Here is a 57,671-nt window from a genome sequence, read left to right as displayed (position 1 = left end):
CATCCCGGATATTGATCAGGCTATGGGTCACTTTTTGGATCAGCGCCTGCAACTCATGACGGGCGATAAAATGCTCCGGCTGACGCAGTAGCGGGCTATGTTTGACAGGCCAAACCTTCATATCTTTAACCTCTGTTATATGTCGAATTCAATTCAGCGCCCTGCTTGAGCGATGGCGCAGCAGGTTTATTACGATTCAGATAACCAATATTGTTATTTCCCCACAGAGAGGCGTACGGCATCCCGGCCAGCATCTCGACTATCGCACGGTCTTCGGCGCGCGCCAGCTCCGGCTGGGGGCGACCTGACTGGCGCATTTTCTGCGTTTCGGCCCGCAGCACGCTATGCGTCGCGAGGTTGAGCTTAAAGCGCAGGGAGACGAGGAAGCCGCAGGCCAGCACCAGCAGCGTACCCACGCTGAGGATCAATAAAATGGTGTGGCTGACTTCATAGGGCTGGGTCTTCTGCCCGGAGACAAAGCCGGACAGCTGCATAATGATCCCCACCAACATCACCGCCCCCGCCTGCGAGGCTTTACGCGTCAGCGTCATGATGCCGGCGAAAATGCCCTCGCGGCGCTGCCCGGTAATAACCTCATCGACATCAGCGATGTAGGTGTAGGTGTTCCACGGCACGTAGTTAATCCCACCGCGCCCCAGGCCGGCAATGGCGGAGACCAGCAGCAGTAGCGAGTAGATGTCGCTCAGGCCGGCATAGTAGAGCATCGCATATGACAGAGAGCTCAAGCCGAACAACACCACCACCATGCGATAAGACGGCGCCGGGCCAAAGCGAATGCACAGCGGAATCATGGCGATCACCGCAATAAACTGGAAGATGGCCATCGTACCCAGCAGGTTGGAGGCCATCGAGGCTTCCTGCATCAGCACAAAGACCACGTAGTAGGTGAAGACGGCGTTGAAGACGTCCTGGGCGATATAGCCGCCGAGGTACATGCCTAAATGCTGACGGAAAATCTTAATCCGCAGCGTCGAACTCAGCTCAATAAACAGGCGGTTAAGGCTCTGAGCCAGCGAGAGGTTACGCTTCTCTTCTTCGGCACGCAGCGCCGCCTCCGACCACGCTTCACGCGGCCGTTCCCAGGTAAAGCACCAGACGAAGGTCAGCATTAGCGCACACAGTACCGAGAACACCAGGCTGGCGTAAAAGAAGGAGATGGCGTTGTCCTTGCCAAAGTGGCTCAGCAGAACGCCCGGCAGGAACGATGCCAGAATGGCCGACATCTGCGCCATGGAAATGCGCGCTCCGGAAAATTTCGTTTTCTGCTTAAAATCGTCGGTCATTTCCGGTACCAGCGTTTCGTATGGCACCAGAATCATGGTGTAGACGATATCAAACAGCAGATAGGTCAGCAGGTAGTACCAGAATCCCATGTCGCCAACCCACATGATCGAGTAGCTAAACACACAGGGAATACCTAACAGAATAAAGAACTTGCGTCGGCCAAAGCGTTTGCCCAGCCAGGTGGTGCCAAAGTTATCCGTCAGAAAGCCCATCAGCGGACTAATCACCGCATCCAGTACCCTCGCCGTCGCGAAGATTAACGTCGCTTCGATAGGCGTCAGACCACAAAACGTTGTATAAAAATAGAGTAACCATGCCGCGGTGAGTGCTGTGGTCCCCGCGCCCAGAAAATCGCCCGATCCATAGGCAAGGTAGTTAGCCAAACCGATTTTACGTGTTTTCATCGCCGTAAATCCTGTGTCTTTTGGAGAGAACTCCGACAATCTTTCTGGCTTAGAGCCTTTCCCGGTAGGCGACATTATTGCAGACGGTTCGGACACCGACAGCGCGAAACAACCGGCGATACGCCAGGTACATGAGGATGATTCGCGTCGTTCACCCGGAGCCGAACCGGCCAATAAAATAGCCTGATGGGTGAGGTTCTTAGCCAAAAGGGAGTTGGTACATGGCTACAGTAAAAGCATGGGGAGAGGGTTACCTTTTCATTTTTGCCAGCCCGCCCTCACCCATGGCAAAAATACAAAGAGTCAGCAGACGGGCTTCACCGATTTATAAAACAACATTTCTTTTATATCAAAACCGAAGACCATAACCGAGGACCAATGACCAGAAACGTGATTTATTACCCACGGATTGCGTGCTTTTGGCGCATGGCGAATAGACCTTGCGGGAGAATGGAAATCGGAGTAAAGAAAGTAAGAGGGGTTATTTTGCGTATCTTAAGGAGGCTTGATGCCCTACTCACATCTGTTAGTTGCCGTTGCGCCCACGCCGGAAAGCCGCATACTGATCGCGAAGGCGGTCTCCATCGCCCGCCCGCTGGCGGCCAAAGTCAGCCTGATCACCCTGGCGACCGATCCGGAGTTGTATAATCAGTTCGCCGCACCGATGCTGGAAAATCTGCGGGATTTAATGCACGAAGAAACCCGCGATTTTCTCGCGGGACTGGCCGCAGAGGCCGGTTATCCGATCGGCAACCTCACGATCGCCAGCGGTGAGCTGTGTCACCATATCAAAGACTTTTGCCAGCAGCATCATGTCGACCTGGTCATTTGTGGCAACCACAATCAGAGCCTGTTTTCCCGCGCGACCTGCTCGGCGAAAAGTATCGTCGGCAGCAGCGGCGTGGATGTATTGCTGGTATCGCTGGAAAAAGGCTAACGCCGCAGCGTTAGCCTTAACCATGGTCAGGCAAGTTTAGGGAAAGTGGCGACTTTTCGTCGCAGCCGGCTCTCCTCGCTTCTCGGCTCAACCTGCTTTAGGTCGGTAATAAACCTTTCCTGCCAGTGGTGGATATCATTTTCCTTAATCACCGCCAGCATCGCCGAATGGCGCGCGATACGCTCCGCCAGCGGCATGGTCAGGCCGCGATCCAGCGCGGCTGCGACTTCATCACGATCGTAGGGATTGACGATAAGCGCGCTGGTCAGCTCATTCGCCGCGCCGGCAAACTGCGACAGTACCAGTACCCCTGGATTCTGCGGGTCCTGCGCGGCAACAAACTCTTTCGCCACCAGGTTCATGCCGTCGCGCAGCGGCGTCACTAAGCCGACGTCGGAATAGCGGAAGATTTTCATCAACAGCTTGCGTTCAAAATGTTGATTCAGATAGTAAAGCGGCGTCCAGCCCAGCTGGCCGTATTGGCCATTGATTCTGCCGCTGGCCGTTTCCAGCTGGTGGCGAATATCCTGGTAGGCCTGCACCTCGCCGCGCGATGTCGGCGCAATCTGCGTATAGCGAATCTTCCCGTGGTGCTGCGGATAGTTCTCCAGCAGGGCCTCATAGGCCAGAAAGCGCTCCGGGAGACCTTTGGAATAATCCAGCCGCTCAACGGAAAAGATATTTTGCACGCTCTTAAGCTCGCTTTTCAACTGGGCAAGTTTTGGCGGCAGCGGTCCCTTCGCGCTTCGCGCAATCTCCTCAGGATCGATACCTATTGGGTAGACCTCGGTGCGGAAATGTTTCCCCCAGGCTTCATGGCTCTTGCCGCCCCGGGTCACCAGCCGGGTCTGCAACGAAATACAGTCAAGAAACGCCAACCGATCGTTCTCGGTCTGGAAACCCAGCAGGTCGTAGTCGCAGAGCTGTTCCAGTAATTCGGCATGCGGGGGCAGCGCGTTAAAAATTTCTGGCGTCGGGAAAGGAATGTGCAAAAAGAAGCCAATCCGATTGTTTACCCCCTGCTTGCGCAGTTCACTGGCAAACGGCAGCAGGTGATAGTCATGAACCCATAGCATATCGTCGGCTTCCACCAGCGGTAGCAGCTTCTGCGCCAGGTTCGCATTGACCCGCAGATAGCCCTCCCAGGCCGGGCGCTGAAAATCCACGAGGTCCAGGCGATAGTGGAACGCCGGCCACAGTACCGCGTTGGAAAACTGGTTGTAGTACTCGTCATGATCCTGTTCGTTGAGGGTAAACGACGCCCAGGTGATATTGCCGCGCGTCACTTTATTCAGCGGCTTCTGGTCATCGCCGATTTCCCCGCTCCAGCCAAACCATAATCCTCCGGCGGCCTTCAGCGCGCCTAAAATTCCCACGGCCAGGCCACCCGCACTGGCCTTTTTATCATCCGGTGGCGCAATGCGATTAGATATTACGACTAAGCGCCCCATAGCCATTCCTCCTGTCGTTTTGCGCATCTGATAGTTGCTCATTATTTACGATGCTGTTTAGCCAATGGTGAACGGCCGCCACATCCGGCAGACGCCACTGCGCCAGGGTGTCGCCGTCCCCTACTTTTACCGACATGCCGCCCAGTTGATTCACCACGCCAAAGCCGGCTTCATCCGTCAAATCATCGCCCACGAAGACCGGTTCGCGCCCCTGAAAGGGCGCTTCCCGCATAAAAGTGGCAATGGCCTCTCCTTTATTGACTCCGCGTGGCTTGATCTCCACCACGCATTTGCCAGGCTGGAGCGCCAGAATGGGATAACGTTGAACCAGCCGTTGCGCCAGCGACAGCGCGGCATCCTGGTGCTGCGGCGCCTGGCGATAATGCAGCGCAAACGCCATCCCCTTGTGTTCCAGTTCACAGCCCGGCAGCGCGTCCAGCGCGGCGGTCAACTGCTCATCCAGCGCGTTGAGCAGCGCTTCCGGCAGTGTGACAATGTGCGTTTTACCATTGATATCGCGGCGTTCTGCCCCGTGAACACCGGCCAGCGGCAGCCGGTAAGGACGGGAAAGCTCATCAAGCTCCACCATTGAGCGCCCTGAAATCAATGCCACCGCCCCATCCTGTTGCTGCGCGAGCTGCCGCAGCGCCTGAAGCGCGTTCACCGGGATAACAACCTGATCGGGATGAGGTTTGATATCGGCAAGAGTACCGTCAAGGTCAAAGAAAAATGCATGATGTCCGGTTGGCACAGGCGGTACAGATATCTGGTCAGCCACCCTGTTCTCCTCCTTTCATGGTCAGCGTTACGCTGGTTGTTAACTAATTGTTAGCCATGTAAGTATAGACAGTGTGACCGAGCTCGCCATTTTTGATAGTTGTCGCCAGCGCAACGGGCGCTGGCGACATTCCAGGATTAAACTGAAAGGTTGGAAGTCATTAAACCGCACGTTTGGCTTTTTGCTTGTAGCGATCGAAGATCACCGCCGCCAGCAAAATCACGCCGCGGACCACATATTGCGAGAACGGCGAAATGTTAAGCAGGTTCATCGCGTTCTCGACGGTGCCAAGGATCAGGATCCCGGCCACCACGTAGGAGATTTTGCCGATCCCGCCTTTCAACGATACGCCGCCCAGCACGCAGGCCGAAATAACGATCAATTCATAGCCTATTGAAGTCATCGGCTGGCCGCTGGTCATTCGCGATGCCAGAATAATCCCCGCCGCCGCGGAGACCAGCCCGGAAAGCACGAAAATAATAATTTTGGTGCGGACGACCGGCACTCCCGCCAGACGGGCCGCCTCTTCATTCCCGCCTATCGCCAGGGTGTTGCGGCCAAAGGTGGTTTTATTGAGCAGCAGGCCAAACACGATCAGGCAGGCGACGGTCAGCCAGATCAGCGCCGGCAGGCCGAACCAGTTGGCGTAGCCTAAGGTGAAGAAGCGCTCATCTTCGATGCCCACCGCTTTACCATCGGAGATAATATAGGCCAGCCCGCGTACGATCTGCATCGTCGCCAGGGTGGTGATCAGGGCGTTAATTTTCAGCCGGGCAATCACGAAGCCGTTCACCAGCCCGCTGATCGCCCCCAGCAGCAGACCGGCGGCGATTCCCGTCCACAGGCTTTCCGTCAGATTGATCACGACGGCGGTGGTCACGCCGGCACAGGCGATGACCGAGGCTACCGAGAGGTCAAAATCGCCGGACGCCAGGCAAAACAGCATGCCGCAGGCCACCATACCGGACATCGAAATCGCCAGACCCAGCCCTTTCATATTGATGAATGAGGCAAAGTTCGGCACAAAAATAACGCAGCCGATAAACAGCACGGCAAAGACCACTAACATGCCAAACTGATCCCAGATACGGGCAAAGCTGAAGGCAGGTCGGCGGGTAGTTGAGGTGGTAACAGAGGACATCATAAGCTCCTTACTCAGGCGACCGCCTGGCTCACTTTTGGCATCGCAAGGCTTAACGCCTGCTGTTCATTGGCAGCTTCATGCAGCAGCTCACCCGCCACTTCCCCCTCGCGCATCACCACGATTCGATCCGCCACGCCGAGCACTTCAGGTAAATCGCTGGAGGCGAAAACGACGGCGACGCCGGAGGCCGCCAGAGCATAGATCACGTGATAAATCTCATGCTTCGCCCCAACGTCAATTCCGCGGGTCGGCTCATCGAGCAGAATCACTTTCATCTCTTCCGACAGCCAGCGCCCAAGAATCGCTTTCTGCTGGTTGCCGCCGGAGAGGTTGACGATCGGCTGCTCAGACCCCGGGGTCTTAATATTGAGGGATTGAATATGCCGGTCGGCGTTCTGCGCTTCCCAGCCGTTATTAATGATGCAGCCGGCGTAAATATGCCGGCGTCGCGCGCTGATATTGATATTGTCGCGCACCGAGTGGACCGGAATAATCCCCTCCGCCTTGCGATCCTCCGGGCACAGCATCATGCCGGCCGCAATGGCCTGCGCCGGTTTACGGATATCGATAGCCTGACCATCGATATACACCTGCCCGCCGGTGATCCGGGTGCCGCCAAATAATCCTTTCATCAGTTCGCTGCGACCGGCCCCCACCAGCCCAAAGAGGCCGACAATTTCTCCGCTGCGCACCGACAGGCTCACCGGCGCGCGCACGCCCGGCGCTTTCACCTGCTCCAGACGCAAACGCTCCGGGCCATATTCACGCGGTTGCCAGCCGTAGATATCGCCCAGCTCACGGCCCACCATCGCCTGCACCAGCGCATCATGGCTGACGGTTTGCCTATCAGTGAAGGTGCGTACGTAGCGGCCATCTTTGAATACGGTGATCGCATCGCTTAAGGCAAAGATCTCTTCCATACGGTGAGAGACATAAATAATGACGCGCCCTTCCTGACGGAGCTCGCGAATAACCCGAAACAGGTTGTCGATTTCGCGGGCCGAGAGGGAACTGGTGGGTTCATCAAAAGCGATCACCCTGGCGTTGCGGGTCAGCGCCTTGGCAATCTCCACCATTTGCCACTGGCCGATAGAGAGATATTTCAACGGCGTTTCCGGGTCGATATCCAGCCCCAGATGTTCCAGCTGCAGGCGCGCTTTATCGTTGAGCAGCGATCGGTTAACCACGCCGTATTTGTGCGGGATCTGACCGAGATAGATATTCTCCGCCACGGTCATCTCCGGAATCAGGTGCAGCTCCTGATAAATAATCGCCACTCCGGCGTTGAGCGCCTCGGCGGCATTGGCAAACGCCCGCGGCTGCCCGCCAATCAACAGATTACCGGCGGTCGGGATGTAGTTGCCGCTGAGAATTTTCAGCAGCGTGGATTTCCCGGCGCCGTTTTCTCCCATCAGGGCGTGAATCTGTCCGCTATAGCAGTCAAAACTAATATCGGACAGCGCTTTAACGCCGGGAAAAGTCATGGTGATACCGCGAAATGAGAGATAAGGGGTAGACTGTTGCATAACGACTCCGCTCTTCTACGCTTTGCCTCCCGCCGCCGGCGGGAGGCACGGTCAGCCAGGCCTTACAGCCCTTTTTTCGCCAGCTCTTCTTTGAAGTTGTCGCGGGTTATCAGCACCACATCGGTCACCGCGGTAAATTTCGGCGGCTCGGCGCCTTTGCTCACCCAGTTGTAGAGCATCTCGCTGGTTTTATAACCGTGAATGTCCGGGCTCGGCAGCAGCGAACCGTAGAAGCCGGTAGCCTGGGCTTTAGAGAGTTCATTGACCGCATCAACGCCGTTAATCCCGATACCAATCACGTCCGCCGCTTTAAAGCCCTGCCCTTCGGTGGCCCGTACGCCGCCCAGCACCGTGTTGTCGTTCATCCCGACAATCAGCCAGTGTTTAACCTGCGGATGCTGTACCAGCATTGAGTTACCGGCATCGAAAGCCCCGGGGATATCGTTGGATTTGGTGGGTACGCGGTAGATCTGTTTCTCCGGGAAACCGGCGGCTTTCAGCGCATCTATCGAGCCGGTGGTGCGGCGACGGGCGGTATCGAGCTCATCGGCGGTAATCGCCATCACCCCGGTATCGTTAACGTCCCAGCCGCGTTTTTGCATCTCCTTGTACAGCTCCTGGCCCTGACGGGCGCCGATTTCGCTGGCGGCCATCATCACCAGCGGCACGCTGTCCATCGGTTTACCTTTCGCATTCACGAACTGGTCATCAACGGTGATGACTTTCATATCATAGCCGCGCGCTTTCGCCACAATCGCCGATCCCAGCTTCGGGTCTGGGGTACAAATCACAAAGCCTTTGGCGCCGCTGGCCGCCAGGCTGTCAATTGCGTTAAGCGTTTTTTCGCCGTCCGGCACCGCAATTTTAATCACCTCGAAGCCTAAATCCTTACCGGCCTTATCGGCGAATTTCCATTCGGTTTGAAACCAGGGTTCTTCTGGCTGCTTAACCAGAAAACCGAGTTTAAGTGTTTCTGCCATAGCTGATTGTGACATAACCGCAGCGAGACCGATCGCCGCCAGCGCTTTAGTAAATTTGTGCATGGTAAACTCCAGCTTTAATTCGCTTTTCTGTAGGGAAATATCGGACTTAATGTTTTTATCTGGCGTAAAACAAGGCATTAGAAAAACGCACCGCCCACTGCCGTTGTTCATTAAGTAATAACCGGAAATCAATTCTCCCTACGAGAGCATTATCACATCGCGGAATTACAGTAATTGCGTGCATAGATTCAGCGGAAAATGACATAAAAAAAGGCCTAATTGTCAGACAATTGGCCCTGAGCGTAGCAGTATTATCTATATCACCAGCAGAGTTATCCTTGTGGCCAGGGCCGCGCGCAGTCGCGAGGAAAACCCTCTTTCTTGCCACAACATCCCCGGATCGCACTTTCCTTTAGCGAATTCAGCGGCTACCGGGGGGTCTCTCGTCCTGAGCTTATTGATTAAATTAAATAGCACCCCAGATGCTTATTTCCCTTATCAAGTAAAAATGATCTACAACAATTTTCTCGCTTCTCTTTTGATTGCATAAAACCGCCGTCATGCGAGAAACATGAACATAAGATTAAATTCTTATTTAATAAAAAAATCGTATAATAAGCCGCACTAAATCCGGTTTAAAAACAAATAAAAACAATAAAAATCAACAAGATAATTTAAATATATTTATGTATCCATAATAAAAACCACTCATTCCTGACGTTGTAACGAAACGTAAAAACGATAGTTTGCGAGTTTTCTTAATCAACTTCTGAGAGTATTCTATATTTATCGGTAGCAGGAAATTCATTACCGCTTACACAGGGAAAAAGCAGAATGCATTATTCTGCCAGTAATGTTACGCGTAAAGAGTCGCCCCTCAGCAGGGTTACCGGTGCCGGCTCCCGACGTGCGCATGATACCTCCACTCTAATAAGGATATTTTTATGGTCGTTCCAGGAATAGCGCAGAAGCTCAATATGCAGATGAACCTTGAGTTCCGCGCATCAAATTTATATCTGCATCTCAGCGAATGGTGCGAACAGCATCGTCTGAACGGCACCGCCACCTTTTTACGCTCCCGCGCGCAATCCCGCGTCACGCAGATGATGCGCGTGTTTGATTATATGAAGACCGGCGGAAACTGGCCGATCGTCAAAGATGAAGGGAGCTACAGTCATCAATGTACCTCCCTTGAAGATCTGTTTGCCACCACCCTGGCCGATTACCAGCGGCGCAGCAGCATGCTTTCCGGGCTCGCCGAAGAAGCCAAAGCGCAAAGCGATGATACCACCTGGCGCTTCCTGACCCTGCTCGAGCAAGAGCAGCGGCAGGACGGCATCCTGCTGCAAACCGTGCTTGAAGAAGTCCGTAACGCCGATAAAGCCGGCGTGTGCCTGCAACAAACCGATCGCCATCTGCTGGAGCTGGTGGCTAATCGTCGCGATTAAGCGCGCAGCGGCGGGCACCACATCAACCGTTCCCTCAGGGAGAATGAAGTCTGAGGGAACTGATGCAACACCGCTTTGTAGTCGTCCGCGTGCTGGGCATAGCCGCGGATCGACTGCAATAACACCCGCAGCGCGCTATCCCAGACAATACCTTGCAAGTCGCTGTACGGCCACAGATCCGGTTCGCGAATAAACGGCACCAGATAGTCAATCCCCTGCTTCACCCCTCGCCCGTCGCGAATCGCATTCCAGCGATCGATATCGACATGTTCCGCGTAGCGGTTGAGCAGCAGATGCGCTTCCAGATTAAACAACGAATAGTGGAACGGCATCGTACGCTCCAGCTCCATGGTCTGCTTACCGTCCCGATCGATCTGCGCCGCCATGCGCTGGGTGACCCCTTGCTCAATAATGCGCGCCACCAGGCCCTTATCCCCGTAGAACAGCGCATTTACCGCCCGCTGGGCGTCATACCAGGTACCGTGGTTGTTATGCCAGACATATTCGGAATGGCCGATTTCGCTGTAATACATCCAGTGGTTAAAATCGCGGAACCACTGGTGCAGCCCGATAATATCATCGGTCTCCAGCACGTTCGCTGCGGCAACCAGACCAATAGTATCAATCACCATCCACAATAAGCGGGTATCAATCAGCCCGGTCCCCCGTCCGGAGACAATCCCGGGAATCGCCTGGCCGTAATTCAGGTGCGGGTTCATCCGGGTATCCGCCTCGAGGAACCAGCTGCGAATTTGTAATGCCGCCGCCTGCGCGTACTGCCGTTTACCGCTGAAATGCCAGGCGAGGCCTAACGTCATACAGCGTTCGCACATGCGGATAATGCGCGCCGTATCGGTATCATTATTTTCGCATTGCGGATTGGTGTGCCCATCGCGACGAATATAGGGCAGCCCGTTAGGACGCCGCGGGTTAGGCCACCAGTAGGTCCCAAGGCTATAATAGTCATGCGCATCGCCGCTCACCGGGCGAAGCTTTTTATGCACCACGCTTTCAGGGGGCTCGCGGCACAGTTTATCCGCTTCGGCAATCAGGCGGCTTAGCGCCGGTTGCAGGGGGGAAAATGGCTGCTGCAAATTGGCCCGTGCATTCTCCAGGCAGCGTTCATCCAGGGTGTAGAGCTTCATGCCGACTCCCCCTGGTCAGCAATGCGTAAACCGCTCTGCGCATCGAACAGATGGACGCCGGAAAGCTTCGGCTGCAGCCACAGCGCCTCACCTTCACGAACATCCAGCCGCTGCTTAAATACGGAAGTAAAAGCGCCGCCGCCGGTTTGACAAAACAACTGCACGTCGGAGCCGGTGTTTTCGATGGCCATAATCGTCGCCGCAATAGCATCTTCCCGCGCCTCCTTCACCACGTTGACCTGCTCAGGCCGGATGGCGTAGACCACCTGCTGGCCGTGCTGAACCTGCAGGCCGGGGGGCAGCATGAGCAATGAGCCATCCTTGAGGCAAAGACTCGCTTTATCCCCCTCCCGCTGCACGGTGCCCTTCAATTGGTTGATTTCCGGCGAGCCGATAAAACCGGCGACGAACAGATTCGCCGGTTTGTCGTACAGCTCTAACGGCGTCCCCGCCTGTTCGATCCGACCGTCGCGCAATACCACAATCATCTGCCCCATGGTCATGGCTTCAATTTGATCGTGGGTCACGTATACCGAGGTGGTTTTCAGGCGCCGGTGCAGTTCGCGGATTTCCCCTCTGACCTGCGTCCGCAGCTTGGCATCAAGGTTAGAGAGCGGCTCATCAAACAGGAACACCTGAGGCTTGCGCACTATCGCCCTCCCCATCGCCACGCGCTGGCGCTGGCCGCCGGAGAGATCTTTCGGCAGGCGTTCGAGCAACGGTTCCAGACCGAGCAGCGCTGCGGCCTCGGTGACTTTATGCCGCACCTCATCCTTCGGCAGCCGGGCCATTTTCAGGGCAAAGCCCATGTTTTCCCGCACGGTCATCTGCGGGTAGAGCGCGTAGCTTTGAAAGACCATCGCAATATCGCGCAGTTTCGGCTCAACGTCGGTCACGTTCTTATTATTAATATGCACTTCCCCGGCGGAAATCTCTTCAAGCCCGGCAATCATCCGCAGCAGCGTGGACTTTCCGCAGCCGCTGGGGCCAACCAGCACACAAAACTCGCCATCGGGAATGGTCAATGAGACATCTTTAATGACGTGAACTTCACCATAAGACTTCCGGACATTGTTCAGAACAACGGCACCCATCACACTCTCCTTATCCTTTGACCGCACCGGACATAATCCCGCGATTGAAATGTTTTTGTAGACCGAGGTAGACGATGATGCTCGGCAGCATCGCCAGCAGCGTAATTGCGATAAAAATGTTCGGCGTGATGCTCTCGTCGGTGCGCAGGGTGCCGAGGATCACCGGAATGGTGTTCAGGCTGTCCTGGTTGACGACGATCAGCGGCAGCAGATACTGATCCCAAATCATAATGAAACCGAAGGTGACGACGGTCCCCAGCGCCGGCTTCACCAGCGGCAGGATGACGTGGAAGAAAATCTGCCATTCGTTCGCACCGTCGATACGCGCCGCCTCTTCGAGCTCCTTCGGGATGGCGGACATGAATTCGGTGAGGACGAAGATCGAGAATGCCCAGCCGACGACGGGCAAAATCATGCCGAGATAGCTGTTATATAAAGAGGCGTCGATGACCGGCAGCCGCCAGTTAATAATCATATAGAGCGGAATGGCGATAACCTCTTCGGGCAGCATCATCGTGGAGAGGATCACGAGGCTCACCAGCGCCGCGCCGCGAAACCGCTTTCGCGCCAGCGCATACGCCGCGAGGGCGCTCACCGAAACCTGCAAAATGGTGCCAAAAAACACCACCAGCATGGAGTTCAGCAAATACTGCCAGACGCCAATGTCCTGCCAGGCAAAGAGAAAGTTATCCAGCGAAAACTGATGTGGCCAGGCCAGCAGTTCACCCGGCTTGACGGGCGCGCCGCTAAAAGCCGTCGCCACAATCCCCCAAAATGGACCGACGAATACCACCAGCAGTAGCGCGTAAATACACCAGCGACCGGCACTCTCCCAGCGTTGACTTAACATGAGAACTCCTTAATAGCGGGCAATGCGTTTTTTGAGAGTGAGATGGACGATGGTCAGCACCACGGTGAAAGCAAACAGCAAGAACGATACCGCCGAGGCATAGCCGTAATCGAACTGTTCGAAACCGAGCTTATAAATGTGGGTCATGATCATCTCGGTGGCGTTTGATGGCCCGCCGCCGGTGGTGGCGTACACTTCCGCAAAGACCCGGAAGCCGCGAATAAACGACAGCATCAGCACCACCGACAGCGCCGGGATCATGCCGGGTAAGGTGACGTAACGCAGACGGTTCCACCAGCTGGCGCCATCGACATTGGCGGCGTCGTAGAGATCGCGGCTGATCCCGGCGAGGCCGGCGATAAAGATCACCATGTTGTACGGTACCGCCTTCCAGATATGCAGCAGCATGATCACCCACAGCGCCTGATCGGAACTGGCCAGAAAGCCTTGATCATCAATGCCGAACCAGCTCAGGAAGTGGTTCATCACCCCGTTCGGCGTAGGGTTAAACAGAATCCGCCACATCTCGGCGACAATTGCCGCGCTGGTGACCGCCGGGAGGAAAATGGCGGTACGGATAACACGCAGATGGCGGACCGGCCCTTCCAGCAGCATCGCCAGAAAAAAGGCCAGAATGGCGGCGGCCACCATCGTCACCACCACGTACAGCAGCGTATTGATGACCGCCGCATGTAATTCACCATCGGCGAACGCGCGGCTAAAATTGGCCAGCCCAACCCACTCGTCCGGCTGATTGAAATTCACCTTGTAGAAACTCATGATCAACCCCTGAACCATAGGGATAAATTTGAACCAGGTAAAAATAATCAGCGCCGGGGCTAAGAACAGCCACGGGATCAGCTTTTGTTTCCGCTTTGCGCTCAGCCAGCGGGGAGCTGCCGACGACGATACCCTCGTCGCCGGAGATGTTTTGGTTTCTTGCATGGTCATCCGTCAATGCCTCACTCAGCCAGCACGTTTTGTTTTTTCAGCTCGGCATTCACTTTGCCATTCAGCGTATTCAGCTCTGCGCCGACGTCGCTCTCACAATCCGCGAGAATACGGTTGAAGCCCTCTGCCGACACCTGGCGGATTGGCGTCCAGTTAGGTACCTGCGGCACATAGCGGCCGTGTTCGTTATACAAGCGGGCAAAGGTGGCCCAACGCCCATCCTGATAGACCCCTTGTACATCGACATTTTTATTGACCGCCAGACGGACCACCGGAATATGCTGACTGCCTTTCCCCATCCCAATCTCCTGGCCTTCCCGGGAGATCATGAATTCAATAAATTTCCGCGCGGCCTCTTTCTGCTTACTGCTTTTCATCAGAAAGACCGTCGTCCCTTCTGCGAGCGTGGTCTCCCCTTGCGGCCCCTGCAGCGGGATCACTTCAATCTTGTCTTTGCCGGGATCTTTATCAAACAGGGCAATGTGGTAGGGGCCGCTGAAGAACATTCCGGTTTGCCCGGAGCGGAATGATGGGATGACGTCAGCCGTTGTGGCGTTGATGGCGCCGGGCTGGGCGACTTTTTCACACATCATGGTGCGGATAAAGGTCAGCGCGCTGGCAACCTGGGGCGTATTCAGCGTGGCGGTGAATGTGTTGCCCTTCATGGCGACGAAATCGCCCCCGGCCTGCCAGATAAAACTACTCAAAAACCAGCTGGCATAACCGCGGGTACTGGAGCCCGGAACAAGAAACCCGTAAGTGTCATTCTTGCCGTTACCATCAGGATCCTCAGTGGTGAAGGCTTTCGCCATCGCCAGAATATCGTCCCAGCTTTTCGGCTGCGGCAAGCCCAGTTTTTCCCGCCAGTCCTTGCGCACAAACAGGGCGAAGGTTTGCGCGGAAGTGGGGACGCCGTAGTATTTACCGTCAACGTAGCGGGTACTCTCCCAGGCGACAGGATAGAGCTGGTCGCCTCCGGCGATGCTGTGAGGGTCAATCTCTTCGGCAATACCCAGCTGAATGAACTGGCCAAGCGCAACCGCATCGTTAAAAATCAGATCCGGCAGCGCCTGGCCCGCCGCCGCGCGCGCCAGGCGCTGTTCGAAGTCGGTTGTGGCGTTGAAATATTCGATTTTGATACCGGTTTTTTTCTCAAAGGTCTCCGCCTCCTGCTGATAAATGTTTTTGGAATCGTTGCTGGCGCGGATCCAGACATTGAGCGTGGTGGCGGCATAGCTCTGTCCCATCCCCAGTCCCAGGGCAGAAATGAGTAACAAGAAACGTAATTTATTCGCAGACATGGTGTCATATCCTTTATTGTAGGGTCAGAAGATAAAAATAAAAAAATCGCACACGGTTATTACGCAGCGCCCTTTATTACGAAAATAAAATGCACTTATTTTTATTAATGACATAACGGCGAGGTATTTCATCGCTTTTACAATATTAAATAGAAAGGGGGTTATCATTACAACCTGGCAAAAAAGAAATCACGTTTCAAAAGATAAAAAGTTGAAGAAGATCACATCAAAAAGTGACAACCAAAGTGACACTTTTTAAAGTGACATATTTATCAACACATTACAAAAACCAAAAAATATTTTACACTTTCAATTTTGTTAGAAAAATGGCTAAAACAGTGAGTTGATTCGCATTTACGCAGACATTTTGGATGCAAAACGCTAAGTACGACAGGCATCACAAAAAAAATCACTTTGTCTTTTACACTGCTTTCCATCGTGAATGAAACATCATTTCACGCATTACTGATTCATTATTTTAAATTCCCTTTCGCGCTGCGTGAATATCATCGCTGGCGAGAGTGTTTCTGGTTTCCTACCGAAGGGATAATGCTATGACAAAATGGTCGAGCCGGGGTGCGTGGTACCTCGCATTTATATTTTCAGGGATCAGCTTACCGCTTTATGCCGCCCAGCCTGGGCCCCTCATCCTTGATATCAACGCCCTGGCGCAAAGCCGACAGCAGGTTAACGATGGCAACCCGCTATTCACTCAGGCGCAGGCCGCGCTACTGGCACGAGCGAATGCGGCTCTCCAGCATCCTTTATTCTCAGTCATGGATAAGAGTCTGCTGGCCGTTAGCGGCGATAAACATGATTACTACAGTTTCCCACCCTACTGGTGGCCTGACCCACAGGCTAAAGATGGGCTTCCTTATATTCGTAAAGATGGGCAAACCAACCCTGATGCCAACAGTGATGCCACCGATAAGAACCGCCTGGTGAAGATGAGTGATGATGTCTATACCCTGGCGCTGGCCTGGTATTTCTCCGACGATGCCCGCTACGCCGAGAAAGCCGTCGCGCAAATACGCAACTGGTTCCTGCTGGCCACGACGCGGATGAACCCCAACCTTGAATACGCGCAGGCCATTCCCGGGATAAATCACGGGCGCGGTATCGGGATTATTGATAGCCGGGCGTTGGTCAACGTCGTGGACGCCATCGCACTGCTGCGCGCGTCAGGCCGCCTGAGCGAGGATGATTACCGTCAGCTACAACAGTGGTTTGGCGATTTTTATCACTGGATGACCACCAGCCAAAATGGTTTCGAAGAGGATAACTGGCACAACAATCACGGCACCTGGTTCGATCTGCAGGCGGCCACCTTTGCCCTATTCAGCGGCAAACCGGAGGAAGCGAAAAAGCGCCTGCTAATTACGCAGTTACGCAGAATCGCCGGGCAATTCGATAGCGAAGGTCGCCAGATGGCGGAGATTGAGCGTACCCGGCCCTGGCATTACAGCAACTTCAACCTGGACGCCTATAGCCAGCTTGGCCGCCTGGGAGAGAAGGCCGGCGTCGACCTGTGGAACTTTAGTCTTGATGACCACAGCCTGCGCAAGGGCTATCAGTACATTGCCGGTTTTATCCACAGCGACCAAAACTGGCCATGGCGGGACCTGGATAAGCCGGATGCGAAAAAAGCGTTATTTAATATGGCTACCGCGGCTCACGCCTGGCCTGACGATAGCGCATTCAGGCAAAAAGCCGAATGGCTGCGCGGCCAATATCCGCAGGATATTACTACCCTGATCGCACCGTTGCCCCTGCAATCCCTGGGTGGAGTGACAAAATAATGATGCAATTTTCCGGGCAGTGGCCGGCCATTGCCGCGCGTGCGGCGAGCAGTCCCCTGCTAGCGACATTGATCGCTGAGCACGCTGCAGAACTGGCTACGCCAGCCCTGATTCCGCAGCGCGGGATCGCCAGCTGGAATCTTTATTACTTTTGTCCGCAGCACAGCGTCCGTCTCATCTGGCAACGCGACTCCCCCACCCGTCATTGCTGCCCGGTGGACGGTGAAATTTTCAGCGGAGAACCCTACGACGGCGCATGGTGGCGGGAGCTGAACGGCCGCAACGCCAGCGCCTGCTACCGGCTTGGCCTGTTATGGCATCTCACCGGAAATCGTCGCTACGCCGATAAGGTGGCCGAATTACTGATCGGTTATGCCGACGTCTACCCTGAATATGAGGTGCATGGCAATATTCCCCATAATGGCCCGGGGAAAATGAACGCCCAGACCCTGTGCGAAGCGAACTGTATTCTCGATATGGCTCTCGGCTATGACTTTGTCGCAGAAACCCTTTCAGCTGAACAACAGCAGCATATCCGCCAACGCCTGTTGCGCTGCGCCGCCGATTTTTTGCGTGCACACCGTAGCCCGCAAGTCCATAACCATGAAGTCAAAATCAACGCCGCGCTGGCGGTGCTGGGGTTTATTCTTGGCGATGACCAGCTACTGGATGTCGCGGTAAACCAAACGTATGGCCTGCGCTGGCAGTTAGAAAACGGTCTTCTGGAGGAGGGATTGTGGTTTGAAGGCTCGATTCACTACCACTATTACGCGCTGCAGGGGTTCTTTGCCTTTGAGAAGCTCGCGTTCGGCACGCGCTGGAGCCTGATTGACGGTCCCTGGTATCCGAAGATGCTGAACTTCCCGCTCGCGCTGCTGCTACCGGACGGCACCTTCCCCCTGCTCAATGATTGCCTCGCCGGCCAGGAAACGTTGCAGCATAACGATATTTACGAGTTTGCGTGGCATATCTGGGGAGATTTACGCTATGCCGCCGTGCTCAACGATACCGTTGGCGGCGAAATGACGCTTGACGCCCTGCTCTGGCGCGACCGGCCGCTTCCAGCCGCCATACCCGCGCTGATTCCACAGGAATCCCTCTACGCCCCCGGCGCCGGATTGACCCTCTGGCGACGGCCAGAACAGAAACGGGTAGTGATGATCAAACATAGCCCTTACGGCGGCGAGCACGATCATTACGATCGCCTGAGTTTACTGATCTGGCAGAATGGTCGCGCCCTGCTTCCCGACCTCGGGACAACCGGATACGGCGCCCGCATGCACTATGACTATTATAAACAGAGCGCCACGCACAACACGCTCTCCGTCAATCAGGGCAATCAGCCGCCGGCTAACGCCGCGATACTGGGCTGGCACCAGGGGGAGGACTTTCAGTGGCTGGATAGCCGGGTCGACTGGCGCGCTGAGCCACCGGTTCTCAACAGCCACACCCGCGTCGAGTGGGACCTGAACGCCTGGCGGGATATCCGCTTCCGTCGCCGGTTATTATGGCTGGGAGAGGTGCTGATCGACCTTTCGACGATCGAAAATCCCCATCGCCAACAGCTGGACTGGACGCTGCATCTGGTGGCGCGGGCGCTGGATAAAAGCGGCACGGCTATGCCCTTTGCTCTGAGCGGGCCGCTGCAGCGGATGCGCGAGGCGACCGTGTCCCCGTTAGCCAACTGCCAGCCGCGCCATTTCGCCAGCCGGGACGAAACGTTTGCGCTGTGGCTGGCCGGCGAGGCCGAGCTCTGGCAAGGCTACGGGCCCGATAACCCGGCAATAGAGGAACTCAGCTATCTTGTTTTACGCAGCCACCAGCCGCAGGCGCGTTTCCTCGGAGTGTGGGATTTCGCCAGCCAGATGCCGTTGACCGAAGTCAGCGTTCAGCACCATCCACAGGGTACTCAGGTCATACTCCGGCGGGCGGGAAGCAGCACCCGGATAACGATCGGCGATGAAGAGGGAAAGCTGCCCGATGTGCAGCACCTTCGCCAGCGATCGCCGCACTCCTCCTCTTCCTGAATCATCAATTTTCGGCGCTTCGGCGCCGTTCTTATTCCTGAAAAGTATTAAAAACTTTTAACCCGGTTGCATTACCGCATTGCGAAAAGGTACAGCGGATGATTAGTGACAGCGATCACTTTTTACCATGGGATTTAATAATATAAAAACGCCGTTTCAAAAATTTAAAAAATTGGGTTTATATTAATGGCAAGATACGCGGCTTCAGCCTCACAAGGGTTGCAGGGAAGACCGATTTTGTTACGCCATCAGCTAGCCTACGGCGGCGGTAATTTACTGGGAAGCGGCGCGCTGGCGATCAGCGGCGCCTGGCTGCTTTATTTTTATACCACCTTCTGCGGCCTGACGCTGATCGAGGCCTCATTTATCTTTTCCGTCGCCAGCATCATCGACGCCATGAGTAACCCTCTGATGGGCTATCTTACCGATAACTTCGGTAAAACGCGGCTCGGTAAACGCTTCGGACGGCGGCGCTTCTTCTTGCTGATCGGCATTCCGCTGATGATGTTCTACCCGCTTTTATGGGTCGAGGACCTCGGTTTTTGGTACTACCTCTGCACGTACGTCATCTTCGAAATTATTTATACCTCAGTCATGGTGCCTTACGAAACATTGGCCACCGAAATGACCGACGATTTCTCATTACGCTCAAAACTCACCGGTTATAAGGCTATTTTCGGCAAGCTGGCCAACTTCCTCGCCGCCTTTATCCCCGGTCAGTTCATCCTGTTATACGGTAAAGATTCCGCCACTCCCTTCTTCCTGACCGGACTGACCTACGGCGCCATTCTGATTATCGCTATCGCCTGCCTGTGGTTCTGCAGCTGGGAGCGTCCGCGCGCAGAAGAGCACAGTGTGAACGGGAAAAGGGGTCTGCTCACTACCCTGGTGATGCTGGCGAAGGACATGCGCTCAACGTTCTATCTGCGGGTATTTCGTAAGCATCTCGGCATGTATCTCTGCGGCTTCGGCGCCGAATGGCTGTTTGCCTCGATCTTTACCTACTTTGTTATCTTTGTCCTGCAGCACGATCCGGCAATGGTCGCCGGGCTGAACAGCCTGAACTCGATTTTGCAGCTGGTCTCGACCGCGCTATTTATCGGCCTGTGCGTGAAAAAAGGGTTTAGCAAACCCTATATTCTGGCGCTGGGGATCGTGATTTTCTCGGTATTCCTCTACACCTCGCTGTGGTTCTTCCACCTGCCGGCGCATCTGGCGACCATACTGATGTTCGGGATTACGGTGCTGTTCGGCCTGGGTACCGGCGGCGTGTATTACATTCCGTGGACCGTTTACACCTTCCTTGCCGATGTCGATGAGATCTATACCGGTCGCCGTCGCGAAGGGATCTATGCCGGGGCGATGACCTTCTCCGGGAAAATCTTACGTTCCATCATCGTCTTCACCATGGGGGCCATCCTCAGCTTCTATGGCTTCCAGTCGAAAGCGCATAGCCAACCGGAAAGCGCGGTCACCGCCATTGCGGTGGTATTCTGCTGCGGCGTGGTTCTGCTGGCGCTGGCGGCTATCGTTTTCAGCAAACAGATGAAGCTGGATCGCAAAGCGCACCTGGTGGTATTACAGGAAGTGGCGCGGATTAAAGCAGGCGGTAAAATTGCGGATATCCCGCCGGAGGTGCGTACCGTCGTTGAAGATTTGGTCGGTCACCGTTATGAGGAGTGCTGGGGCCACAGCGAGCTGTTTAAAAACGCGCAGACTACGCCAGCCAGAACCGCTATCTCTCATTAGCCCGGACAGCGCCCCGCCATCACATGACGGGGCGAAAGGGGTTAGTGCGCTTCACCTTGCGGCGTAAACTTGAGTTCAATCAGGGCAATCGCTTTTTGGACCGCGCGTAGCGTGACCGGGTCGGCCGAAGCCGGATGGCTGGCAAAATCGATGGCTTTCAGTTGGGTGGTCATCTTTTCACGCACTTCAACTGGGGCGATGACATCGATGACGTCAAGAATCTGTTTGATAACTAACTGGCAGGCAACAACGTCGGAAACCAGTTCGTCTTGTTCGGTGAGGTGTTGGGACATTTATGACTCCTTTTTCGAGGAGCATAATAGTAACCTAAATCTTCAGAGATAAAAAAACCTGCCGCAGCAGGTTTTTTTATCAGAACATACCGGCAGGCGGTACATCTTTGAATGTTTTGCAGTACTGCTCGAACATGCTTTTAAGAATTTTACGCAGCTTCATGGAGTGACTCCGTCTGTTGTTATGCAGGTGTTACTGTCTCTGGGTCATATAATATGATCTACGTCACAGAAATCAATAAAAACATGCGACAAGTCACAATAATTTCACAAGTATAATTTAAAAATTAAACAAAAGTGAGGAAAATCGAAGGGTTAAAAACCCGGCGCAGCGCCATCGATTCTGTCCTCACCTTGCTATGGCAGACACAATGAGTACACATCTCACTTCCCGGGAAGGTCGAGCCTTTTCAGCCCCCGCATTGCTGGTGGCTGGGGCATTTTTCATGGAGTTTCTGGACGGGACGGTGATCGCCACCGCCCTACCGGATATGGCCAGGGATTTTGGCATCGCGGCGGTCGACCTGAATATTGGTATCAGCGCCTACCTCATTACGCTGGCGGTATTAATCCCCGCCAGCGGCTGGATTGCCGATCGTTTTGGCGCGCGCAAGATCTTCACCCTAGCGCTGGCGATTTTTACCCTGGCTTCGGTTTTTTGCGGCTTTTCAAGCAACGTGGACACCTTTGTCGCCATGCGTATCCTGCAAGGGGTGGGCGGCGCGCTGATGGTCCCCGTCGGCCGGCTGGCGGTGCTACGTACCACGCCGAAGGATCAGCTGATCAAGGCCATTGCCACCCTGACCTGGCCCGCGCTGGTGGCGCCGATAATCGGCCCGCCGCTGGGAGGCTTTATTACCCGTTACGCCAGCTGGCACTGGATATTCTTTATCAATGTCCCTCTGGGCGCGATCGCTATTGCCCTGTCGCTGCGCATCATTCCTGACATCCGGGAAGAAGAGCGACGCCCCTTTGACCTGCCCGGCTTCCTGGCAACCTCGGTCGCCATGGTCAGCCTGGTGAGTGCGATGGAGCTGCTCGGAGATACCCGGCCCCAGGGGTGGACAACGCTGCTTCTGTTGGCCCTCGGTCTCGGCTGCATGCTCTTCTCGCTGCGCCATTTCCGCCGCGCGGCCTGGCCGATGGTGCGTCTGGATGCGCTACAGGTGCCGACTTTTCGGGTCACCATGTACGGTGGTTCGCTGTTCCGCGCCTCAATCAGCGCCGTCCCCTTTCTGCTGCCGCTGCTGTTTCAGGTCGGATTTGGCATGGATCCTTTCCATTCGGGGCTGCTGGTGCTGGCAGTATTTGTCGGCAACTTCACCATTAAACCGGCCACCACGCCGCTGATCCGCTGGCTGGGCTTCCGCCGCCTGCTGCTGCTGAACGGCGCGTTAAACGTCCTGTCACTGCTCGCCTGCGCCTTTTTAACGCCACAGACGCCGGTGTGGCTAATTTGCGCGATTCTCTTTTTCGGCGGCGTGTTCCGCTCAATTCAATTTACCGGGGTCAGTACCCTCGCCTTTGCCGATGTCCCGTCAGCCCAGATGAGCTATGCCAATACCTTGTTCAGTACCGCTTCACAGCTGGCGGTGGGCTTAGGGATCACCCTCGGCGCCATTGGTATCCGAATCGGCGAAAGAGCCAGCGAGTGGTTAAATCTCGCCAGCGTGCCGGGGATCAGTTTTCGCCTCTCTTTCGTCTTTATCGCGTTGATTTGCCTCGTGGGGATGGTGGATAGTCTGAAGTTAAGCAAAGATGCCGGCAGCAGCGTGTCGAGCAGAAAGAAATAAACAACAGGCCAGCGGATGCTGGCCTTTTTCATCACCGGGCTGACGCGCTTAGCCGACGATCTGGCGCACGAACGCTTCAATCTCTTTGTCCTGGCAGTTCTCAAAGAAGCACTGCTGGAAACGCGGGCCGGAGACCGCGGTTTTGACCAGTTCCGGATCGATGGCGCGCAGCGTGTCCAGGTAGTTATCTTTTACGACCGCAGCTTTCACCGTGTTCAGAATCCCGGCGTTACGCACCTGCGGTTCTTTACGTTCCGGCGGATAGCCTTCGCCGTTGCGGCCGGTGAAGGCTTTTTCAAAGATAAAGCGCACGTTTAGCTCCGCGCCCCAGCCAAAACCTTTCGCGAAAGGCAGAGACAGGGCGTTACCGTTGTTAATCTGGGCGAACAGGAAAGCATCTGCCGGGTCAATACAGTAGCCGCAAACCACGCCAGGATGAATGTTCAGAGACATCAGCGCCCCCTGGCCCGTGCCGCAACCGGTCACCACGAAGTCAACCGCTTTTGAATTCAACAGAATGCTGGCCATAATCCCCAGGTGGATATAGGTCAGATGATGGTCGTGCTCATCGCTCATCCCGACGTTGTAAACCGGGAAGCCTTTTTCATCAGCAACGGCGTTGAGCTCGTTGAGGATGATGGCGTTTTTGCTCGCCTGGCTGTTTTCCATCATCAGTGCAATTTTCATGCTTTACTCTCCTGAATGCTGTGCGGGTGCTCCCGCGATAGTTCGTTAGCGTTATGATGCACCTTACTACTTAACAAACGCACTTTCAAATTTTATGAAAAGTTGTTTTATAAATTACGTAGCGCTTCACACTTTTGCCTATATGCCTTGCAAACGCCCTTCTGCTCTCCCGCGCCTGCAGAGGCCCCGGGGCAGCGGAAGCCCCACGCCAGCCACCTGCGGATGGTCTTTTACTGTCTTTTTTTAATCGATAATAAGTCCTGAGTGAAATATTAAATTAAAACTATTCTCATTACATATTAAATTGCCAATGCGTTTTATTCCCATTTGCATTTTTAATAAATAAGTTTTTTAATTTACTTTTTGCAAATAAATAAATAACAAATTATAGTGGCGACACAATAATCTTTAGCCTTTATTTTTCGGAGCACACGCTATGCTGAAAACAGAAATGATCGATAAACTGAATGAGCAGATGAACCTTGAGCTTTATTCTTCTCTGCTTTATCAGCAAATGAGCGCATGGTGCAGCTACCACAGCTTTGAAGGGGCCGCCGCGTTCCTGCGCCGTCATGCGCAGGAAGAGATGACCCACATGCAGCGCCTGTTTGATTACCTGACCGACACCGGCAACCTGCCGTGCATCAACGCGATCTCCTCGCCGTTCGCGGAGTACGCTTCGCTGGATGAACTGTTCCGCGTCACCTACGAACATGAACAGCTGATTACGCAGAAAATAAATGAACTGGCGCATGCCGCAATGTCGAATCAGGACTACCCGACCTTTAATTTCCTGCAGTGGTATGTGGCGGAACAGCACGAAGAAGAGAAACTGTTTAAATCCGTTATTGATAAGCTGACCCTCGTCGGTAAAAGCGGAGAAGGTCTGTACTTTATTGATAAAGAGCTGGCGACGCTCGACACGCAAAATTAATTATCAGGGTGGTGAAGCTTCAGCTTCACCACCCGGTTAATGACGGCATATTTTCCTTTCGCTGGTATTAAACCCGCCCTCTCCAGCAATAAATTTACCTTTTTCCTGCAGAAACGCCACCAGCTGCGCCGCAGTTAAATCCTCTGCCGAACAGGTGTGAAAACGCGCAGCGGCGCCAAAACGCGCGATTATCGCGGACTCAAGACTGGCAGTGGTGTAAGGCTCGCCTGAGGCGATCATCATCTGCAATACTTCATGACCATGAATGGATGGCATAGCTCCTCCTGTAAAACCCACAGCATAGACCCACTGCGGACCTGACGTTTTGCGCCAGCGCAGCCTTCCGGCGCGCCGCCGCAATCTGTAAATATTTAATTACAATCACTGTAACCCTCATTTGACGAGAATGACAATTTCACATACTCTGCGCGACATATTTTATTGTTAATTCCTTCATGGATAGAGAGAAACGTGAAGAACCGCACTCTTGGTAGTATTTTAATCGTGGCCGGAACCACAATTGGCGCAGGGATGTTGGCAATGCCTCTGGCATCGGCGGGGGTGGGTTTCGGCGTCACCTTGTGCTTGCTGATCGCGCTGTGGGCGCTGATGTGCTACACCGCATTATTACTGCTGGAGGTCTACCAGCACGTCCCGGCGGATATGGGACTCGGCTCGCTGGCGGCACGCTATCTTGGACGTTACGGGCAGTGGGTGACCGGTTTTTGCATGTTGTTCTTAATGTATGCGCTGACCGCCGCCTATATCAGCGGCGCGGGCGAGCTGCTGGCATCCAGCCTTAACCAGTGGCTGGGCTGGTCGCTTCCTCCCGCCGGCGGGGTGCTGCTGTTTACCGCCGTCGGTGGCGCGGTGGTCTGCCTCGGAACATCGCTGGTCGATCTGTTTAACCGCTTTTTATTTAGCGCCAAGATCATTTTTCTCGCCATAATGCTGGCGCTGCTGCTACCGCATATCCACCGGATCAATCTGCTGACGCTACCGCTCCAGCAGGGGCTGGCGCTGTCGGCCATCCCGGTGATCTTCACCTCATTTGGCTTTCACGGCAGCGTGCCGAGCATCGTCAGCTACCTCAACGGCGATATTCGTAAACTGCGCCGGGTCTTTATCATCGGCAGTTTTATCCCGCTGGTGGCCTATATTTTCTGGCAGGTGGCGACCCTCGGCAGCATTGACTCCCCCGCGTTTACCGCCCTGCTGGCGAAAAACGCCGGCCTCAACGGGCTGTTAGAGGCGCTGCGTGAAGTGGTGGCGTCACCGCACGTTGAACTGGCGGTACACCTGTTTGCCGACCTCGCCCTGGCGACTTCATTCCTCGGCGTGGCGCTGGGTCTGTTTGATTATCTGGCGGATTTGTTCCAGCGCAAAAATAGCCCCGGCGGCCGTCTGCAGAGTGGCGCTATCACCTTTCTGCCGCCGCTGGCGTTTGCCCTGTTCTATCCGCGCGGGTTCGTGATGGCGCTGGGCTATGCCGGCGTCGCGCTGGCGGTACTGGCGCTGATGCTGCCGTCGCTGCTGGTGATGAAGAGCCGTGAGCAGCATCCGAAGGCGGCCTGGCGGGTTGCCGGAGGGACGCCGGCGCTGTGGCTGGTGCTGCTGTGCGGGATGGCGATTGTGGCGATTCAGTTCAGTATCGTCGCGGGCCTTCTCCCGGCGGTCGGATAAAAAGGTCAGGCTGCCGGATGCCGCCCGTAGAGCTGACCGCTTATCCCCGGGCTGTCACGCTCCTGACATCGCCCGGCGTGCTAAAGGGATAATGATGAAGGCGATGAACGTCCCATTTAAAAAGGGCGCCACGATGGCCATGGCGCCCTTTAACACCCACTGCCGGCGTTAACCGAATCTTCACCGATCGGCGCTCGCCGGATAGCCGCTTTTTATTTTGCCAGGCAACACTGCTTATACTTCTTGCCGCTACCGCACGGGCACGGATCGTTACGCCCGACCTTCGCTTCATTTCTGAAAGGCTGCTGCACCGTTTCTGGCTGAGCGTGCTCTGCCCAGTACTGGTATAAAGAAAACGCCGCCGGAGTGATATTGTCCACGCTGGCGATAAACTCATCGACCGATAGCGCTTCAACCGCCGTAAACTGCGCTTCCGTGCCGTGCAGGGCAATATTGTCCAGCGCCGCCTGCTGCTCCGCCGGTAAAGCGGACCAGTCGCTGAGGCCGACGCCGCGCATATAGCCGAAGCACCACTCTTCAACGATAGTCAGCTCCTGACCTTCTTCTTCGCGCGTTCCGAACAGCGGCTCGAACTGGTCAGGATACTCCTCAAGACGCTCGGCGATATCGCTCATATGTTGCAGAGTGAGGTTAACAAAGTGGTCACGCTCGCGATCGTTCGCCCAGCGCGGCACGTTGTCCGCCCCGCCCCAGATAGCCAGCAGCCACTGAGCCGGTTCAATCTCCTTCGGTCCGGAGAGGATTGCCGTCAGCAGGCCGTCAAGCTCTGAGACATCGAGGATGGCGCCATCGGTGGCGTATTTCGACAGGATATCGTCCAGCCATTCCAGTTCGCTTTCGTTCAGGGGTCCGGTTTTCATAAACAGGCTCGTCGTGGTAGAAAAATGGCGCATACAGTAGCGGAAATAGCGGCAGAAAACCACCCGGCGCCGTACTCAGCGCGGGTTAAATGTCCTTAATGATGCTGGCGCGCATTGTTGCGTACTCGCTTTCGCTGATCGTCCCGTCATCAAACATTTTTTTCGCTTGCGTCAGGCGTTCTCTTACGTCGTCAGCCGAAGAGATCGGCGCGCTCTGGCCGCCTTCATTATCCTGCGGAACCTCACCAAAACGGTTAACACCATCAGTACCGCGGGCAAACAGCAGCCAGATGGACATCACCAGGATCGCAATGCCGCCCAGCGCGGTGACCCATATCCAGGCAGCGGCCGTACCGTCCTCAACGGTACCGATAATCCCCATAAAACCGAGGAGTATGATGGCGTAAGGCGCCAACAGCCACCAGCCGGATTTATTCAGATCGTGCAGGCGGCGTACCGCCACCGCGATGCCGGGGATAATAACGATCAAGCCAAACAGCCCGCCAATCACCGGAATGAGCCCCAACACAATAGAAAGTACAAAGTTGGCGACGGTAAAAATAACATACTCGCTTCGCGCTGAACGACCGCGAAAAGTGGCATATTTACGAAAACAATTGCCGTAGCTTTCAAGCCATGTAGCCATAAGATCCCTCATGAAAATTATTTTTATTGCCGTAACGGCATGCCGTTCCCAAAGGATAATGTTCCGGCGAACCGGACGGGTATTTTACCGTAGTTTGCGGATTGTACGCCTGAGAAAATGAGGGGCACCGCGTGGAGATTGCGACCAGATACTAGTCAGCCGGGCTGACAAATCGCCCGTGCGCGACGCTCGCCGCAGCGCTGTCGTAGATCCACGCGCGTAACGGATGCTGGCCTTTTGCCGCGTTGTAATCAACGCAAACCACGCTATCGCTCAATAGCTGCGGTTCGCCCGATAAGGTGTAATGCCCAACGACGACAGGGATACCGGCCATCGGCGGATAAGATTGCTCCAGCGGCAAATCCGGTATCCTGCTGACCATCTCCGGCTGCACCTGGGCGATCTGGCGATACGTTTTTGCCGCATTTAGCCACCAGCGCACGCGGATATGACGACGCTCAACGCCGGTTTTATCCTCGAAGCTAAAACCCGCGGGCAGTTGCAGCTCAGGCCCTTTCAGTATCGTCTCGATCGACCGGAACAGCTGATGCTGCGGATCAAAGGCATGAACCCAGCTCTCGGGCTTCAATCGATTCTGTTCATCCAGCCATGGACGCAGATGCGCAATGGCCTCCTCATCCCAGCAGGCATGCACCGCCCGGATATCGCCATAATCGACAAACAGGGGCAGCGACCTGAACCAGTCAATCCAGAAAGCATGCTGTCGACTCCCTTCGCCGACGTCATCCAGAAAGGCCTGATGCTGACGCCGGTTATTCGCCGAATGCGGACGTAACGGCTGATGGCTCTCCGGATGGCGCATCGCCCAGCCAATTGCATTAAATTCATGATTACCCATCAGGCAAATTGCCCGGCCGGATACCACTTCCGCCCTCACCCGCTCAAGGACCGAGAGATGGTTAATCTCTGTCCCCTGCCGGTTATCAATCAGATCGCCCACAAAGATCAGCGTACTGCGATCGCCATTTTCCTGAGAACGAAGATGGCCGAGCAGCGCTGCAAGCTTGCCCGACTGACCGTGGATATCGCCGATGAAGATTTTGCGTTTCTCCGGCTGGCCCATATGCGGCATCAGAACCTCTTTTTTACTGAGTCATTAACGTACTGATGATAACAGCGTTAACCGGAGGTATGCCTGAGATTATCGGACCACATACAGGAAATTGAGGGAATGAATAAAAAAGAGGACAAAAACAAAAAAACCACCCGTAGGTGGTTTCACGACACTGCTTATTGCTTTGATTATTCTGCATCATCCCAATGGTACCCGGAGTGGGACTTGAACCCACACAGCGCGAACGCCGAGGGATTTTAAATCCCTTGTGTCTACCGATTCCACCATCCGGGCTCGGGATGTAAAGTGGAGGCGCGTTCCGGAGTCGAACCGGACTAGACGGATTTGCAATCCGCTACATAACCGCTTTGCTAACGCGCCTTAATGCCTGAACACCCGCAATTGCCGATGTTTTTAAACTGGAGCGGGAAACGAGACTCGAACTCGCGACCCCGACCTTGGCAAGGTCGTGCTCTACCAACTGAGCTATTCCCGCATTATCAATGCTAATTTGCTAATCACTTGATTTTGTTATCGTCTGGCAAGCCGTGCCGCCGTTCGATGCGTTGCATTCTACTTACCTGGCGCAATGAGTCAACGATATTTTTTAAATCCTTGTGTCGTTTGCTGAAATTTGCGCCGAAACGATCACTGATCAAGCAAATCCCCGCGCGCGGCGTTCAAATATTGCAGCATGGACCACAGCGTCAGCACCGCTGCGACGAGGAACAGCGCGATCCCCGCCCACTCGACCCAGGCATTAGGCCGCCACAGCATCCACACCAGCGCCGTCATCTGCGCGGTGGTTTTGACTTTACCAATCCACGATACCGCCACGCTGCTGCGTTTACCCAGTTCGGCCATCCATTCACGCAGTGCGGAAATAATGATCTCGCGCGCAATCATCGTCGCCGCCGGCAAGGTCACCCACCAGGTGTGATAGTGCTCAACCACCAGCACCATCGCAATCGCCACCATCACTTTGTCGGCAACCGGGTCGAGAAAAGCGCCGAAACGCGTACTCTGATTCCAGCGGCGCGCCAGATACCCGTCAAACCAGTCGGTCACGGCGGCGACAAAAAAGATCAGCGCGCAAGCAAAAGGCGCCCAGACAAACGGGAGGTAAAACGCCAGCACAAAAAACGGTATCAGGATGACGCGAAACAGGGTAAGCAATGTAGGGATATTAAATTGCATAGTGACAGGTAACTATCTGTTAGAAGTAAAAATTAGCCCTATGTTGCTACAGAGCCCCTAATGTTTCAACGAGTAGAAGATCTTTTCTGCCAGACCGTGAGATATACCCGGTACTTTAGCGATATCCTCGACGCTGGCCTTCTGTAACCCCTGCAGACCCCCCATATACTTCAGCAGCATCTGACGGCGTTTTGGCCCTACCCCTTCGATAGTTTCCAGCGTACTGGTGCTTTTCACTTTAGCCCGTTTTTTACGGTGCCCGGCGATGGCATGGTCGTGCGACTCATCGCGAATATGCTGAATGACGTGCAGAGCAGGCGAATCCGGCGGCAGGTTAAAGCCTTCGCCTTCTGGTTCAAAGAATAACGTTTCCAGCCCGGCTTTACGATCGCTACCTTTTGCCACCCCCAATAAGAGAGGATGATGTTTGTCCCACGGTACATCCAGCTCGGCAAAGACGGTTTTCGCCTGCCCAAGCTGGCCTTTACCGCCGTCTATCAGGATAACATCGGGAATCTTGTTCTCTTCTATGGCCTTGCCGTAGCGGCGGCGCAGAACCTGGTTCATCGCCGCATAATCATCCCCCGGGGTAATTCCGCTAATATTGTAGCGCCGATACTCCGCGCGCAGCGGCCCGTTGCTGTCGAACACCACGCAGGAAGCCACCGTCTGTTCGCCCATGGTATGGCTGATATCAAAGCATTCCATGCGCTTCACGGCCGGCAGCTTGAGCAAGGTCGCCAGCGCCTGCAGGCGTTGATGAATCGTCGATTGCTGAGAAAGTTTCGTGGTCAGCGCCGTCGCGGCGTTGGTTCGCGCCAGTTTCAGATAGCGGGCGCGATCGCCTCGCGGCTTAGTCTGGACGTTCACCCGCCGTCCCGCCAGCCCGGAGAGAGAGTCCGCCAGCAGGGTTTTATCGCCAAGATTAAAGTCGAGCAGAATCTCACCCGGTAAGGTGCGCATCTGGCTCCCCTGCAGGTAGAACTGACCGACGAAGGTTTCCACCACTTCACCCAGCTCGGTACCGCCTGGCACCCTGGGAAAATAACTGCGGCTGCCCAACACTTTTCCCTGGCGGATAAACAGCACGTGGACGCAGGCCATACCCGAATCGAACGCCACGCCAATCACATCCAGGTCATCGCCGGTATTGGAGACAAACTGTTTCTCAGTCACCCGACGGACGGCCTGAATCTGATCGCGAATACGCGCGGCCTCTTCAAACTCCAGCGCCTGGCTGGCCTTCTCCATCCGCGCAATCAGCTGCGTCAGCACCTGATCGTCTTTCCCGGCGAGAAAAAGGCGCACGTATTCCACCTGCTGCGCATACTCTTCTTCGCTCACCAGCCCGGCGACACAGGGGCCCAGGCAGCGGCCAATCTGGTACTGCAGGCACGGACGCGAACGGTTGCGGTATACGCTGTTCTCGCACTGGCGGATGGGGAAGATTTTTTGCAACAGAGCGAGCGTCTCGCGCACCGCGTAGCCATTGGGGAAAGGACCGAAATACTCGCCCCTGGCGTGTTTCGCCCCGCGATGCGTCGCCAGACGCGGATGAGGATCGCCGCTAAGGAAAATGAAGGGATAGGATTTATCATCGCGCAACAGCACGTTATAGCGCGGCTGATACAGCTTGATGTAGTTGTGCTCAAGCAGCAACGCTTCCGTTTCCGTATGGGTCACGGTCACGTCGATTTGCGCAATCAGCGCCACCAGCGCTTCCGTTTTACGCGAAGCCAGGTTGCTCCGAAAATAGCTGCTCAGCCGTTTTTTCAGATCTTTTGCTTTACCGACATAGATGACGGTGCCACCAGCATCATACATCCGGTAAACGCCCGGCTGGCTGGTAACCGTCTTCAGGAAGGCTTTTGCGTCAAAAACATCACTCACTGACTTGCTAACGACTCCGCATTGCACAGACCATGACGAATTGCCAGGTGGGTCAGCTCAACGTCACCGTGGATGTTTAATTTACTGAACATCCGGTAACGATAGCTGTTCACGGTTTTAGGACTCAGATTTAACTGCTCTGAGATCTCATTCACCTTCTGACCTTTAGTGATCATCAGCATAATCTGCAATTCGCGTTCAGACAAACTGGCAAACGGCGATTCCGTCTTTTCCGGTTCAATCTGACTTAGCGCCATTTGCTGGGCGATGTCAGAAGCGATATAGCGCTGACCGGACGCAACGCAGCGAATGGCATTCACCACCTCCTGCGGCGCAGCACCTTTACTCAGGTAGCCGGCGGCACCCGCCTGCATGACTTTCGCAGGCAGAGGATTTTCAGTATGCACGGTGAGCATAATGACTTTGGTATCGACGATAGCGCGCGCAATCTTACGCGTGGCCTCCAGACCGCCGATCCCCGGCATGTTCATGTCCATCAGGACAACGTCGACGGGGTTGGCGCGACACCATTTCACGGCATCCTCGCCGCAGCAGGATTCACCGACAACTTTAATCCCTTTTATATCTTCCAGAATGCGTCGTATCCCTGCGCGCACTAGCTCGTGGTCATCAACAAGAAGGACGTTGATCAAAGGAATAATCTCCAGAATTAGGGATAACGCTACTGATAGCTTATCTCACACATATTACCGGGTTTTCTCGTCACTTTAAAAGCCAAAAGAATGTCCGACGGAAAGTTTCTTCCCGCGGCATGGCAATTTGTTTGCACAGTGAGTGGAAACTTATACATAACAGTGAGTTGTATTACGCTTCAATTTTAACATTTCCCCTACAAAAAACGTCTTTGCCATCAGGCACGATCGTGAAGATAAATACGAAACAAAATATGTAACAATAATTAACGTTGAAAACCTCCCGGGCACAAATTAACGGCCGCGGCGGCGAAGAGTACGTATTATTCAGTCAATTAAACCACCCGCAGCTCTGATGAGAGAACAGAAATCACGCGCTCCTTTTTTTTCCGCAGCTTGTGGTATACTGCGCCGCCTTAACATTTAGTATTGCGCAAAAGCGCCGATAGCAAACGAGGATATCGATGAGCACTCCAGATTTTTCCACTGCAGAAAATAATCAAGAACTGGCGCAGGAAGTAACCTGCCTGAAAACGCTGCTGACGCTGATGCTCCAGGCAATGGGCCAGGCTGATGCAGGTCGGGTGATTATTAAAATGGAAAAACAGATCACGCAGATGGAAGATGAGGCTCAGGCTGCCGTATTCTCCAGCACGGTTAAGCAAATTAAACAAGCTTACCGCCAGTAACAGTAAACCGGCTGTGAGCGTCGCTGACAGCCGGTCCCACGTCTGACACGCAGAACACTTTACTCGCTCAAATTAACCCTGTCGCCACCGCGTAACAGGCGATTTGCGTTTTATTCGGCGCATTAAATTTTCGCTGCATATTCTTTTGATGAAAATTAACGGTATTTTCTGAGATAGAGAGAATAATCGCCACTTCCGCCGAGGTCTTCCCTTCCGCCGTCCATTTCAATATTTCCAGCTCACGGCGACTAAACTTCATTTCCGGCGGCATCACCATCGCGTCTTCCAGGCGCAATAAAGTCAGCAGGCTAAGTTCGGTCAGCGTTCTTAAACGCATCTCCTGTTCATCTTCATGATAGGGGCCCGCGCTGCGGCTCTCACCGGAAACGGAGAGAAAGCCCTGAGCATGATTCGGTAAGGTCAGACACTGGGTCACGCCCTTCAACAGCCCGTGATCGCGCGCTCCGGCCCACAATTCCGGCGTATCGCGGAACAGGCCGTCATTCCACGGCAGGTGGCCGCGCAGGAAATTTTCCGCGCGCAAGACCGGGTCGATCGCAAAATAATTCTCAGTTTGATAGTGCGACATCCATGCCTGCGGATAGGTCGATTGCAGCGTTATCCGCGGCCGGGTAAACGGCACCGGATGGCGTACGCAAAGCGCAAAGTAGTCATATTCCAGTTCTTCCGTTTGCTGCTGCAGAAGATTATAAACCTCTCCTCCTGCCGAGACTGACTGAAATTGTTGCAGCATTTCCCGCCGCCAGCTGAAAAAATCATTGTCCCTCATAACCGACCAAATAACCCCTGAGTAATAATCATTATTAGAAATACAGAAAACTAACACATAAATCTTATTTATATGTATAAAATATCGTATACATCGCACTTATTAGACCGTTACTGACGCTATTCACCGCTGACAGGAGAAGAGTATGTCGCCCCCGCTATCGTTGCCGCCGATATATTGCCAGTTGTGGAGCGCCTTTAGCGCCCACCCTGCTCCGGCTATCGAATTCACCCAGCAGGGAGCGCTGCCCTCCTGTTTTGCGGTCACCGATTTTGCCGCCGCCTCGCTCGGCGTGATGGCCGGACAGCTGGCGCAGCTTATCGGCAGCACCCGGACGCCATGTATCGATCGGCGTCTCGCCGCTTTTTGGTTCAACCACAGTCTGCGGCCGATCAATCGCCTTCCCCGTCCGCTTTGGGATCCGCTGGCGGGTGATTATCCGACGCAGGAGGGGTGGATCCGTTTGCATACCAATGCGCCCCATCATCGACGGGCCATGGCTCGGGTGTTAGGCAACCATGAAAGCCGCGAGACGTTGGCGTCAGAGGTCCGCCGGTGGCGAGCCGAAGCTCTTGAGCAAGCCATCGTGGAGGCAGGAGGCTGCGCGGCGGCCATGCGCAGCGCACAGCGCTGGCTGGAACACCCGCAAGGACGGGCGGTCAGCCAGGAGCCGCTGCTGATCGAGGAGCCTCTCCCTACGGGCCCGGCGGTTAGCTGGCCTTTGCCGGGTAGCAGACCGCTGCTCGGCATGCGGGTTCTCGACTTAACGCGAATTATTGCCGGCCCGGTGGCGACACGTCTGCTGGCCGGCCTCGGCGCCGAGGTGCTGCGTATCGATCCGCCAGACTGGCATGAACCGACGCTGGAAGAAGAGATCGCCCTCGGCAAGCGCTGCGCGCGGTTGAATATAAAATCGCCAATCGATAAGCAGCGTTTAATAGATTTACTCTGTCAAGCCGATGTGATTGTGCATGGCTATCGCGCCGATGCCCTGGATGCGCTGGGGTTCGATAGCCAGACGCGGGCCAGTCTCAGACCGGGCCTGATCGATGTCTCGCTCAATGCCTGGGGCTGGAGCGGGCCGTGGCGTAACCGCCGCGGCTTTGACAGTCTGGTCCAGATGGCCTGCGGCATTACCGCCGCCGGTCAGGCGTGGCGTCAGGCCGACAAACCGGTGCCGCTACCGGTTCAGGCCTTAGATCATGGGACCGGCTATTTAATGGCGGCGGCGGTACTCAAAGGCCTTTATCAGCGCCTCGCTCACGGCGAAGGTTATCGCGCCCGCTTATCACTGGCGCGGGTGGCGGCCTTTTTAATGCAGTGGCCAACGCCGGATCCCGCTGCGCCTTTCGCCGCGCCGCGATCGGCAGATTATCAGCCAGCGCTGGAGTGGTCAGCCTTCGGCCTCGGCGAGCGCCTGCGTTTCCCGTTGCAACTGCCGGGGACGCCGGTGGTGTGGTCGCGGCCGCCCTCGCCGCTGGGGACGGCCGCAGCTGGCTGGTAATGATTATTGCATCAGGAATTTTTCAAGAAACTGGCGGGTGCGCGGCTGCTGCGGACTGGCAAACAGCGCTTTTGCCTCGCCCTGCTCGACGATACGGCCCTGATCCATAAAGATCGCACGGTCGGCGACATCGCGGGCGAAGCTCATTTCATGGGTCACAATAACCATGGTGCGCTTCTCCTGCGCCAGTTGACGAATGGTGTTCAGCACCTCACCCACCAGCTCCGGGTCGAGAGCCGATGTCGGCTCATCAAACAGGATCACGTCCGGGCGCATCGCCAGCGCGCGAGCTATCGCCACACGCTGCTGCTGGCCACCGGACAGCCGGCGCGGATAGCTGTTTTCCTTACCGGTCAGCCCCACTTTCGCCAGCAGCTCCCGGGCGCGGATAATGGATTCGTTTTTATCTTCGCCCTTGACGATAACCGGTCCCTCAATGATGTTTTCCATCACCGTGCGGTGCGGAAACAAATTGAAGCTCTGGAACACAAAGCCCACATGCTGGCGCAGGCGGCGAATCAGCCCCTTTTGCTGGCTGAGGCTGCGGGAGGCATCGATAGTGACATCGCCCACCCGAATGGTGCCGCTTTCCGGCTGTTCGAGCAGATTAATACTGCGCAGCAGCGTCGTTTTACCGGAACCGCTGGGGCCGATAATCGCCACGACCTCCCCCTCCTGCACGCTAAGGTCGATCCCGTGCAGCACCGTCTGGCCGTGGAATTTTTTCACCAGCTTTTTGACTTCAATGGCACTCATTTTGGATCACGCTCCTGGCGATTCAGCTGATTTTCAAAATAGTTTTGCAGCGTGGACAGTACCGTCGCCATCACCCAGTAAATCAGCGAGGCGGCCAGGTACATGGTGAAGACCTCCAGAGTTCGCGAGGTTATCAGCTGCGCCTGACGGAACAGTTCAGGAACCTGAATCGTGGCCGCCAGCGAGGTATCTTTCACCAGGCTGATAAAACTGTTGGAGAGCGGCGGTAGCGCCACCCGCGCGGCCTGCGGCAGAATGGCCCGCCGCAGCGTTTGCCACGGCGTCATGCCGATACTGGCCGCCGCTTCCCATTGCCCTTTGTCAATCGAGGCAATCGCCGCACGCAGCGTTTCCGCCGCGTAGGCCGCGGTATTAAGCGACAGGCCAATCATCGCCGCTGGGATCGGATCCAGCTCAATGCCAAACTGCGGCAGACCGTAGTAGATCATAAACAGCTGGGCAATCAGCGGCGTACCGCGAAAGATAGAGATGTACATTCTCGCCAGCCATTTCACCGGCCAAAGGGGCGACATGCGCATCAACGCGAGGATAAAGCCCAGCACCAGGCCAAAGAACATGCCGCCGATGCTCAGCTGTAGCGTAAATACCGCGCCTTTCAGCAAATAAGGCGCGGAATCGATAACCAGTTGGATACTCTCTTGCATTCTGTGTGTTCTGCTTTAGATATGAGGATGATAGGCAAACAACGCCGGCGCTCCGCCGGTATGAATGAATAAAATCGGCCCTTCATCCTTAAAGCGCTTCTGCTGAATGCCGTCAATCAGACCGGCCATCGCCTTCCCGGTATAAACCGGATCCAACAGAATGCCTTCCAGCTGCGCCAGCAGCTTCACGGCTTCCATCCCTTCATCGTTCGGCGTGCCGTAGCCTGGCGCGAAATAGTCATCCCACAGCTGGATCCCGGCGTTAGCCTGCAGCTCGAGACTGTTCGCCACCGCCTGCTGCAGCGCCACCACTTTCGGTAACTGGTCGGCGACCTTGCGTGACACCGTCACACCGATCAGTTCGGTCTGCGGCATCAGTTGCTCCAGGCCTACCGCGAGTCCCGCGTGGGTCCCGGCGCTGCCGGATGCCACCACCACGGAAGAGAGCGCGACCGCCCCTTCACACTGCTGAGCGATTTCCAGAGCGCTTTCCACATAGCCCAGCGCCCCAAGGGCGCTGGAGCCGCCCACCGGGATCACATACGGCCGGTAGCCCTGCGCTTCAATGCGGGTTGCCAGCTCTTCCAGCTGGGCATCGGGGTTGCTCAGCGCATCGCACATCTCGACCTGGGTATTAAACAGATCCAGCAGCAGACGGTTGCCGTTGGTGAGATAGTTTTCGGCGCGGGTGCCAATCGGGTTTTCCAGCAGCGCGACGCAGTGCAGACCCAGTTTTGCCGCGACGGCAGCCGTTTGCCGGACGTGGTTCGACTGAATGGCGCCGGCGGTGATTAACGTATCCGCCCCTTCGCGCAGCGCATCTGCCGCGAGGAATTCCAGCTTACGCAGCTTGTTACCGCCCATCGCCAGCGGAGTCACGTCGTCACGTTTGATAAAAATCTCGCGGCCCAGATGATCGGACAGGCGCGGCAGATATTCGAGCGGCGTCGGCGCGCCAATCAGTTCCAGGCGCGGGAAGCGCGTTAAATTTTGCAGTGACATGGTACCTCCTGACTGAGTTCTCTTTATTATGCACGCACTGGCGGACGAAATAAAAAAAGGCGCTATCAGTAGCGCCTTTTTTCACCGCCGGCCGTTACTTCGTCACGTCGGCGCCAAACCATTTTTCCGACAGCGCTTTCAGGCTACCGTCTTTCTGCATGTCGGCAATCGCCCCATCGACCGCTTTCAGCAGGTCTTCATTGCCTTTGCGCAGCGCCACGCCAGATTCCTGACGGGAGAACGCTTCGCCGGTCACCGCCAGGGTGTTGCCGGTTTTCTTGACCAGATCCAGCGCCGCCAGGCGGTCAACCAGAATCGCATCGATACGGCCTACGCGCAGGTCCTGATATTTGGTCGGGTCATCATCATAGGTACGAAAATCCACACCCTGGACGTTCTGGCGCAGCCACTCTTCGTAGTTGGTCCCCAGACCGACACCAACTTTTTTGCCTTTCAGGTCTGCCGCGGTTTTGATCACCCCTTCGTTACCCTTTTTCACCAGCGCCTGGATACCGGAGACCGTATAGGGGGTCGAGAAGTCATATTTTTGCTTACGCTGGTCGGAAATAGTGACCTGGTTAATCACCACGTCAATACGTTTGGAATCGAGGGAAGCCAGCATACCGTCCCATTTGGTCGGTTTCAGGTCGGCCTTCACGCCCAGATGTTTTGCCAGTTCATTGGCAAAATCGACTTCAAAACCGGTCAGCTTACCGTCGTCGCCCTGATAGCTGAACGGCGGATAGGTCCCTTCCAGGCCTACGCGCAGCGTACCGCGATCTTTAATCTGGCCCAGCAGATTTTCTGCGGCGAAGGTTTTAGCGCTGACGCCCGCCATTAAAACAACGGCCATGGCGCCCATCAGCGCCTGACGACCCAGAAGTGCTAATTTCATAGATACCCCTAATAGTGATATTTTCTTGTAGTGTAAGGCGTTTAACCCTGCACACCAACACCGATACGCTACATCTTATGCGAATTTATTATATATGCAGCGGTTCAGGGTATAGCAAAAAGGCAGTCAAAATTGGTCGAATTTGCTGGAGATCTCTCATACTGCAAAGGTCAGCTTGATGACGTCTGGAGCACGGAAGATGAAAAACCCCACGTTATTGCAGTGCTTTCACTGGTATTACCCCACCGGCGGCGAGTTGTGGCGCGAAGTCGAAGCCCTGGCGCCAAATCTGAATGAGATCGGCATTAATATGATTTGGCTGCCTCCCGCTTCGAAAGGGGCTTCCGGCGGTTACTCCGTCGGTTACGACAGCTACGATCTTTTTGACCTCGGCGAGTTCGACCAAAAAGGCACTATCGCCACTAAATACGGCGACAAAGCGCAGCTGCTGGCCGCCATCGCCGCCCTGAAACAGCACGATATCGCCGTTCTGCTCGATGTGGTGGTCAACCATAAAATGGGCGCGGATGAAAAAGAGGCAATCCGCGTACAGCGCGTCGATGAGCAGGATCGCACGCAAATCGCCGCTGAGGTGATCGAGTGCGAGGCGTGGACACGCTACACCTTCCCGGCCCGCGCCGGGCAGTATTCGCAGTTCATCTGGGACTACAGGTGCTTCAGCGGCATCGATCATATTGAGAACCCCGACGAGGACGGCGTTTTTAAGATCGTTAACGACTATACCGGCGAGGGCTGGAACGACCAGGTCGATGACGAAATGGGCAACTTTGATTATCTGATGGGTGAAAACATCGATTTTCGTAACCATGCGGTCACCGAGGAGCTGAAGTACTGGGCGCGTTGGGTCATGGAGCAAACCGGCTGTGACGGCTTCCGTCTTGATGCGGTGAAACATATCCCCGCCTGGTTTTACAAAGAGTGGATCGAGCACGTCCAGGAAGTGGCGAGCAAACCGCTGTTTATCGTCGCGGAGTACTGGTCGCACGAAGTCGATAAGCTCCAGCAGTATATCGATCGGGTGGACGGCCAGACGATGCTGTTTGATGCGCCTTTGCAGATGAAATTCCATGAAGCGTCTCGCCAGGGGCGCGATTACGATATGAGCCAGATTTTTAGCGGCACACTGGTTGAAGCCGATCCTTTTCATGCCGTCACGCTGGTCACCAACCACGATACCCAGCCGCTGCAGGCGCTGGAAGCACCGGTGGAGCCGTGGTTTAAACCGCTGGCCTATGCGCTCATTCTGCTGCGCGAGAATGGCGTGCCTTCGGTTTTTTATGCCGATCTTTTCGGCGCCAGCTACCAGGATACCGGCGGCGATGGCCAGACCTATGCCATTGAGATGCCGGTGATCGAACAGCTGCATGAGCTGATCGATGCTCGCCAACGTTTTGCCCACGGCGTGCAGACGCTGTGGTTCGACCACCCTAACTGCATTGCCTTTAGCCGCAGCGGCACCGAGGAGGATCCGGGATGCGTGGTGATATTGTCGAACGGCGATGAGGGCGAGAAAACGCTGGCGCTGGGAGCCAACTATGGCAATAAGCGCTGGAAAGACTTTCTCGGCAATCGCCAGGAGGTGGTGGAAACCGACGACGAAGGCTGCGGCACTTTTACCTGCAACGGCGGTAGCGTCAGCGTCTGGGTGATTGAAGAGGTGCTGTAGAGCTGAGAACATCGCGGGCTGAAGCTGGTATCAGCCCGCGCGTGCCTTAGGGCGCGCTGGTTTCCGCCGCGGCCTTCTTCCACGCCTGTTCGCACTCGGCGGTTAAACGGTCGACGCGGGTCAAAGTCATACGATCGTAACGCAAGGTATTGCCCGAGCGTTCAACGGGATAGACGTCCAGACCGGAGGTCACGTTGTAGACCTGGTCGTCACGCTGCATTAATTTCCCCGGCAGGGCGATCACCCGCTGCCACTGGCGACAATCAAACGTATCGCCATTTTTAGTCACCATCAGGCTGGCAATCGCATCCGGGCTCATCATTTCGCTCTGCGGGCCTTTTGACTGCCAGTATCCCTCTAACCCGGCGGGCGCTGGCGCTTTGACAACCTCGTCGTAATTATCCACCTGGACACATCCGGCCAGAGTAAACAGCGCGCCAGCAATCACTATCTTTTTCATCATTCATCCCACAAACCGATAAAAAAGTATTGTGGCATTAAAGCGTTAAGCTCGCCACCCCTCCGGCAAAGCGATACCGCCCCGATCGCAAACGGTAGCCCGGAAACGCCCCGCGCGACTGTCAGACAAAAGGTACGTCAGCCCCGCCCTGTCGGCCATAAATTAATAACGTTAATAAAAGAACGCCGCCGCCAGATCATTATTCGCGCAATCAGCGTAAGGAAATTCCGAAAAAAGCGGGATAATTTAACGCCAACCATATCTACGATTGGGAATTTTTGCTTTTAATTCCCTCACATAACTCATTGCCCCCTGTACTTTGAGAATATTCCTGGCAAATTATGAGCCATATTACGGAATAGTTTAGACTACCTGATGGTTCCCATACTGAACCTGGTTTTATTACCAACTTAAATTAAATGGACTTCATCGCGCTTGTCGGCGAGGGATAAATTATCGTTACGTGTTGATTGAGGATGGGTCATGTCAACGATTATCATGGATTTGTGTAGCTATACCCGACTGGGATTAACCGGGTATCTGACAAGCCGAGGAATAAAAAAGCGCGACATCAGTGAAGTGCATTCAGCGGAAAGCCTGAAAGAAACCTGTGAATTAGTGCGTCCGGCAGTGGTGTTTATCAATGAAGATTGCTTTATTCATCATCAGCACAGCAATCAGCTTATCCGGCAAATCATTACCCAACACCCGGGGACGCTATTTGTTATCTTTATGTCGCTGGCGAACGTTCATTTTGATCACTATCTGCTGGTGCGTAAGAATTTACTTATTAGCTCTAAGTCGCTTACGCCTAAAGACCTTGATGACATTCTGGGTAATCGTCTGAAATACGATAACTACAACACCGCGCGCATAAATATACCGACGCTCTCGTTAAGCCGTACCGAATCAAATATGTTACAAATGTGGATGGCTGGGCACGGCACCTCACAAATATCGATGCAAATGAACATTAAGGCGAAGACGGTTTCTTCGCATAAAGGAAATATTAAAAAGAAAATCCAGACCCACAATAAACAGGTGATTTATCACATCGTGCGTCTGGCAGAAAACATTACATCAGGTATTTACGTCAACATGCGCTGAGCGCGGCGCGGCAGGAAAACTGGCGGCAGGCCCGCCAGCGCCGACGCATGATGCGCTACTCATCTCTCTCAACGAAGATCCCGTCCGGATGCCCCGTTTCGTTGAAAAACCAGATCCCCAGCGGGTAGTCTTCCAGCGAAACCAGATACATAGTCCCTTCACTAAACGACTCTATTGCCAGAACTACCCCCGATCGACGTGGGCCACCGTCGGTCTTCACCGTGACACGATCGTTCACCTGCATAACTTATCTCCTCTATTTTTGTGCCAGTGTAGAACAAAACTGACCACTGCGCAGCGCTCTGCCGGGTGACTGGCGCTTTTATAGACCGTCCGGTCCTTGCTGGTTCTCGATCGGGCTTCAAAGGCGGTGGAATCATTTGCGGCTATACTTAAGCAGGCACGATCGGAGCCAAACGAGGTAGCCATGATGAAAACCGCCAAAGATAGTGGGTATGCGGGGAGTGGTGGGGTAGATGTCGATGTTGACGCCCTGCTGGCGGCGATTAATGAAATCAGCGAGAGTGAAGTTCAGCGTACGCAGGACGATCCGCACCACGTGAGCATTGATGGTCGCGATTACCACACCTGGCGTGAGCTAGCGGAGGCTTTTGAACTCGATATTCATGACTTTAGCGTCAGCGAAATCAACCGTTAACCACAGGTGAAAAAAATCCCGACTCGCAGGAGTCGGGATGAAACTTGCTAATGCAAGAAGCACTTGAAAATTCGTTACACCGGGAAATCCGTTGCGTAGAAAACATTATCCTCAATTATTTTGCATGACAAGAGCTATTCATGACGAAAATAATTGAGAAATGACGTTAACATGTTGCCGCACGTCGAAAATGCAGACGGCAGAAGGGTTTGATGCGCCCGTTGCGTTCGCCGATGACCATTGCCCCGGCATCTTTTTTAAGATAAATCTCATTTCACTATCGGCATCCCTGACCCACCTCACCAGCGTGGCAGATAAAGCATCACGACGGGTCTTTAAAGCAGACCCGATTGCGCCCGTTTTGTTTTGCCAGGTACAGACGATGGTCAGCGACAGACTGCAGGCTTTCAAAGTTAAACTCCGCACAATCATCGCTGCTGCTGACCCCCAGCGAAGCGCTGATACGCAGGCTGGTATCGTTGCAGAGCAATATTTCGCGGCTGCTAATGCGGATACGGATGCGCTCGGCGATGGCCGCCGCCGCATGCAATGAGGTGTCTGGCATGACGATGCAAAACTCTTCGCCACCGACGCGCCCGGCGAGATCGGTTTCGCGGAGGATGCTCACGATGGTGCTGGCGACCAGCGACAGGACCCGGTCTCCGGCCTGATGCCCGTGCAGATCGTTGACCTTCTTGAAGTAGTCAAGATCGAGCTGGATCACCGAGATCGGCCGTTTTGTTCGCTCGCAGGCGCCGGCGGTGGCTATCGCTCGATCAAACAACGCGCCCCGGTTTAACAAACGGGTGAGCGCATCGTGCCACGCCTGCCACTCCAGCGACTTTTGCAGCACGCTCATGTTGCGTACCATGCGCAAAATCACCAGCCACGAGATAATCAGCATCAGGGTAAAGAGCAGCCACATCAGCGTCAACGCGATAGTAATGGTGCCGAAATCGCCGCGTACCCCTTCCTGCAACGTATGGATTCGCAGCAAAACTCCATCAAAGTTGTTGAGCTTCTCCCAGCTGATATAGCGCGTGAATAAATGAATCCCGCCCCGGTTATCGTGTAAAAAGGCATAGCTGAGCATCGCCCGCTCGCGAGGTGACAACAGGGTTAGCACCTGGCCCGGCGATGACGAGGCGATCAGGTTCAGCCTGCTGTCATACAGCTGGTACTCCCCTTCCTGCCCGCCTTTTATCGCGCTGACGAGAAACGCTTTCATCTCGCGCACCGAGAAATTCATCGCCAGCACGCCGAGCCAGTCGTGCTGAAAGTCGAGCGGAACGGAGGCGGTCACCACCGGATCGTCACCCTGGGTATCCTCCTCCTGCTGGACGGTTTGCCAGACGACGCCACGGCCCGGGTTATTCCGCTGCGTCTGGCGGGAAAACCACGGGGCGCCAATGGCCTGAGTGTATTGCACCAGGGCCTGAGTCGCGTTATTCGGCGGCTGCGTGCTGGTAAAAAAACCGCTGCGTGAGACGTAGAGCATACGCTCGTGGAAACCGCGATTCTTGTTGGCCAGCAGCAGCAGATACCCCAGTTCGAGAGTCGCCATCAGCTCATTGCCGGTGAGGATATCGTTGCGCGTCAACGTGCTTTGACCGTCGACAAAGGCATCAGAGACGCCTTACACCGGTAATGTACGCCGGTTATGCAATGCCACGGACCAGATCGGCTCATGCCGTTTGCTCATGTACTCCTGCTCTGCCTTGCGTAATATCGCGAAATCGAGCGGGGTTTCCAGCGCCGACTGCATCCCGTTGCGGAAAAAGACCATCCGGTTGATATTGAACTGCAGCAGACCGTCCATTTCGTGGGCGACGTTTTGCAGATTGTTGCGCTGATTGGTGACATACGCCCCTTCCAGCACCATCACTTCACGCCATATCAACAGCGTAGAAAAGAATAATACCGCGACAAAACAATAGTTAACCACATGTCCCGGGCTAGAAATGCGGCGAAGTTTTCTGACCCACAACGGTTTATCCATTGTTCTCTCGCAGTACTTTCAATGACACACGCACCATCAACGCTCCCTGTCAGACACAGCAACAACAAAGCGCCCGACTTTTGCCGGGCGCTATCGGGGGGTCAGGAAGCGTTATCTTGCCCTCCCTCCCCACGGACTAACTCATCCTCACGGAAAGCCTCGTGCTTCACGCTATAGCCGTCATACCAACGACATTCGACCATTCCATTCGCGAAGCCCGTCACAACCATGCGCGGCCCTCCGCTCTTTCGCCTCACTTCATCACTGACCAACAATACCATTTTTTAGTCCGTCATCTGGGAGAATCCGTTTCACCTTAGACGAAGCTGAGCGATTTTGCATAATCCCCGGCAGATTTTACTGCGCCGCTGCGCGAAGCCCGTTAATCGCCTTCACGCAGGCCAGCGCCACGGCGCCGACGATAAAGCCAAGGACCAGATTGACGCCCGTCGGCAGCAGCGAAGCGATGATACCGGACTGCTGGCTGGCCAGGTGCTCCACCGCGTGGTGTACCGGCGTAATACCGTGCACGATAATTCCGCCGCCAACCAGAAACATCGCCAGCGTACCGACGATGGAAAGCAGTTTCATCAGACGCGGCGCTACCGCTAATAGCCCTTTACCAACCCACTGCGCCAGAGCGCTGCTTTTTTCCACCAGCCAGTAACCCATATCATCCAGTTTGACGATAATACCGACCAGGCCATACACACCGATGGTCACCAGAATGGCGATACCGGAAAGAATCAGAATCTGATTTAACAACGGAGCATCGGCGACAATGCCAAGGGTAATGGCGACAATTTCGGCGGAGAGAATAAAATCGGTACGGATCGCCCCTTTTACTTTATCGCGCTCAAAGGCCAACGGATCCTGCGCCGCAAGAGCCTCCAGACGCTGCTGCCGGGCCTGCGGATCCTCTTTGTGTTTCCGCGCCTGGACGCTGTGCAGCACTTTTTCAACGCCTTCATAGCACAGGAATGCGCCCCCCAGCATCAGCAATGGCGTAATCGCCCACGGGATAAACGCGCTGATTAACAAGGCCAACGGCACCAGAATCACCTTATTGATGAACGACCCTTTCGCCACGCCCCACACCACGGGTAATTCCCGATTCGCACGTACGCCCGTCACCTGCTGGGCATTAAGAGAGAGATCGTCCCCCAGCACCCCAGCCGTTTTCTTCGCCGCCAGTTTCCCCATCACGGAGATATCATCCAGTAAGGTGGCAATATCATCCAACAGCGTTAAAAGACTACTTCCTGCCAAAATTGCATTCCTTCATTTGTGGTTAGCAACAAAATCGCTCTGGCGGCAGCGCGGCCTGAGCGCCGCAACCTGAACGATGCGATGTGTTGTAAGCATAGAGTATGCGGTAAAAGTGCTTTCTCGCCCAGAGGAGCAAATAGTCAATAAAAATTTAACAATTACAGATCAATTAAAGCACTCGCCAGCGCGGTAGTTTTCACGTTTACTATATGCCTCCTTTCTATCTCTGTACCGTCGTGAGGACGTATGTCTACCCGCCAGCTACTGCCGCTTATCGGGGCGCTGTTTTCGCTCTATATCATCTGGGGCTCCACCTACTTTGCCATTGCCATTGGCGTTGCCAGCTGGCCGCCGCTGATGATGGCCGGGATCCGTTTTCTCTCCGCCGGAGGACTGCTGCTCGCCTATCTGCTGGCGACCGGACACCGTCTGCCGCCGCTCAGACCGCTGCTCAACGCCGCCTTGATCGGCGTTCTGCTGCTGGCGGTCGGCAATGGTTTTGTCACCCTGGCCGAGCACCAGCATGTGCCTTCAGGAATTGCGGCGGTGATGGTGGCGACCGTACCGCTGTTCACCCTCTGTTTTAGCCGTTTTTTTGGTATCGCCACCCGCAAGATTGAGTGGCTGGGAATTGCAATCGGCCTGGCGGGAATTGTTCTGCTCAATAGCGGCGGCAATCTGAGCGGCAACCCGTGGGGCGCGCTGCTGATCCTCATCGGCTCAATAAGCTGGGCTTTCGGCTCAGTCTACGGCTCGCGAATTACGCTGCCGACGGGCATGATGGCGGGGGCGATTGAAATGCTCGCGGCCGGGATCGTGCTGGCGGTGGCGTCATGGCTGACGGGTGAAACCCTGACCGCGGTGCCGTCATGGTCCGCCATTTTCGCCGTGGCCTACCTGGCTATTTTCGGTTCGGTTATCGCCATTAACGCCTACATGTATTTAATTCGTAACGTCACCCCTGCCGTTGCCACCAGCTATGCCTATGTTAACCCGGTCGTCGCGGTGCTATTGGGAACCGGGTTTGCCGGTGAAAGCCTGTCGCGGATTGAGTGGCTGGCGCTGGGGGTGATTATTTTTGCCGTCGTGCTGGTGACGCTGGGGAAATACCTGTTTCCTGCCCGCAGTGAAGTCACGCCTTGCGAGGTGGAGAAGTAAGCGGCCACTCGCCGATGCCCTGAGTGTCGATCTGCGCGCGGAGCCCGCCGCCGCAGATCCACTCCTCCAGACGCTCAATCAGCGCCTCATCGCTCAGCTTTAACCGCCCGCGCAATGCGCATTCCCAGACGATCAGCACCCGCCAGCCGCGCTCCTGCAGCAGCGCCATATCCCGGCGGTCGCGCGCCACGTTGCTGCCAATTTTATCCAACCAGAAGTCGGTACGCGTGGCGGGAACTTTAAATAAGTAGCAGTGATGGTGATGCCAGAAGCAGCCGTGGGTAAAGATGACGCAGCGGTACTGCGCCACGACAAAATCCGGGCGCCCCGGCAGCGCGGCGTCCTGCACGGTAAACGCGAACCCGGCCTGGGTGAGCAGCGCGGCGAGCCGCTTTTCAATTGCCGTATCGCGTGTACCAATAGCCCGCATATTTTTACTGCGCGTAGCCTTATCGTGGACGTCCACCGGCATCATCCTCGCGGTCACGGCGCGCCACCGCCTGCGCGATACGGGGTTCCAGCAGCTTCGCGACGGCCGCAAACACCGGTACCACCACCGAGTTGCCAAACTGACGATACGCCTGGGTATCTGAAACCGGGATGCGGAAGCGGTAGCCCTGGGGGCTTTCAAAGCCCATCAACCGCGCACACTCGCGCGGCGTTAAGCGGCGCGGACGGCGCTGCTGGTTCTGCGGATCGTCAAAGTGTTTTTCCCCCAACGGCCGGTCCCAGCCGCGATCGATAAGGATCTCGGCGCCATCCTTGTAGTAGCGCGCGGATAGCGTCCGCGCCACGCTGTGCGGATTAAGCGGGTCAACTAACCCGTAACCAAAACCGTTGCCCAGCGCCTGATGCTTGCGCGCGTAGTGATAGAGATACTTCCACAGCACCGGCGTGAGGATAAATTTAGCATCGACGGTCGGTTCCAGCAGATCGCCAAACGTCGGACGGGCGGCCGGGTAAAGGGTTGAAATAGCACGCAGGCTAAAACCATCATGCAGCTGCAGATCGCGGCGGAACCCCACCAGCACAATGCGTTCCCGGTGCTGGGGTAAAAAATGACGCCCGTCGATCACTTTCGGATCGTCCGCCCCGCTGTGATCGGCATCGGCGACTTCATAGCCGAGTTCATCAAGCGTCTGCATGATAATGCGGAACGTCCGCCCTTTATCATGACTCTTCAGGTTTTTGACATTCTCCAGCACAAAGATGGGGGGCCTGCGGGCGGCAATGATTCTGACCACATCAAAGAACAGCGTGCCCTGAGTCTCGCAGGCAAAACCATGCGCGCGGCCCAGCGCATTCTTCTTCGACACGCCAGCCAGCGAAAAAGGCTGACAGGGAAAGCCCGCCAGCAGAACATCATGCTGCGGAATGGTATCGCGGATATGCTGCGCGGCCTCGTCATCGCTGACGTCCGGGCGATGGCTGAGGGTAATATCGCGGATATCCTCATTAAAACGGTGCTGTTGCGGGTCGCAGTACCAGTTCGCTTTATAGGTGCGCAGCGCATGTTTATTCCACTCGCTGGTGAAAACACATTGCCCGCGGATCGCCTCAAAGCCATTGCGGATGCCGCCAATGCCGGCAAAGAGATCGACGAAGCGAAACGCATAGTGCGGATGATGAGCCGGCGGCGGCGGCAGTAGCGTCATCAGATGCGCATACTCTTTCGCGCTTAAACGGTTGGCTGCCCGGACAACCGTCGCCGCGCGTTTTAATATGGCCGGACTCCAGTGCTGGTCGCCCACGGCCACCAGCTGCGCCACCAGCGTTTTGACATCGTAGATGGTCATCAGCTGGCGCAGCAGCGCCTGCGCCTCTTTCCCGGCGTGTTGCGGGGGCAGAGACGGACTCTTTTCCTTCGATAAATTTTGCGGCATAACCTCAACCAGCACGGACAATTTTGCAGAGATTACCATAAATAGCGCGGCCAGTTTCAGGCCTGTGGATCAAAGCGCCGTAAAACCGCTTCATCCAGCGCCAGCGGGTCGCCGCGCAGCTCCGCGCTGAGCTTGGCCATAAACTGGACGAGAAAACGCGCATTATGCACCGCCAGCGCTTTGCCTTTCTCGGTCTGCATCGTGCCCGCTAAACGCAGCAGCTTGCACTGGAAATGGTCCAGCGCATACTTTTTGTCATCCAGCTCACGCCGGTCGGCGAAAGGGTCATCGGCATCAAACAGGATAGTATTTAGCGCCCCGGAAACGGCAAACACCCGGGCCAGCCCAATCGCGCCGAGGGCTTCCATCCGGTCAGCATCCTGAACAATTTTTGCCTCTTCGGTACGGGCGGGAATACCGGCGCTAAAGCTGTGCGCCTCAATGGCATGGAAAACGGCAGGATAACGATCGGCAGGGAAATCAGGAAAAGACGACTGAAGAATCTCCAGCGTTTTTTCCGCCGCCATCACCGAAGAACGGCTACGTTCAGGATGATTTTTCGCCAGGCTGACAATGTCATGAAAATAGCAGGCCGTCAGAATAACGAGGCGATCGACATCACTCTCCGCGGCCAACCGCTGCGCGGTACCCCACACGCGTCGAAAATGGGCAGTATCGTGGGCGGAGTCGCCCTGTGAATGATGTTCCGTTAGCCAGGTTTCAAATCGTTGCTGCCAGTCAACCCGTTCCATGCGCGTTCCTCTGAAAGAAGGTAAGCGCTGAGCATAGCAACTTTAATCATGATGTTCATACATTCGGCTACCGGGCCGGGTGTAGCAGGCTATCGCCCCAGCACGACCCCGAACGCGCCAGGCCACTTGCCGATCGTTGACCCCAGATCGCCGTCAACCGTCGCCCCGGGCACACGTTGAATTCTGCCTACGCCCCACCAGTAGCGCGCCATTGCCCACAGAAAGTAACCGCAAAAGGTGTAAAAGGCCCAGAGTGCAAGTTCCCCCCCTCAGGCTTCGTTTCGCGTTCTTCTCCATTAACCTCTCTCTTTATACCGTCGGGCGAAACGCCAGCGGAGATCGCAAAAAAGTAACGCATATCACATTACGCTGCGAAAAAAGTGATGAAACAGTCCCCCTTGCCGGACGGTGTTGGTCCTCTGTCGCTGCAGGATGTTTTTTCATGACGAGGATATATTCTCTGCCGTCATGCCCCCGTCCCTGGATAATATATCCGCGCTAACAGCAGAGCAATGTGACGGGCAAAACGCTACGGCACTGAAAATATCCACCGCAATCTCCTGCCGTCAATTTATGATATTCCGGCAGTAAATAACTTAAGAAAAAACAATTGAGGCAGTGAATTTCATCACCAGGGAAAAATCATTGTCAAAATCAAATAACCCACTGTTATATAAATCAATAACCATCACCAATACATCATTGATAAACAATAAAATTAAAATATAAAGATTCATTTGGAAATATTTTGTAATATTAGATATGATTTACTTACATTTATAATTTAAATAAAAATGAACCTTATCGATAATATTAAATCGCTTTCAGAAAGAGATTTCACCATTCATATTAATGATGATTCAGAGGGAATATATAATGAAAAGAAAAACACTGGCAATTCTGGTTCCGGCATTCCTGATGGCTGGCGCCTCTCACGCGGCAGAAGTTTACAACAAAGACGGCAACAAGCTCGATCTGTACGGCAAAACCGTAGGTCTGCATTATTTCTCTGATAACAAAGATAATGACGGCGACCAAACCTATGCTCGTCTGGGTTTTAAAGGGGAAACCCAGATCAACGACCAGCTGACCGGTTACGGCCAGTGGGAATATAACTTCCAGGGTAATAACACGGAAGGAAGCGACGCTCAGAGTGGTAACAAGACCCGCCTGGCCTTCGCCGGTCTGAAATTCGGCGATCTGGGGTCCTTAGACTACGGCCGTAACTATGGTCTGGTCTATGACGCCATCGGCATTACCGATATGCTGCCGGAGTTTGGCGGTGACACCAGTAACGCCGATAACTTCTTCACCGGCCGTACCGGTGGCCTGGCGACCTACCGTAACAGCAACTTCTTCGGTCTGGTTGACGGTCTGAGCTTCGGCGTACAATATCTCGGTAAAAATGAACATGATGACTCGCGTTCTAACGGCGATGGCTGGGCAACTTCTCTGAGCTACGAAGTTGATGGTTTCGGCGTGGTCGGCGCTTACGGCGCGGCGGACCGTACCGATGGACAGCAGGCTCTGGCACGCGGCAACGGCGATAAAGCCGAGCAGTGGGCAACCGGCCTGAAATACGATGCGAACAATATCTACCTCGCAGCCCTGTATGGCGAAACCCGCAATGCGACCCGCATTACGGGTGGCTTTGCCAACAAAACTCAGGATTTCTCCGTCGTTGCGCAGTATCAGTTCGATTTCGGCCTGCGTCCATCCCTCGCTTACTACAAATCTAAAGCGAAAAATGTTGAAATCGTCGGCAACGAAGATTACATCAACTACATTGATATCGGCGCGACCTACTACTTCAACAAAAACATGTCCACCTATGTTGACTATCAAATCAACCAGATTGACAGCGACAACAAGCTGGGCGTGAACTCTGACGATACCGTCGCCGTGGGTATAGTTTACCAGTTCTAACCAGCAGTCCCTCCTTCGTGATATGCCTGAAAAGCAGGACTTCGGTCCTGCTTTTCTCTCTTTGTCCCCTCCCCTGAAAGGGAAGGTTTTGCCCGGGCAATAAATAAAATGCGGAACATCGCGTAGAGGGATCTCTTCGATGATATTGACGGACGCTAAGGGTCCCCTGCAACAAATCATCTTCCTGACGGGGCGCAAAACCGGCGGTTTCACTAATCGGAGGTAGCCACCAATATCGCGAACGCGGGTCAGCCATCATCTCTGCTGGCAGAAGCGGTCATTCTGCTCATGTATCCTCATCTTCTCTGCACGCGACGCTTTATCTCTGACAAACCGGAGGACGGTACCCGGTAAAGTATTGCGCATGGGAAAAATCAGGAAGATGATGATTGCAGGCGTACACGGCGACTGCTATACCAAGTGTGACGGGGGTCGTTGAAAGGAATTGACGTAAGTGTTTGAATAGTGGCGGAGAGAGGGGGATTTGAACCCCCGGTAGAGTTGCCCCTACTCCGGTTTTCGAGACCGGTCCGTTCAGCCGCTCCGGCATCTCTCCGCTGTGAGGTTGCTATAATGCCAGGTTCTTTGGCATTTTAATAGTTCCTGTCTCTTTAATTATGTTCAAGTGACGACTTTGCGAGCAATATGATGTTTAAATGGCCCTGGAAAGTAGATGAAGAGTCCGGCAACGCAGAAATGCCCTGGGAACAGGCGCTTGCCATTCCTGTTTTAGCCAATCTTTCTGCGCAAGAACAGCGGGAACTGGTGGCGATGGCGGCACGCTTTCTGCAACAAAAACGTCTGGTTGCCCTGCAAGGGCTTGAGCTGGCCCCGCTGCAAAGCGCCCGTATCGCGCTGTTGTTCTGTTTACCGGTGCTTGAGCTCGGCATCGAGTGGCTGGATGGTTTCCACGAGGTGCTGATCTACCCCGGCCCGTTTGTGGTTGATGATGAATGGGAAGATGATATTGGTCTGGTCCATAACCAACGGGTTGTACAGTCCGGGCAAAGCTGGCAACAGGGGCCAATCATCCTGAACTGGCTGGATATTCAGGACTCGTTCGACGCCTCCGGTTTTAATCTCGTGGTCCACGAAGTCGCGCACAAACTGGATACGCGCAATGGCGATCGCGCCAGCGGCGTACCGTTGATTCCGCTGCGCGAAGTTGCCGGCTGGGAACACGATCTGCATGCCGCGATGAATAATATTCAGGACGAGATCGATCTGGTCGGTGAAAGCGCAGCCAGTATTGATGCCTACGCGGCGACCGACCCGGCCGAGTGTTTCGCCGTGCTGTCGGAATATTTCTTTAGCGCCCCGGAGCTATTTGCCCCGCGTTTCCCGGCTCTGTGGCAACGTTTTTGCCACTTCTACCGCCAGGACCCGCTACAGAGATTACGTGAAAATGGCCTGCAGGATGCCGACGATACGCACGTTGTGCACTAAAACAACGGGTTGGCTTAAATTTAGCCATTTGAATCAGTGGCTTAATTTTAGTGTTGACACAAAAATGCGAGGCCAGTAGTATGCGCCTCGTTCACACGATTCCTCTGTAGTTCAGTCGGTAGAACGGCGGACTGTTAATCCGTATGTCACTGGTTCGAGTCCAGTCAGAGGAGCCATTTCTTGTTTTCATGCCGCTTTGCGAATTCTTATGTGATTCAGATTCAATAAGTTAGCGTGAAAAATCTTCCCGATGCGTTTTCAGTTTTCCCTCTGCATCGGGAAAAATTGGTGGTCAGATTTGGGGTCAGGTTGGTTCGATAATGGAGTGACCCCCATATGTCTCTTACCGACGCAAAAATCCGCGCGCTCAAGCCATCTGATAAACCTTTCAAAATCTCCGATTCACACGATTTGTATCTTTTGATCAATCCAGATGGTTCACGTCTCTGGTATCTCAAGTATCGTATCAATAGTAAAGAATCCCGCCTTGGTTTAGGCGCTTATCCCGATGTATCCCTGTCTGGCGCAGAATATTAACCCGGTAAAGCAGCGGGCCGCAGACGCAGAGCCTGCACATCGGAAAAAGTGTGTGGAACTAAAACGGGTATGCTTACAATACGGTTCGCCCCGTTAATTCGCCCCATATCGTGGTCCGAATGAACGGGGTAACGTAATGGGACGAACGGCTAACCGTCATGAAATGCAACAAAGTTACTTCGGAGTTGAATCCACCATGATTTATTATTAAGAATAAAAAAAGATAAACTCAAAGAGTATACTTTGAGTTTATCTTAATATTGAAAATCACTCTGTAACTGTTTCTTTACCCTCAATGATCAGAGAGTCTTCTTTTAAAAGAGCGCCTTTAAACAGAAGTTGTTCAATTACCTCTGAAATAACTTTACGTAAGGTCCCACTTGTTGCTTTAAACCCAAGAGATCTAGAGATAGACATAACTATTTCTTCTTCTGTCGCACCAAGGTTATTTTTTACTACCTGATAAATTCCGACAGCAATCTCTTGAGGTGGCAACATTTCGGATTTACGTAGTCCCAACGACTGAACATTCTGTCGGTTTCGTAAGACAATCTTTGATTTCTGATGTATTAAAAATTGTCCATCCTGAAGGATATCACCTTTGTTGCAGACCAGATTAACAGCCCTGTTCACAACGGCCTCAATTCTGGCCCCTGCACGTTGTAATCCCCAGGCAGTTCGCAACCTGGTGATAACCTCGCTTACATGAACAGGAGATTCAACCTCAACTATCTGCTCAATAATTTCGCTGAGAATACCCAACGGGGTTTCATGCAGTTCATACCCCATATTAGCGGATGGAGTAGCCTCCACATAAGCAATCTCAGATTCTTTTGCAATATCCGAATCGACAAGACCAATCTCGACGACAGGTCCTCTATCGACAGTCACAATTTCAACAGGTACCGCACGAGTCCTTTGCTTCAATTGTTCAGTCCGTTCTGAGAGCTCTTTTTTGGCAGACTCTATCGCATGAAGTGTTCGTTCCAGCTGTTCTTCAGGCCGGTGGAACCAATCCGTACTCCAGATACGATGGATAATCCACCCATGATCTTCAAGTACAGCCTGACGCAAGCGATCGCGTTCTCGCGCAGAACGTGATGAATGATAAGCACGACCATCGCACTCAATACCAATCAAGTATCGCCCTGGCATATCAGGATCAGCAATAGCTAAATCTATAAAGAATCCAGCAATACCTACCTGAGGATGGACTTGATAACCAGCTTTCTGAAGCGCATCAGCAACCTGCTCTTCAAATACACTATCCATTTCTCTTTCAGTCCGTTGAGCTAACGATATCCGACCGGTACGGGCATATTGCAGGAAGAGTTTAAAGGCAAATACACCTTTTCCCTTTGCTCTTTCCAAATCAATATCTTCGTCTGTGATCGAAGCGAAAACCTCACATCGACGTTTGGCTCGGCTGATTAATACATTCAACCTTCTTTCCCCTCCCTCTGACCCCAGGGGACCAAAACGCATCGCCATGTATCCTTGCGTATTTCTGGCATAGCCGACGGAGATCATAATTACATCACGCTCATCACCTTGTACGTTCTCAAGGTTTTTAACGAAGAAAGGCTCGCTCGGATGCGCATTAAAGAACTCTTCTAAATCGGGATTCAGACGACGTAGCAACTCGAGCTCGTCCTGAATAGCCTTACGCTGGGAAACAGAAAATGTTGCAACGCCGAGCGACTGTTCCGGATATTTACGGGCATGCTCCATGATTGCTTTAGCGACAGCTTTAGCTTCTATCGTATTGGTTCCCTTACCGCCTGATTCGAACACACCATCCGGGATGTGGTGGAATTGCAGACCCATGCCTGCTTCCTGAGTGTACGGACTCGGCACGATGAAGAGTTTATTCTCATAGAACTGACTATTGGATACAGCAATCAAGGATTGATGACGGCTGCGATAGTGCCAACGCAACATACGTTGAGGTAATCCCCTGGCAACAAACAGGCCCAATACACTCTCTATATCCGCAACCTGAGATACTTCATCACCATCATCATTAGCAGCAGATTCTGTCATCTTAGCGAAGAATCGTGTAGGTGGAAGTTGGCGTTCATCCCCGACGACCACAACCTGCTTACAGCGAGCAATTGCACCAATCGCATCAACCGGTTGTATCTGACTCGCTTCGTCCATGACCAGAAGATCGAACTTTTGTTTTCCCGGGATGAGGAATTGAGCAACAGATAACGGGCTCATCATCATGACCGGCTTGAGTGCTTGAATCGCCACTCCAGCCTTCAGCATTAACTGACGAATTGGTAAATGCCCCCTCTTTTTCACCATTTCCGAACGCAGAACCCCCACTGGGCCAATACCGCCGCTCCTGGAAGGGATTTGTCTATGATGGGCACGCACAACCTCAAGACTGGCGGCTTTGATACGTTTAAGGTCAAGCTCTGCAAATCCTGCAACCTGACGAGAATGAAGCTCACCATCAAAACGCACTAAATCGGGTTCTTCGAGAGCCATGATTTTAAGTAGCGACTCAAAATAGGTCCGCTCTACGGCAGAAATAGCAGAATCTAGCGAAAGATCTCCACTAGCGAGTTTTTCTACTACCTCAGATAATCCATATTTTCGAGCCTGCGTAATACGATGCTGATACGCAACCCATTTAGAGAGTTGTTCTGAATTCTCAGCCCATGTTTGAAGTTTCTCGCACACAAGCGCTATCATTAATTTATCAGATGATGAGCCCAAAAGGGTTCCGATAGTTCCTTTCAATTCCATCGCGATTTGTTCCAGTTCATTGACTATCTTTTGGCTGAACAGGTGAGTTTCTCGTGCAATATGGGCAGTTTCAGCTCTGTCTGTCAATTTTGCCGCTACGAAACGTAACGCACTGTTCTCCTCTAACCAGGAACAAGCCTGACTCAGATAATCCCAATCAGATGACAGCTCTTTCCACTGTTCGTCAAAAGCGCTTTTTGCAAGCGGGGCTTCTGCACGTATTTCTGCAATCAGTTTCTGCAACTCAACCATTCGGGTAATTAGCTGGCTACGCTCATCAATACGAGCAGGAGGGTTAACCATTACACGAATGCATTGTTCATCAATCGATATGAGATTTTGGATTTTCTCTTCAATGAAAACTAATGAGACGCGGGTGATAGATACCTGATTGGAAAAATATTCCTCAGGTGAAAAACCGAACGCGCTCCATAAGATGTCTAACTGGGTCCGAACCTGCTGCAGTAACTGGCTTAGTTGTTGTGCACGAAGCTTCACACCCTCGCGGTCGATAAGTCGGCTGGCCAACAGCCGAGCCTCAGCGCCTACACCACGGAGCGTTCTCATCCATTCAACTAATGCCATTAAAGAAGAGCTGTCACTTCTTTCACCGCGCCAATCGCTACCGAAGGCAGAATGACCAAAATCATTGCCTTCCTGAATTATTTTCCTCTCTGCCTGCGCCTTAATCAACTTGTCCAACAATAAGATCTGCTGCTCAACGGGCAACGAACGATCTCGCAGTAAAGAACCAACAAGTCCCCTCGCTTTTCTCCAGTTTCCATTGAGGTATCGGAAAATACCAGTATGGCTAGCCAGGAGATTCCTGGCCTCCTGAACATCCGTATTCCAGGCTACCTCATTAATTTGGGAATCAAGAGCTTCGCTAACGGTTCTGAAGGAGGCAATCGACTCAACCAGTTCAGCAGCTTTCTCAATACCATGATCCCAAACTGATGCGATAAAGGCGTCGGGACTGGCATTAGGGGCAGCAGCAATTCTTTCCCCCAAGTGTTACCAACGGTGCGAAAGTGATCCATATCCGACGCCTGAAATTAGATCCAGGGGTTAATCTGCTCTCCTGATTCGGGAGAGCTTATGGTCACT

The 57,671-nt window shown here is 54.2% G+C and carries 51 protein-coding genes, 5 tRNA genes and 3 pseudogenes (1 of these 59 running past the window's edge); 18 read left to right on the top strand and 41 right to left on the bottom strand.

Annotated elements, in window-relative coordinates:
* Together ACI2JR_RS08475 and ACI2JR_RS08470 are read right to left on the bottom strand one after the other, a co-directional pair.
* Window positions 1–121 carry the start of a glycoside hydrolase family 105 protein gene (locus tag ACI2JR_RS08475; RefSeq protein WP_462478326.1) on the bottom strand. Its footprint begins 1,019 nt before the window's first position, so the window shows 121 of its 1,140 coding nt (coding positions 1–121); the start codon lies at window positions 119–121; its stop codon lies beyond the left edge, outside the window.
* Between the two features lie 4 nt (window positions 122–125).
* Window positions 126–1,709, bottom strand: a complete 1,584-nt coding sequence (locus tag ACI2JR_RS08470; protein WP_132724776.1) for an MFS transporter — start codon at window positions 1,707–1,709, stop codon at window positions 126–128.
* A 508-nt stretch (window positions 1,710–2,217) separates the two neighbouring features.
* Between ACI2JR_RS08470 and uspC the strand changes: the two genes are divergently transcribed.
* A complete protein-coding gene (gene uspC / locus ACI2JR_RS08465; protein ID WP_462478325.1) occupies window positions 2,218–2,646 on the top strand; it encodes a universal stress protein UspC in 429 nt (142 codons plus the stop codon).
* A gap of 26 nt (window positions 2,647–2,672) precedes the next feature.
* On the opposite strand, the gene otsA is transcribed toward uspC, so the two are convergent.
* From otsA to ACI2JR_RS08440, 5 genes are all read right to left on the bottom strand, one after another.
* A complete protein-coding gene (otsA, locus tag ACI2JR_RS08460; protein WP_132724780.1) occupies window positions 2,673–4,097 on the bottom strand; it encodes an alpha,alpha-trehalose-phosphate synthase in 1,425 nt (474 codons plus the stop codon).
* Entirely contained in the window at window positions 4,072–4,875 is an 804-nt protein-coding gene (gene otsB / locus ACI2JR_RS08455; RefSeq protein ID WP_462478324.1) for a trehalose-phosphatase, read from the bottom strand. The genes otsA and otsB overlap by 26 nt, the downstream gene beginning before the upstream one ends.
* Before the next feature lie 160 nt (window positions 4,876–5,035).
* Window positions 5,036–6,016 (bottom strand): L-arabinose ABC transporter permease AraH, encoded by a 981-nt coding sequence (gene araH, locus ACI2JR_RS08450; RefSeq protein ID WP_462478355.1) that lies wholly within the window; start codon window positions 6,014–6,016, stop codon window positions 5,036–5,038.
* Window positions 6,017–6,030: 14 nt separating this feature from the next.
* A complete protein-coding gene (gene araG, locus ACI2JR_RS08445; protein WP_462478323.1) occupies window positions 6,031–7,545 on the bottom strand; it encodes an L-arabinose ABC transporter ATP-binding protein AraG in 1,515 nt (504 codons plus the stop codon).
* Window positions 7,546–7,607: 62 nt separating this feature from the next.
* On the bottom strand, window positions 7,608–8,588 hold the full coding sequence (locus tag ACI2JR_RS08440) for an arabinose ABC transporter substrate-binding protein (protein WP_462478322.1): 981 nt from the start codon (window positions 8,586–8,588) through the stop codon (window positions 7,608–7,610).
* An 884-nt stretch (window positions 8,589–9,472) separates the two neighbouring features.
* On the opposite strand from ACI2JR_RS08440, the gene ACI2JR_RS08435 reads away from it, so the two are divergent.
* Complete coding sequence (locus ACI2JR_RS08435; protein ID WP_132724788.1) at window positions 9,473–9,976, top strand: non-heme ferritin-like protein; 504 nt, start codon at window positions 9,473–9,475, stop codon at window positions 9,974–9,976.
* Here the strand turns inward: ACI2JR_RS08435 and ACI2JR_RS08430 are convergent.
* The 5 genes from ACI2JR_RS08430 to ACI2JR_RS08410 are packed head-to-tail and all read right to left on the bottom strand — an operon-like array spanning window position 9,973 to window position 15,317.
* The gene (locus ACI2JR_RS08430; protein ID WP_132724790.1) at window positions 9,973–11,121 is read right to left on the bottom strand and encodes an alginate lyase family protein; all 1,149 of its coding nucleotides are present in this window, start codon (window positions 11,119–11,121) and stop codon (window positions 9,973–9,975) included. The two genes, ACI2JR_RS08435 and ACI2JR_RS08430, sit on opposite strands and share 4 nt — an antisense overlap.
* On the bottom strand, window positions 11,118–12,215 hold the full coding sequence (locus tag ACI2JR_RS08425; RefSeq protein ID WP_132724792.1) for an ABC transporter ATP-binding protein: 1,098 nt from the start codon (window positions 12,213–12,215) through the stop codon (window positions 11,118–11,120). The genes ACI2JR_RS08430 and ACI2JR_RS08425 overlap by 4 nt, the downstream gene beginning before the upstream one ends.
* A gap of 10 nt (window positions 12,216–12,225) precedes the next feature.
* On the bottom strand, window positions 12,226–13,065 hold the full coding sequence (locus ACI2JR_RS08420; protein WP_132724794.1) for a carbohydrate ABC transporter permease: 840 nt from the start codon (window positions 13,063–13,065) through the stop codon (window positions 12,226–12,228).
* Between the two features lie 9 nt (window positions 13,066–13,074).
* On the bottom strand, window positions 13,075–14,016 hold the full coding sequence (locus ACI2JR_RS08415) for a carbohydrate ABC transporter permease (protein WP_462478321.1): 942 nt from the start codon (window positions 14,014–14,016) through the stop codon (window positions 13,075–13,077).
* An 11-nt stretch (window positions 14,017–14,027) separates the two neighbouring features.
* Window positions 14,028–15,317 carry an ABC transporter substrate-binding protein gene (locus tag ACI2JR_RS08410; protein WP_462478320.1) on the bottom strand — a complete coding sequence of 430 codons (1,290 nt, stop codon included), beginning with the start codon at window positions 15,315–15,317 and terminating at the stop codon, window positions 14,028–14,030.
* Window positions 15,318–15,871: 554 nt separating this feature from the next.
* Between ACI2JR_RS08410 and ACI2JR_RS08405 the strand changes: the two genes are divergently transcribed.
* The 3 genes from ACI2JR_RS08405 (at window position 15,872) to ACI2JR_RS08395 (ending at window position 20,892) form a co-directional block, all read left to right on the top strand.
* A complete protein-coding gene (locus tag ACI2JR_RS08405) occupies window positions 15,872–17,116 on the top strand; it encodes an alginate lyase family protein (RefSeq protein WP_462478319.1) in 1,245 nt (414 codons plus the stop codon).
* Window positions 17,116–19,143, top strand: coding sequence for a heparinase II/III family protein (locus tag ACI2JR_RS08400; protein ID WP_462478318.1), 2,028 nt, complete (start codon window positions 17,116–17,118; stop codon window positions 19,141–19,143). The genes ACI2JR_RS08405 and ACI2JR_RS08400 overlap by 1 nt, the downstream gene beginning before the upstream one ends.
* A 237-nt stretch (window positions 19,144–19,380) precedes the next feature.
* Entirely contained in the window at window positions 19,381–20,892 is a 1,512-nt protein-coding gene (locus ACI2JR_RS08395; RefSeq protein ID WP_462478354.1) for an MFS transporter, read from the top strand.
* A gap of 41 nt (window positions 20,893–20,933) precedes the next feature.
* Here the strand turns inward: ACI2JR_RS08395 and ACI2JR_RS08390 are convergent, their stop codons facing one another.
* Window positions 20,934–21,185: a DUF2766 family protein gene (locus ACI2JR_RS08390; RefSeq protein ID WP_004864113.1), complete on the bottom strand. Its 252-nt coding sequence runs from the start codon at window positions 21,183–21,185 to the stop codon at window positions 20,934–20,936.
* A 79-nt stretch (window positions 21,186–21,264) separates the two neighbouring features.
* Window positions 21,265–21,348, bottom strand: a complete 84-nt coding sequence (gene azuC, locus ACI2JR_RS08385; protein ID WP_015583995.1) for a stress response protein AzuC — start codon at window positions 21,346–21,348, stop codon at window positions 21,265–21,267.
* A 208-nt stretch (window positions 21,349–21,556) separates the two neighbouring features.
* Here azuC and ACI2JR_RS08380 point away from each other — a divergent pair, with 208 nt between their 5' ends.
* The gene (locus ACI2JR_RS08380) at window positions 21,557–22,978 is read left to right on the top strand and encodes an MFS transporter (RefSeq protein WP_462478317.1); all 1,422 of its coding nucleotides are present in this window, start codon (window positions 21,557–21,559) and stop codon (window positions 22,976–22,978) included.
* A 48-nt stretch (window positions 22,979–23,026) separates the two neighbouring features.
* On the opposite strand, the gene ACI2JR_RS08375 is transcribed toward ACI2JR_RS08380, so the two are convergent.
* Window positions 23,027–23,665 carry an RpiB/LacA/LacB family sugar-phosphate isomerase gene (locus ACI2JR_RS08375; protein ID WP_004864120.1) on the bottom strand — a complete coding sequence of 213 codons (639 nt, stop codon included), beginning with the start codon at window positions 23,663–23,665 and terminating at the stop codon, window positions 23,027–23,029.
* A 436-nt stretch (window positions 23,666–24,101) separates the two neighbouring features.
* Between ACI2JR_RS08375 and ftnA the strand changes: the two genes are divergently transcribed.
* The gene (gene ftnA / locus ACI2JR_RS08370; RefSeq protein WP_132724808.1) at window positions 24,102–24,599 is read left to right on the top strand and encodes a non-heme ferritin; all 498 of its coding nucleotides are present in this window, start codon (window positions 24,102–24,104) and stop codon (window positions 24,597–24,599) included.
* Window positions 24,600–24,635: 36 nt separating this feature from the next.
* Here ftnA and ACI2JR_RS08365 read toward each other — a convergent pair whose 3' ends face one another.
* Window positions 24,636–24,875 carry a YecH family metal-binding protein gene (locus ACI2JR_RS08365; protein ID WP_462478316.1) on the bottom strand — a complete coding sequence of 80 codons (240 nt, stop codon included), beginning with the start codon at window positions 24,873–24,875 and terminating at the stop codon, window positions 24,636–24,638.
* 195 nt (window positions 24,876–25,070) lie between these two features.
* Here ACI2JR_RS08365 and tyrP point away from each other — a divergent pair, with 195 nt between their 5' ends.
* Window positions 25,071–26,282: a tyrosine transporter TyrP gene (tyrP, locus tag ACI2JR_RS08360; RefSeq protein WP_462478315.1), complete on the top strand. Its 1,212-nt coding sequence runs from the start codon at window positions 25,071–25,073 to the stop codon at window positions 26,280–26,282.
* A gap of 212 nt (window positions 26,283–26,494) precedes the next feature.
* Here tyrP and ACI2JR_RS08355 read toward each other — a convergent pair whose 3' ends face one another.
* The 9 genes from ACI2JR_RS08355 to uvrY form a co-directional block, all read right to left on the bottom strand.
* Window positions 26,495–27,163: a YecA family protein gene (locus tag ACI2JR_RS08355; RefSeq protein ID WP_462478314.1), complete on the bottom strand. Its 669-nt coding sequence runs from the start codon at window positions 27,161–27,163 to the stop codon at window positions 26,495–26,497.
* An 85-nt stretch (window positions 27,164–27,248) separates the two neighbouring features.
* Window positions 27,249–27,809 (bottom strand): DUF805 domain-containing protein, encoded by a 561-nt coding sequence (locus tag ACI2JR_RS08350; protein WP_462478313.1) that lies wholly within the window; start codon window positions 27,807–27,809, stop codon window positions 27,249–27,251.
* 151 nt (window positions 27,810–27,960) lie between these two features.
* Window positions 27,961–28,902, bottom strand: coding sequence for a metallophosphoesterase (locus ACI2JR_RS08345; protein WP_462478312.1), 942 nt, complete (start codon window positions 28,900–28,902; stop codon window positions 27,961–27,963).
* 189 nt (window positions 28,903–29,091) lie between these two features.
* Window positions 29,092–29,178, bottom strand: a tRNA-Leu gene (locus ACI2JR_RS08340).
* 13 nt (window positions 29,179–29,191) lie between these two features.
* Window positions 29,192–29,265 (bottom strand) — tRNA-Cys (locus ACI2JR_RS08335).
* A gap of 39 nt (window positions 29,266–29,304) precedes the next feature.
* A tRNA-Gly gene (locus tag ACI2JR_RS08330) sits at window positions 29,305–29,380 on the bottom strand.
* 152 nt (window positions 29,381–29,532) lie between these two features.
* Entirely contained in the window at window positions 29,533–30,081 is a 549-nt protein-coding gene (gene pgsA / locus ACI2JR_RS08325) for a CDP-diacylglycerol--glycerol-3-phosphate 3-phosphatidyltransferase (protein WP_004864143.1), read from the bottom strand.
* 57 nt (window positions 30,082–30,138) lie between these two features.
* On the bottom strand, window positions 30,139–31,971 hold the full coding sequence (uvrC, locus tag ACI2JR_RS08320) for an excinuclease ABC subunit UvrC (protein WP_462478311.1): 1,833 nt from the start codon (window positions 31,969–31,971) through the stop codon (window positions 30,139–30,141).
* A complete protein-coding gene (gene uvrY / locus ACI2JR_RS08315; RefSeq protein ID WP_132724822.1) occupies window positions 31,968–32,624 on the bottom strand; it encodes a UvrY/SirA/GacA family response regulator transcription factor in 657 nt (218 codons plus the stop codon). Before uvrY ends, uvrC begins: the two co-directional genes overlap by 4 nt.
* 464 nt (window positions 32,625–33,088) lie before the next feature.
* Between uvrY and ACI2JR_RS08310 the strand changes: the two genes are divergently transcribed.
* On the top strand, window positions 33,089–33,313 hold the full coding sequence (locus ACI2JR_RS08310) for a DUF2594 family protein (RefSeq protein ID WP_004864152.1): 225 nt from the start codon (window positions 33,089–33,091) through the stop codon (window positions 33,311–33,313).
* A 67-nt stretch (window positions 33,314–33,380) separates the two neighbouring features.
* On the opposite strand, the gene sdiA is transcribed toward ACI2JR_RS08310, so the two are convergent.
* On the bottom strand, window positions 33,381–34,103 hold the full coding sequence (gene sdiA / locus ACI2JR_RS08305) for a transcriptional regulator SdiA (RefSeq protein WP_462478310.1): 723 nt from the start codon (window positions 34,101–34,103) through the stop codon (window positions 33,381–33,383).
* 145 nt (window positions 34,104–34,248) lie between these two features.
* Here sdiA and ACI2JR_RS08300 point away from each other — a divergent pair, with 145 nt between their 5' ends.
* Complete coding sequence (locus ACI2JR_RS08300) at window positions 34,249–35,607, top strand: CoA transferase (protein ID WP_462478309.1); 1,359 nt, start codon at window positions 34,249–34,251, stop codon at window positions 35,605–35,607.
* Window positions 35,608–35,610: 3 nt separating this feature from the next.
* Here ACI2JR_RS08300 and tcyN read toward each other — a convergent pair whose 3' ends face one another.
* From tcyN to tcyJ, 4 genes are all read right to left on the bottom strand, one after another.
* Entirely contained in the window at window positions 35,611–36,363 is a 753-nt protein-coding gene (gene tcyN / locus ACI2JR_RS08295) for an L-cystine ABC transporter ATP-binding protein TcyN (protein ID WP_462478308.1), read from the bottom strand.
* Window positions 36,360–37,028 (bottom strand): cystine ABC transporter permease, encoded by a 669-nt coding sequence (gene tcyL / locus ACI2JR_RS08290; RefSeq protein WP_132724830.1) that lies wholly within the window; start codon window positions 37,026–37,028, stop codon window positions 36,360–36,362. The genes tcyN and tcyL overlap by 4 nt, the downstream gene beginning before the upstream one ends.
* 15 nt (window positions 37,029–37,043) lie before the next feature.
* A complete protein-coding gene (gene dcyD / locus ACI2JR_RS08285) occupies window positions 37,044–38,030 on the bottom strand; it encodes a D-cysteine desulfhydrase (RefSeq protein WP_132724832.1) in 987 nt (328 codons plus the stop codon).
* Between the two features lie 94 nt (window positions 38,031–38,124).
* On the bottom strand, window positions 38,125–38,925 hold the full coding sequence (gene tcyJ, locus ACI2JR_RS08280; RefSeq protein ID WP_462478307.1) for a cystine ABC transporter substrate-binding protein: 801 nt from the start codon (window positions 38,923–38,925) through the stop codon (window positions 38,125–38,127).
* 199 nt (window positions 38,926–39,124) lie between these two features.
* On the opposite strand from tcyJ, the gene amyA reads away from it, so the two are divergent.
* Entirely contained in the window at window positions 39,125–40,612 is a 1,488-nt protein-coding gene (gene amyA / locus ACI2JR_RS08275; RefSeq protein WP_132724836.1) for an alpha-amylase, read from the top strand.
* A 46-nt stretch (window positions 40,613–40,658) separates the two neighbouring features.
* On the opposite strand, the gene yedD is transcribed toward amyA, so the two are convergent.
* Window positions 40,659–41,072, bottom strand: coding sequence for a lipoprotein YedD (gene yedD / locus ACI2JR_RS08270; protein WP_132726225.1), 414 nt, complete (start codon window positions 41,070–41,072; stop codon window positions 40,659–40,661).
* A 483-nt stretch (window positions 41,073–41,555) separates the two neighbouring features.
* Here yedD and rcsA point away from each other — a divergent pair, with 483 nt between their 5' ends.
* A complete protein-coding gene (rcsA, locus tag ACI2JR_RS08265) occupies window positions 41,556–42,179 on the top strand; it encodes a transcriptional regulator RcsA (protein WP_132724838.1) in 624 nt (207 codons plus the stop codon).
* Between the two features lie 55 nt (window positions 42,180–42,234).
* Here rcsA and dsrB read toward each other — a convergent pair whose 3' ends face one another.
* Entirely contained in the window at window positions 42,235–42,423 is a 189-nt protein-coding gene (gene dsrB / locus ACI2JR_RS08260) for a protein DsrB (RefSeq protein WP_132724840.1), read from the bottom strand.
* Window positions 42,424–42,609: 186 nt separating this feature from the next.
* Between dsrB and yodD the strand changes: the two genes are divergently transcribed.
* A complete protein-coding gene (gene yodD, locus ACI2JR_RS08255) occupies window positions 42,610–42,837 on the top strand; it encodes a YodD family peroxide/acid resistance protein (protein ID WP_462478353.1) in 228 nt (75 codons plus the stop codon).
* A 322-nt stretch (window positions 42,838–43,159) separates the two neighbouring features.
* On the opposite strand, the pseudogene dgcQ reads toward yodD, so the two are convergent.
* From dgcQ to ACI2JR_RS08240, 3 genes and pseudogenes are all read right to left on the bottom strand, one after another.
* Window positions 43,160–44,836, bottom strand: a pseudogene (gene dgcQ, locus ACI2JR_RS08250) (cellulose biosynthesis regulator diguanylate cyclase DgcQ).
* Window positions 44,837–44,937: 101 nt separating this feature from the next.
* Window positions 44,938–45,117 carry a YodC family protein gene (locus ACI2JR_RS08245; RefSeq protein ID WP_132724842.1) on the bottom strand — a complete coding sequence of 60 codons (180 nt, stop codon included), beginning with the start codon at window positions 45,115–45,117 and terminating at the stop codon, window positions 44,938–44,940.
* A 76-nt stretch (window positions 45,118–45,193) separates the two neighbouring features.
* On the bottom strand, window positions 45,194–46,105 hold the full coding sequence (locus ACI2JR_RS08240) for a DUF808 domain-containing protein (RefSeq protein WP_132724843.1): 912 nt from the start codon (window positions 46,103–46,105) through the stop codon (window positions 45,194–45,196).
* A 246-nt stretch (window positions 46,106–46,351) separates the two neighbouring features.
* On the opposite strand from ACI2JR_RS08240, the gene yedA reads away from it, so the two are divergent.
* Entirely contained in the window at window positions 46,352–47,263 is a 912-nt protein-coding gene (gene yedA, locus ACI2JR_RS08235) for a drug/metabolite exporter YedA (protein WP_462478306.1), read from the top strand.
* Here yedA and ACI2JR_RS08230 read toward each other — a convergent pair.
* The 4 genes and pseudogenes from ACI2JR_RS08230 to drpB form a co-directional block, all read right to left on the bottom strand.
* The gene (locus ACI2JR_RS08230; protein ID WP_132726231.1) at window positions 47,238–47,735 is read right to left on the bottom strand and encodes a very short patch repair endonuclease; all 498 of its coding nucleotides are present in this window, start codon (window positions 47,733–47,735) and stop codon (window positions 47,238–47,240) included. The two genes, yedA and ACI2JR_RS08230, sit on opposite strands and share 26 nt — an antisense overlap.
* Window positions 47,713–49,146: a DNA cytosine methyltransferase gene (locus ACI2JR_RS08225; RefSeq protein WP_279387962.1), complete on the bottom strand. Its 1,434-nt coding sequence runs from the start codon at window positions 49,144–49,146 to the stop codon at window positions 47,713–47,715. Before ACI2JR_RS08225 ends, ACI2JR_RS08230 begins: the two co-directional genes overlap by 23 nt.
* Before the next feature lie 56 nt (window positions 49,147–49,202).
* A complete protein-coding gene (locus tag ACI2JR_RS08220) occupies window positions 49,203–49,898 on the bottom strand; it encodes a phosphohydrolase (RefSeq protein ID WP_132724849.1) in 696 nt (231 codons plus the stop codon).
* Between the two features lie 42 nt (window positions 49,899–49,940).
* Window positions 49,941–50,195, bottom strand: a pseudogene (gene drpB, locus ACI2JR_RS08215) (cell division protein DrpB).
* A gap of 576 nt (window positions 50,196–50,771) precedes the next feature.
* Here drpB and ompF point away from each other — a divergent pair.
* Entirely contained in the window at window positions 50,772–51,824 is a 1,053-nt protein-coding gene (gene ompF / locus ACI2JR_RS08210; RefSeq protein ID WP_462478352.1) for a porin OmpF, read from the top strand.
* Between the two features lie 466 nt (window positions 51,825–52,290).
* On the opposite strand, the gene ACI2JR_RS08205 is transcribed toward ompF, so the two are convergent.
* Window positions 52,291–52,380 (bottom strand) — tRNA-Ser (locus tag ACI2JR_RS08205).
* Between the two features lie 89 nt (window positions 52,381–52,469).
* Here ACI2JR_RS08205 and mtfA point away from each other — a divergent pair.
* The 3 genes and pseudogenes from mtfA to ACI2JR_RS08190 form a co-directional block, all read left to right on the top strand.
* Window positions 52,470–53,270: a DgsA anti-repressor MtfA gene (gene mtfA / locus ACI2JR_RS08200; protein WP_165905614.1), complete on the top strand. Its 801-nt coding sequence runs from the start codon at window positions 52,470–52,472 to the stop codon at window positions 53,268–53,270.
* A gap of 100 nt (window positions 53,271–53,370) precedes the next feature.
* Window positions 53,371–53,446 (top strand) — tRNA-Asn (locus ACI2JR_RS08195).
* Between the two features lie 160 nt (window positions 53,447–53,606).
* A pseudogene (locus tag ACI2JR_RS08190) lies at window positions 53,607–53,832 on the top strand (Arm DNA-binding domain-containing protein); the annotation flags it as partial.
* A 242-nt stretch (window positions 53,833–54,074) separates the two neighbouring features.
* On the opposite strand, the gene ACI2JR_RS08185 reads toward ACI2JR_RS08190, so the two are convergent.
* Window positions 54,075–57,575: a DUF3320 domain-containing protein gene (locus ACI2JR_RS08185; RefSeq protein ID WP_462478305.1), complete on the bottom strand. Its 3,501-nt coding sequence runs from the start codon at window positions 57,573–57,575 to the stop codon at window positions 54,075–54,077.
* Window positions 57,576–57,671: the final 96 nt, after the last annotated feature.

It is taken from the genome of Klebsiella sp. NPDC088457, assembly GCF_044900465.1.
Lineage (GTDB): Bacteria > Pseudomonadota > Gammaproteobacteria > Enterobacterales > Enterobacteriaceae > Klebsiella.
Note: the sequence above shows the minus strand (reverse complement) of the source record. Positions and strands in the feature narration are given on the sequence as shown.

Coding starts and splice junctions, on each gene's coding strand:
- ACI2JR_RS08470 (WP_132724776.1), bottom strand. CDS start 1,709: ATGAAAACACGTAAAATCGGTTTGGCTAACTACCTTGCCTATGGATCG.
- uspC (WP_462478325.1), top strand. CDS start 2,218: ATGCCCTACTCACATCTGTTAGTTGCCGTTGCGCCCACGCCGGAAAGC.
- otsA (WP_132724780.1), bottom strand. CDS start 4,097: ATGGGGCGCTTAGTCGTAATATCTAATCGCATTGCGCCACCGGATGAT.
- araH (WP_462478355.1), bottom strand. CDS start 6,016: ATGTCCTCTGTTACCACCTCAACTACCCGCCGACCTGCCTTCAGCTTT.
- araG (WP_462478323.1), bottom strand. CDS start 7,545: ATGCAACAGTCTACCCCTTATCTCTCATTTCGCGGTATCACCATGACT.
- ACI2JR_RS08440 (WP_462478322.1), bottom strand. CDS start 8,588: ATGCACAAATTTACTAAAGCGCTGGCGGCGATCGGTCTCGCTGCGGTT.
- ACI2JR_RS08435 (WP_132724788.1), top strand. CDS start 9,473: ATGGTCGTTCCAGGAATAGCGCAGAAGCTCAATATGCAGATGAACCTT.
- ACI2JR_RS08430 (WP_132724790.1), bottom strand. CDS start 11,121: ATGAAGCTCTACACCCTGGATGAACGCTGCCTGGAGAATGCACGGGCC.
- ACI2JR_RS08425 (WP_132724792.1), bottom strand. CDS start 12,215: ATGGGTGCCGTTGTTCTGAACAATGTCCGGAAGTCTTATGGTGAAGTT.
- ACI2JR_RS08420 (WP_132724794.1), bottom strand. CDS start 13,065: ATGTTAAGTCAACGCTGGGAGAGTGCCGGTCGCTGGTGTATTTACGCG.
- ACI2JR_RS08415 (WP_462478321.1), bottom strand. CDS start 14,016: ATGACCATGCAAGAAACCAAAACATCTCCGGCGACGAGGGTATCGTCG.
- ACI2JR_RS08410 (WP_462478320.1), bottom strand. CDS start 15,317: ATGTCTGCGAATAAATTACGTTTCTTGTTACTCATTTCTGCCCTGGGA.
- ACI2JR_RS08405 (WP_462478319.1), top strand. CDS start 15,872: ATGACAAAATGGTCGAGCCGGGGTGCGTGGTACCTCGCATTTATATTT.
- ACI2JR_RS08400 (WP_462478318.1), top strand. CDS start 17,116: ATGATGCAATTTTCCGGGCAGTGGCCGGCCATTGCCGCGCGTGCGGCG.
- ACI2JR_RS08390 (WP_004864113.1), bottom strand. CDS start 21,185: ATGTCCCAACACCTCACCGAACAAGACGAACTGGTTTCCGACGTTGTT.
- azuC (WP_015583995.1), bottom strand. CDS start 21,348: ATGAAGCTGCGTAAAATTCTTAAAAGCATGTTCGAGCAGTACTGCAAA.
- ACI2JR_RS08380 (WP_462478317.1), top strand. CDS start 21,557: ATGAGTACACATCTCACTTCCCGGGAAGGTCGAGCCTTTTCAGCCCCC.
- ACI2JR_RS08375 (WP_004864120.1), bottom strand. CDS start 23,665: ATGAAAATTGCACTGATGATGGAAAACAGCCAGGCGAGCAAAAACGCC.
- ftnA (WP_132724808.1), top strand. CDS start 24,102: ATGCTGAAAACAGAAATGATCGATAAACTGAATGAGCAGATGAACCTT.
- ACI2JR_RS08365 (WP_462478316.1), bottom strand. CDS start 24,875: ATGCCATCCATTCATGGTCATGAAGTATTGCAGATGATGATCGCCTCA.
- ACI2JR_RS08355 (WP_462478314.1), bottom strand. CDS start 27,163: ATGAAAACCGGACCCCTGAACGAAAGCGAACTGGAATGGCTGGACGAT.
- ACI2JR_RS08350 (WP_462478313.1), bottom strand. CDS start 27,809: ATGGCTACATGGCTTGAAAGCTACGGCAATTGTTTTCGTAAATATGCC.
- ACI2JR_RS08345 (WP_462478312.1), bottom strand. CDS start 28,902: ATGCCGCATATGGGCCAGCCGGAGAAACGCAAAATCTTCATCGGCGAT.
- pgsA (WP_004864143.1), bottom strand. CDS start 30,081: ATGCAATTTAATATCCCTACATTGCTTACCCTGTTTCGCGTCATCCTG.
- ACI2JR_RS08310 (WP_004864152.1), top strand. CDS start 33,089: ATGAGCACTCCAGATTTTTCCACTGCAGAAAATAATCAAGAACTGGCG.
- sdiA (WP_462478310.1), bottom strand. CDS start 34,103: ATGAGGGACAATGATTTTTTCAGCTGGCGGCGGGAAATGCTGCAACAA.
- ACI2JR_RS08300 (WP_462478309.1), top strand. CDS start 34,249: ATGTCGCCCCCGCTATCGTTGCCGCCGATATATTGCCAGTTGTGGAGC.
- tcyN (WP_462478308.1), bottom strand. CDS start 36,363: ATGAGTGCCATTGAAGTCAAAAAGCTGGTGAAAAAATTCCACGGCCAG.
- tcyL (WP_132724830.1), bottom strand. CDS start 37,028: ATGCAAGAGAGTATCCAACTGGTTATCGATTCCGCGCCTTATTTGCTG.
- dcyD (WP_132724832.1), bottom strand. CDS start 38,030: ATGTCACTGCAAAATTTAACGCGCTTCCCGCGCCTGGAACTGATTGGC.
- tcyJ (WP_462478307.1), bottom strand. CDS start 38,925: ATGAAATTAGCACTTCTGGGTCGTCAGGCGCTGATGGGCGCCATGGCC.
- amyA (WP_132724836.1), top strand. CDS start 39,125: ATGAAAAACCCCACGTTATTGCAGTGCTTTCACTGGTATTACCCCACC.
- yedD (WP_132726225.1), bottom strand. CDS start 41,072: ATGAAAAAGATAGTGATTGCTGGCGCGCTGTTTACTCTGGCCGGATGT.
- rcsA (WP_132724838.1), top strand. CDS start 41,556: ATGTCAACGATTATCATGGATTTGTGTAGCTATACCCGACTGGGATTA.
- dsrB (WP_132724840.1), bottom strand. CDS start 42,423: ATGCAGGTGAACGATCGTGTCACGGTGAAGACCGACGGTGGCCCACGT.
- yodD (WP_462478353.1), top strand. CDS start 42,610: ATGAAAACCGCCAAAGATAGTGGGTATGCGGGGAGTGGTGGGGTAGAT.
- ACI2JR_RS08245 (WP_132724842.1), bottom strand. CDS start 45,117: ATGGTATTGTTGGTCAGTGATGAAGTGAGGCGAAAGAGCGGAGGGCCG.
- yedA (WP_462478306.1), top strand. CDS start 46,352: ATGTCTACCCGCCAGCTACTGCCGCTTATCGGGGCGCTGTTTTCGCTC.
- ACI2JR_RS08230 (WP_132726231.1), bottom strand. CDS start 47,735: ATGCCGGTGGACGTCCACGATAAGGCTACGCGCAGTAAAAATATGCGG.
- ACI2JR_RS08225 (WP_279387962.1), bottom strand. CDS start 49,146: ATGCCGCAAAATTTATCGAAGGAAAAGAGTCCGTCTCTGCCCCCGCAA.
- ACI2JR_RS08220 (WP_132724849.1), bottom strand. CDS start 49,898: ATGGAACGGGTTGACTGGCAGCAACGATTTGAAACCTGGCTAACGGAA.
- mtfA (WP_165905614.1), top strand. CDS start 52,470: ATGATGTTTAAATGGCCCTGGAAAGTAGATGAAGAGTCCGGCAACGCA.